The organism is Paracoccus sp. (in: a-proteobacteria), from assembly GCF_035556475.1.
In the GTDB taxonomy this organism is placed as follows: domain Bacteria; phylum Pseudomonadota; class Alphaproteobacteria; order Rhodobacterales; family Rhodobacteraceae; genus Paracoccus.
In genome coordinates this window covers 1-55,120 of sequence record NZ_DATMFA010000092.1, presented here as the reverse complement: position 1 = coordinate 55,120, position 55,120 = coordinate 1, and the positions used below count along the sequence as shown (strand labels likewise).

The following is a 55,120-nucleotide window of genomic DNA, read 5'->3' as shown; positions in this document are numbered from 1 at the left end:
GCCGATAGCCTCGCCGCGAAATTCGGCCCGCGCTTCGCCGCCCCGGCGCTGCTCAAGGACATGGCCGCCAAGGGCAAGAGCTTCTACGCAGGCTCCGGCTCCGCCGCCGCCTGATCCTTCAGGACCGGAAACGCAGGAAGGGCAGAGGCGCGAACCTCTGCCCTTTCACCGTTTTTCAAATACCCACGCTAACCCCTCAACCCTCGGTCAGATCAGCCCTTCCGCGCGGAAGCCTGCCCGCAGATCGCTTTCCGGCCGCGCGCCGACATGGCCGATCACCTCGGCCGCGGCGATGCAGCCCATGCGGCCGGCCACCGCCAGCGGCGCACCGATCGCCAGCCCATAGATCAGCCCGGCCGCGAACTGGTCGCCCGCCCCGGTCGCATCGACCGGCACCACGCGGTTGACCGGCGCGATCACGCGCTCCTCGCCCCGGATCAGGATGGCGTCGTCGCCCGAGCGGGTGCAGATCACCGTCCCGCAATCCGCCGCCGCAAGGCGCAGCGCCTCCTCAAGGTCGGTGACCTGATAGAGCGAGGTCCATTCATGGACATTCCCGATCACATAATCCATCGGCCCCGCGACCAGCCTGCGGAAGCCTTCGCGGTGCCGGTCGACGCAGAACGGATCCGAGAGCGCGATCCCGGCCTGCCCGCCCGCCTTGTGGCAAGCCTCCGCGGCCTTCAGGAAAGCCGCCTTGCCCATATCCTTGTCGAAAAGATAGCCCTCGAGGAACAGCCAGTCTGCCCCGCTGAAGGTGGCGGGGTTCACGTCCTCGGCCCCAAGTTCGGCCGAAATGCCCAGATAGGTATTCATCGACCGCTCGCCATCGGGGGTGACGAAAATGATTGAACGCGAGGTCGGCAGCACCTCGCCCGCGACCGGCGGGTTCACGAAGACCGTCCCCGCCGCCTCGGTCTGCTCGGCATAGGAAAGGCCCAGCGGATCGCCCGCCACGCGGCCGATAAAGGCCGTCCTCAGCCCCAGCATCCCCAGCCCCGCCAGCGTATTCGCGACCGAACCACCCGGAACCAACCGGGCTTTCGCGGCCTCGGCATCCGCCGATTGCGCTGCCATCAGGTATTCCGAGCGCTCGCGGTCGATCAACTGCATGATCCCCTTCTCGATGCCCAACCGGCCAAGGCTCGCATCCGAGGCGGGCGCGATCACATCCATGATCGCATTGCCGATCCCGATCACATAGGGGGTCGTCATTCGGTCTTCTCCTCATAGGGGCAGAGATCTTCGATCGGGCAGATCATGCAGCGCGGCCGCCGCGCCTGGCAGATATAGCGGCCATGCAGGATCAGCCAGTGATGCGCGTTCTGCTGGAACTCGACCGGGACATTGTCCTCGATCGCACGCTCGACCTCATCGACATCGCGGCCCGGCGCGATGCGGATGCGGTTGCCGACGCGGAAGATATGGGTGTCGACGGCTTGCGCGGGGAAATGAAACACGCTGTTCAGGACGACATTGGCGGTCTTGCGCCCGACACCGGGCAGCGTCATCAACGCGGCGCGGGATTGCGGCACCTCGCCGCCATATTCCTCGACCAGCCGGCGCGACAGGGCGATGACATTCTTCGCCTTCTGCCGGAAAAGCCCGATGGTCTTGATTTCCTCGGTCAGGGCTTCCAACCCGAACTCGACCATCTGCTGGGGCGTCGTGACCTTGCGAAACAGGTTTTTCGTGGCCTTGTTCACGCCCACATCGGTCGCCTGCGCCGAAAGCGCCACGGCCACCAGCAGCGTGAAGGCATTCACATATTCAAGCTCGGTCACCGGCGACGGATTGGCCTCGCGCAGGCGCGAGAAGATCTGCACTTGCGCGCCATAGTGCAAGGCCGGAGGGATGCGGGTGGAAACGGATCGGACCATGCAGAGCAGATGCAACGCCGCGCGACCCAGTGCAAGCCGTCAGTATTCCACCCCTCGTTGAGTGACACGAAGGCCTCACTCGAAATCGCCGGTTTGTGACGCCTGAACGCGCTTTTTCCCGGTATTCCAGTGGAGTTGGCCTGGAACCCATGCCATGTTGCCCACGTTTGGGCATCAGCGCCGGCCCGGCACGAAAACCAGCCGGCAGCGTCGTTAAGGACAGGCGACGGCGGATCGCCCCTGAAGAAAGGTATAACGAAAATGAAAACCCGTTTCTCGCTGCTGTTTGTGACGACCGGCGCACTGGCCCTCGCCGCCTGCGCACCGACCGACCAGTACGGAACCACCACCGGCACCGGTAACCTGAGCAAGACCCAGCAGGGCGCGATCGCCGGAGCCGTCGTCGGTGGCCTGATCGGCGCGGGCGAAAGCCGCTCGAACGCCATCAAGGGCGCGGTGATCGGCGCGACCGCCGGCGCGGTCGGTGGCTCGATCCTCGACCAGCAGCAAAGGGCGCTGCAGGATTCGCTGAACAATCCGAACATCCGCGTGGTGAACAACGGCAGCTACCTGACCGTGGTGATGCCGGAATCGACGCTCTTCGCAACGGATTCGGCGGCGGTCGGCGCACAGGGGCAGAACGACCTCTACACCATCGCCCGCAACCTGAACCAATATCCGAACAGCCGGATCCAGGTGATCGGCCATACCGACAGCACCGGCTCGGCCGCCTATAACCAGGATCTTTCCGAACGCCGCGCGCGCTCGGTCTCGGGCATCCTTTCGGCTGGTGGCGTCAACAGCGCGCGCATCGCGACCTCGGGCCGCGGTGCAAGCGCACCGGTCGCCTCGAACGACACTGCCGCTGGCCGCGCGCAAAACCGCCGGGTCGAGATCCTGATCACTCCCACCCGCTGATCGGAAACCACATCACGACACGAGGGCCGGCAATCGCCGGCCCTTTTCGTTTCTCGGGTTCCGAAAAAGAAAAAGCCCCGGATGTTTCCATCCGGGGCAGGAGCACTGTCCAAAGCCGTTGGGCCGGCCTTCGTTCTAAACTTGGTTCAGTTCAGACGCTTGGCGACGTCGTCGATCGCCTTGTCGATGCCTGCGCTGCGCTGAGCCGGGTTCGCCTGCTTGCCAAGGATCTCGGTCGCGGCCGAGATGGCAGTCTGGATCGCACTGTCACGGACGGCACGGACCGCATCGCCCTCGGCGCTGGCGATCTGCTCTTCGGCGGCCTTCAGGCGACGCTCGATCGAGACCTGCAGCGCCTTCTTGGCCTTATCCGCCTCAAGGACCGCCTCGCGCTTGGCGTTGGCGACGATATCGGCAGCCTGGTTTTTCACCTCACGCTGGCGACGCTCGTAGCTCGCATAGATCTCCTGCGCCTCGTCGCGCAAACGGCGCGCTTCGGCCAGATCGTTGCGGATGCCATCGGCCCGCTTGTCCAGCAACCCGCCGATCAGTTGCGGAACCCGGTAATAGATCAGGATCCCGACAAAGACCAGGAAGGCCAGCGTGACGATGAAATCGGTGTTCCGCAGCGAAAAGAACGGACCCGAGGCCGCAAAGGCCGGGCTGGCCAGCAGCGAGAAAAGAAGGCTCAGACGTTTCATTGCAGCGCCCCCTTCAGTCGCTGGTCGACCGCTTCGCTGATCAGGTTCTGATCCGCATTGCCGCCGAAAGTCTCGACCAGGGTACCGGTCACGTCGCGCGCGACGCTGCGGGCATCCTCGACCGCCGAGGCGCGGATCTCGGAGATGCGCTTCTCGGATTCGGCCGTGCGCGCTGCGATCTCCGCATCGGCATGAGCGATCGCGACGTTGAGTTCCTTCTGGATCTCGGCCTTGTTGGTGGCGACAATCTTGTTCGCTTCCGCCCGGGCATCCGCCAGCGCCTTGTCATAGGCCACTTCGGCTTCCCTGGCCTTCCGCTTGAATTCCTCGGCCGCCATCAGATCGCCGGTAATGGCGCCCTGACGGTCGCTGATGACCCCGCCGATGCGCGGCAGCGCCACGCGCGACAGAACCCAGTAGATCACGCCAAGCACGACCAGCAGCCAGAAGATCTGGTTGCCGAAGGTGCTGATATCCAACTGCGGCATTCCGGCGCTGCTTGCGCCATGCGCCACATCGGCAGCGGCATGGGCCACATCAGCACCGTGCGCCGCCGTTTCGGCGGTCTCGGTGTGGACCACCGTTTCTGAGTGTTCGACCACGACGGGCGCGGTCTGTTGCAACAGGCTGAACATTTCCTACCCCATGCCGGTCGTTTCACAATCGGGTGGGCGCGTGACGCCCCCACCCAACCGCAAGGATGGCAAAAGGATCAGACTGCGAACAGAAGCAGCAGCGCGACCAGGAACGAGAAGATGCCCAGGGCTTCGGCGAAGGCCATGCCGATGAACAGCGTGGCAGTTTGCGAAGCAGCGGCCGACGGGTTGCGCAGCGCACCGGCGAGGTAGTTGCCAGCAACGTTGCCCACACCCATGGCAGCACCGGCCATACCGATGCAAGCCAGACCGGCGCCGAGATACTGTCCCAGTTGACCCAGATTTTCCATATTCATGCTCCTTGAGGCTTTGGAAAGGGTTTCGAATTACCTGACCTTGCGGTCCCGGCGCTTAGTGCGACGGGTGCAGGGCGTCTTTCAGATAGACGCAGGTCAGGATGGTGAAGACATAGGCCTGGATGGTGGCGACAAGCACCTCCAGTGCGTAGACGCCAACGATCGCAAGCACCGAGACCGGGGCAAGGGCCGCAACGCCGGCGAATGCGGCGAACACCTTCATGACGGCGTGGCCGGCCATGATGTTGCCTGCAAGTCGGATGGAATGGCTGACGGGACGCACGAAATACGAGATCAGCTCGATGATCGCCAGCACCGGGCGCATCACCGCCGGGGCCGAGTTGACCCAGAAAAGGCCCAGGAAATGCGTACCGTTCTTGACGAAACCAAGCACCGTCACGCCGACAAAGACCATCACGGCCAGAACAGCGGTCACGGCGATCTGCGAGGTCGGCGAGAAGGATTTCGGCAGCAGCGCCAGGGCGTTGGCGAAGAAGATGAACGAGAACAGCGTCATGATGTACGGGAAGTACTTCAGACCTTCCTTGCCGGTGATGTCCTCGACCATCTTGTGGATCATGCCGTACATCAGTTCGGCGATCGACTGCGAGCGGTTCGGGACGATGGCGCGGCCACGGGTGCCGAAGACCAGGAGCGCGATGACGGCAAGCGCCGCAAGCGCCATCCACAGCGTCGCGTTGGTCAGGGTGTACCAATGCACTTCCGAGCCGCCGAACAGCGGCTTGACGATGAACTGGTCCATCGGGTGGAAAACCAGACCTTCACTGTGTTCTTCTGTCGCCATCGTCATTCACCCTCGTCGCCGCCGGGTTTCCCCGGTGCCTTGCCTATCTCATTTGCCGTCCGCATCATCGTCCTGACGCCCGCCGCGAGGCCGAGCAGCACGAAGATGACCATCAGGAACGGCGTCGTGCCGAACAGATAATCCAGCCCAAATCCGATCCCGAACCCGATGCCCAATCCGGCCACAAGTTCGGTCACCATGCGCCAGGCCATGTTGGCCTGACTGAAATGTTCCTCTCCGCGCGAGCCTTCGGCATCGACCGGCTTCTGGCCAAGACGGGCCTCAAGCTGGCGCAACCGCTCCGCGTCACGGGCCCGGGCGGCATCATGGTCCTCGTCTTCGGCCATGGCTCACACCCCCGTTATCGGTTGGCGCGGTGATAGGTGCTGCAGCCGTTCGAGTCAAGCAAGCGGGGTAATATCGTAATTCATTGTTATATATTCATTTATCGCTATCAATTTCTCCGTGCCGGTGCCTCTTGCAGGCATGATGTGCGATGACCCATATTCAACCCAGCAGTTAAGTAAGCGCATATGTCCGACCCGAAGCCCGATCTCGACACGATTTTCGCCGCGCTGTCCGATCCGACACGGCGGTCCATCCTGGGCATGCTGCTCGAGGATGACATGAGCGTTACCGATGTCGCGGCGCCGTTCGAGGTCAGCCTTGCCGCAATCTCGAAGCATCTGGCGGTGCTCGCCGCGGCGGGATTGATCCGGCAGGAGCGTCGGGGACGCATCATCTGGTGCAAGCTCGACCCCGCTGGGCTGCGCAGCGCATCGGTCTGGATGCAGGGCTTCGGCCAGTTCGAGCCGGTCGACCTCGACGATTTCGAACGCTTCCTCCTCGCCGAACTCGAAGGCGCCCCTCCCGCCGGGGAGGGGCAGCCGTAAGCGTCACTTGACGGTGATCCGCCCGTCCAGCACCGGCGCAAAGCCCGCGCCTTGTGCAGCAAGATACTCGGCCAGAACATCCGCAAGGTCCGGCCCGAAGTCATAGGCCTTGGTCCCGTTCGTCGCGAAGACCTTATAGCCATCGCCGCCCCCGCGCATGTAGTTGTTCGAGACGACGCCATATTCGGCGGCAGGATCAATCGGCTTCCAGCCCGCCCCCTCACGCACCTGCACGTCCGAGACCCGCTTGCCCGCCTCGGCCGAGGGATCGACGGTATATTTCAGCCCGGCCACCTGCGCGAAGCGCCCCGCGCCTTCCTCATACTGGCTCGCGCCGTTCTCCAGCGCCGCGACGACATCCTCGCCCTTCAGCCAGAATGTCGACAGCGTGTTCTGGAATGGCAGGACCGAGATCACCTCGCCCATCGTCACCGGCCCGGCATCGATCGAGGCGCGCAGACCACCGCCGTTCTGCACCGCAATGCTGACACCCTGATCCTTGACCCGCGCCAGCATGGCATCCGCCACCACGACGCCCATCTCGCATTCGCGCTGGCGGCAGCTCTCCCGCCCGCCGTCGATCGGGGCCTTGGTCTCGGCGACCAGCTTCGTCTTCAGCTCCTCGATCGGCGCGGCCATTTCCTTGACCCGCGCAGCAATCGCCTCATCGGGCTTCACGGATGCGTCCAGCAGGATCGGCTCTCCCCCGGCCGAAACGAGCTTGCCCTGATCGTCCCAGGTCAGCACCAGATGGCCCAGATACTTGCCATAAGCATAGGCGGTGGTGACCGGAACCTCGGTGCCATCCGCAGCCTTCACCATGGTGGGATAAGGCCCCTCCGCGCCTTCCATATTACCCAAAAGGGTGTGGCTGTGACCTCCGACCACGGCATCCACTCCGGCGATCTCGCCGGCGATCTCCTGATCGCGGTGATAGCCCTCATGCGTCAGCGCGATGATCTTCGAGACGCCGGCATCCGTCAGCTCCTCGACATCGGCGGCGAGGCTCTCCAGATCGTCCTGGAAAATGACCTTGGGTCCGGGCGACGAAGTCTCCGGCGTATCCATCGCCAGCGCCGAGACGATCCCGATCTTTTCGCCGCCGACGTCCAGCGTCACCGTGCCGCCGACCTTGCCTTTCAGCTCGGGCGATTGCGACAGGTCCAGATTGCCCGAGATCACAGGAAACTTCACCCCTTCGGCCAGAAGTTGCAATCCGGCCGGACCATCATCGAACTCATGGTTGCCGACCGCCATGGCATCGAAGCCGATCGCGTTCATGAACTCGACCGTGTCCTTGCCCTTGTAGGTCGTATAGAACAGGCTGCCCTGATACTGGTCGCCCGCGTCCAGAACGACGACGTTCTGCCCATCTGCCTTCAGCTTGTCGCGCAGCTCGTTGATCTTGGTCGCCAGCCGCGCCACGCCGCCGAAGCATTCGCCCTTCGCCTCGGTCTCGGCGTCGCAGGTGGCGTCGGATTTGTTGATCGGCTCGATCCGGCTGTGGAAGTCGTTAACATGCAGGACATGCAGCGTGAAATCCGCATGCGCCGCACCTGCGCCAAGCGCGAGCGTGGCTGCCGTCAGAAAGAACCAGCGTCTCATCTTTTCCCTCGCCACCGTATCTGGACGAGGGACAGCTTCGGGGACGAACCGATATGCGTCAACTGTCGTGAAGGCGCGATTCGCTTCGGGCTTGACGCGTCCCTGACCTCGACGCATGAACCCGCCATGCTTGCCTATAAAATCTTCAGAGCTTCCGAATACGACGCCTTCCGCCGGGACGGCCGCAGCCTTGGCGCGCCCGTCGATCTGGCCGACGGCTTCATCCATCTTTCGACCGCGCAACAAGTGCCCGGCACCCTCGCCAAGCATTTCGCCGGCGAGGACGGGTTGCGGCTGCTGGCCGTGGATACGGAAAAGCTCACCCCGCTGAAATGGGAGGTTTCGCGCGGCGGCGACCTCTTCCCGCATCTCTACCGCGAGTTGCGCGAGGCCGACCTGCTATGGACGCGCGAGATTGTCCTCGGCCCGGACGGGCACCTGACCGGAGAGCTGGAATGAAGCTGATCGAACGACTGGGCCTTGTCGCGCTGCACAGGCTCGACCCCGAACGCGCCCATGACCTCTCGATCACGGCGCTGGAGCGCGGCCTCGTCCCCCTGCCCGGCGCGGCCTTCACGTCCGAACGGCTGGCGTCGGAACTGGCCGGCCTCCGCCTGCCGAACCCGGTCGGCCTCGCGGCGGGATATGACAAGAACGCCCGCGTCGTTCCCGCGCTGATGCGCGCCGGGTTCGGCTTTGTCGAAGTCGGCGCGGCGACGCCTCGCCCGCAACCCGGCAATCCCAAGCCGCGGCTTTTCCGGCTGACCGAAGACCGCGCGATCATCAACCGTTTCGGCTTCAACAATCAGGGCGCCGAGGCCATTGCCGCGCGCCTGTCACGGCGTCCGGCCAATGGCATCCCCGTCGGCCTGAACATCGGCGCGAACAAGGACAGCACGGATAAAAGCGCCGATTTCGCCACCGTGGTCCGCATGGCGGGCGAGACGGCGGACTTCCTGACGGTGAACGTCTCCTCGCCCAATACCGAGAAGCTGCGCGACCTTCAGGGGCCCGAGGCGCTGGCTGCGCTGCTAGATGGCGTCATCACCGCGCGGGATAGCCTGTCCCGGCGCCCCCCGGTCTTCGTGAAGATTGCCCCGGATCTGGACGAGGCCGGCCTCGCCGATATCGCCTCGGTCGTCCTTGCGGGGCGGATCGACGGCATCATCGCCACCAACACCACCCTCTCGCGCGAGGGGATCGCCTCTCCCTTCGCGGACGAGGCAGGCGGCCTTTCCGGCGCGCCGCTCATGCAACGATCCACCCATGTGCTTGCACGACTCAGCGAGTTGACCGAAGGCCGACTACCGATCATCGGCGTCGGCGGCATCGCCTCCTCCGAGGATGCATGGCAAAAACTCCGGGCGGGTGCTTCTGCGGTCCAGATCTATTCGGCACTGATCTATCAGGGCTTCTCGCTGGCCGACCGGATCGCCCGCGAGTTGGACGACCGGCTTCGGCGCGAGAAAATCAGCCTGCCCGAACTGACCGGCAGCGGACTCAAGGACTGGCTCTAGCCTAGAAAAGCCCGTCGTGGCCCAAAAGCTGGTTCATCGTGTTCGAGGGATCGCTGCAACCGGCATCGCCGATGATCCGCGCCGGAACCCCGGCGACGGTCTTGCAGGGGGGAACCTCGCTCAGCACGACCGAGCCCGCGGCGATGCGCGAATGGTGGCCGACCTTGATATTGCCCAGCACCTTCGCGCCGGCGCCGATCATCACGCCATTGCCGATCTTCGGATGGCGGTCGCCGTCTTCCTTGCCGGTGCCGCCCAGCGTGACGGAATGCAGCATCGAGACGTCATTGCCCACCACGGCGGTTTCGCCAATGACGATTGAATGCGCATGGTCGATCATCACCCCGGTTCCGATCCGGGCAGCCGGGTGGATATCGACACCAAACACCTCCGAGCAGCGCATCTGCACGAAATAGGCCATGTCGCGACGGCCCTGCTGCCACAGCCAATGTCCGATCCGATAGGCCTGCAGCGCCTGATAGCCCTTGAAGAACAGGATCGGCTGCATCAGGCGATGCGTCGCCGGGTCGCGATCATAGACCGCCAGCAGATCCGCCTGCCCCGCCAGCGCAAGCTCGGGCGAACGCGCAAAGGCGTCATCCGCGATCTCGCGCAGGATCTGCTCGCTCATCTCGCGCGAGGCGAGCTTCAGCGAGAAGCGATAGGCAAGCGCCGCCTCGAAGGTCGCATGATGCAGCAGGCCCGCATGGATCAGCGCACCCAGCAGCGGCTCGTCCCGCACGGCAATGCGGGCCTCGCGCTGGATCCGCGCCCAGACCGAGACGCGGGTATTGTCGCGCGTCTCGTCGGCTTGCGGTTCGACCATGTCCTTGTGCAGGTTCATATCAAGGCATCCGTCAGCTTGCTTGTTCCAGAGTCTTACCCCAAACCGATGCTGGCCGAAAGACCCGCTCAGTTGGGAAGCCGCAACTCCCACCAATGGACGACCACGCGGACCTTTCCGCCGGCGAATTGCCCCCCCGCCGCGGTCAGCCTCAGGGGCGCGGCCTCCCAATAGGTCATCGGCGCGCCAAGGATACCGCGCGACCACGAGCCGGTCGCCTTGCCCAGCCCCTCGCCAAAGCGGTTGACCGCATCGGCATGGCCCAGCGACCATGAGGTCAGCGAGCCCGAGATCGCGCTCAGCACCCGCGCGGTGACGCCAATCACCATCACGCCCGCCGGAATCGCCATGGTCGAGGTCGCGGCAGTACCGGCGCCGATAGCGATGTCCTCGGTCGCCTGCCCGACCAGCATTCCCGATCCGTGCTGGCCAAGGCTCAGCGCGCCCACGGCCCAGTTCGTGCCGTCGTGAATCGCGACCGTGCCCCGATCGGCGATCAGCGCCCGCTGGCCAAAGCGCGGCTGGACGAAGATCCAGCCGCCATTGGCGCCGATCGCGACCTTGCCGCCCTGACCGGCCCATGCGTTGATGGCAGCCGCCGGCACGGCCCAGCACAGGCCATCGGGGGCCGGGTTCGGCGGCGTTGTCCGGGTGGTGCTTTGCAAAACAAGGTCCACCATCCCGTCAAGCCGCGTCAGCGCGTCATTGACCGTGACATGCTTCTGGGCCTGCGCCGGCATCAGCAGCGGCAGCCCGAGGTTCGAGGTCGCGTTCTCAGACATTGATCACCATCCTTGTATAGGGCCCTGGGCCGAAGATTTCGGACATCTGGGCAATCTCGACCGCAAAATCTCCGCCGGATCGCGCGGCGTTCCATTGCTCGGCGGGTACGGTCCATTGCGGCTCGCCAACCAGCGCCTCGGCCAGGACCGCCCCGTCCCGCGTCAGGCGTGCCGAATACTGCTCGCGTGCTTCGCCCAGCGGCACATCCGGCCCCTCCCAGCCATCGCCCTCGATCCGCGTGCGACGGATCCAGCTGATCCGGCTGCCCGACAAGGACAGATGGCACGGCGACAAGGGCCGCAACCCCGCGCCGCGAAATGCGGCCGAGACTGCGCGGTAACTCGGATCGTCGGGCGCGCGCATGGCCGGGCCGATCCGCCAGTGCCGCATCTGGTTCCTTGCGCCCGGCGGCAGATCGACTTGCTCGCCCGCGCCGTCCAGCAGGACCACCATGCTGCCCGAGGGCCAGACTTCGGGCATGAACGCTTCGGTTCCCGCCTGCCCGCGCAGCCTCGTCGCGATTTCCCAGATGCCGGGCGCGACCAGCCGCGCGTCGCGGAACTGCAAAAGCTCCCACCCCTCTGCCGATCCGTCCCCGATCGCCAGCAGGTTCGCGCCGCTCAACAAGGCAGCCTCGCCGACCGACTGGATCCCGCCGCCCTTGAGACGCAGTCGCAGCGGCGGGCCCAGATCCCACAGCCCCGGCCGCGCCCGGCTCAGCGGCTCCAGCGTCATCCCCATGATCGAGGGGCTGCGAACCGTTATGTTTCGCGCATAGCCTCCGCTCGCTTCCGGCGAAACCCAGACCGCGACACTGCCCGGCCATGGCGTGGCCGAGACCGCCAGATGCGGCGCATGGGGCACTTCGTCCCCGCTGAGCAAGGGCAGGTCCAGAAACACCGGCCAGACCGGAATGGGGGGAACGAAGCGGCGCGGCGTGCTGTCCTCCTCCGGGTCGGGCGCCGGGCGATAAATCCCCGGCTCGATGCGCACCGCCTCGACGTTCAGCGCGCCCGCGCGTTCGACCCGGTCGATCCGCCAGCGCCGCGCCGGACCATCCTGATCGGCCAGTTCCACGACATCCCCCGGTCCGATCCGGCCCAGCGACGGCGGCAGCGCAAAGCGCACGCTCTCGCGTGAGGTGAGTTGCTCGGACAGCCAGCGGTCAACCATCGCGCGCCCCTCTGCCGCCGTCAGCAGCATCGGCAGTTCGGTATCGGTGGCGGTCTGGAACTCGGCCCCTTCGGCAATGGTCTCGGCCGTGCGCGTCGCATAGTCGCCCCCCGCCTCGACATGATTGAGGCGGATCCGCCCGGCCAGTTCCGCCTCGGCTGCGCGGACGACCTCCACCCCCACGACCTCTCCCGAGATCGCCATGTCCTTGTCGCCGAGCCTTGCCCCGACTGCCCCGTCCCGCATGATGAAACGCAGCACCCCGTCACGCTCGACCGCGTCGAAGCCATGCGCCAGCATCAGGGGCTGCAAGGCCGCGCGCGCGCTCTCCGCGCCGCCGACCACATAGCCCCGGACGAGGCCCGAGAGGCCCTCGACATCGACCGCCTCCACACCCGCATCGCGGCAGATCTCGCCCACGACATCCGCCAGGGGTACGGCGGCCGCGCGGCCATTCAGCCAGTGCCCCCGCTCCCATGCCGGTCCGTCAGACCAGAGATCGCGCCGGGCGGGAAAGGCGGGATAGGGCCGGGCATCCCAGCACCAGACATGGGCGCGGTCCATCTCGACCATCCGGCCGGCAGCCATGCGCCCGGAAGCCTTGCGCGCCGGATTGTTGGCATTGTTGCCCCAATATTCCGTCATTGCCCGGACATAGGCCGCCTGCATCACGTCATCGCGCCGCCCCGTCGAATACCAGGGCAGCGCGGCTTCAGAACTGAACGCATCGAGGAACTTGTTCGGCTGGTTCGCCGCCTTGTCCAGCGCGGCGCAACCCATCTCGGTGAACCAGACCGGCTTCGAGCCCGGCACCCAGGCCGTCGCCTCCGCCATCCGCTCGCCGCCGATCCGCTCGTGATGGGCGCTCTGCCACCAGCCGCGAATATCCTTGTAGCGCCAGATCCAATGTTCGTGATGCAGGCCGTCGCGGATCGGACTGCGGCGCTGCGCATCACGATCCTCGTCGCTGGCATAATACCAGTCGTAGCCCTCGCCCCCGGCGACGTTACCGCGCAGATAGGCCGGGTTGTCGATCCGCTTCCAGCCCGCGTCGAGGTGATCGTCCCCCTCCCGCCAATCGGACAGCGGCATGTAATTGTCGATGCCGATGAAGTCGATATTCTCGTCAGCCCAGAGCGGGTCGAGATGGAAATACACATCACCGTTCCCCGGCTGATAGCCGAAATATTCCGACCAGTCGGCGGCATAGCCGATCTTGACCCCTTCCCCCAGAATGGCGCGCACATCCGCCGCCAGCCGCCGCAACTCGCCGACCGCCGGGAATTGTCGCCCAGCACCGCGGATCTGTGTCAGCCCCACCATCTCCGAGCCGATCAGGAAGGAATCGATCCCGCCCGCCGCCGCGCAAAGATGCGCGTAATGCAGGATGAACCGGCGATAGGACCACTCCTCCGGCCCGGAATAGCGGATGACCCCGCCTGATACGGAAAAATCCTCGGCCCGCGCCTTGCCAAAAAAGCGGGCGACCTCGGCCTCGACCTGCGCGGTGCCGACCGGGCTGCCGGTCCGCCCCGCCGCGATGCTGGCGGTGATGCGGCCACGCCAAGGCATGATCGGCTGATCCTTGGCATCACTTCGGGGGTCAGGCTTTCCATTGCCCGCCAACTGCTCCATCAGGATGAAAGGATAGAACACCGCCTTCCGCCCACTCGCGCCGATTTCCCGCAGCGCCTCGATGACGGAACCGTCCGAGGGCGTGCCGCCATAGACCGACCGACCGTCGATGCGCGCAACTTCGGCGGCCTCGTCCCGGCCGATGCCCCCCGCCCGCCAGGGCATTCCCTGCCCATCCCGCGTGACATCCTCGACCTTGGGGGAAATCCGGCACTCGCCCACGCGCAGATCGTCGCCAAACCAGGACACGACCAGCGAGACAGACCCGACGGCGGGCAACTCCCGCCCCAAGATCCGCATGGAGGCCTGAAAATCGCTCGCGGCCATCGGGGTGTTGCGGTTGACGACCTGCGTTTCCCCCAGACCGAAATCATAGCTGACCGGCGTTGTCGCGAGGGAATACTCCCCCGTTCCCGGTATCATCGCCACGGCCTTGACCTGCCGCGACAATCCCCGGCCGCTGCTGGCCCGCCGCGTCACCTCGAAGGTAAGCTGGGGCACCCGGTTTCCCCAGCGATCCAGCGCGAGATTCTCCAGGACGACATAGGCCAAGCCGCGATAGGCCGGGGCATCTTCGCCTTCCTCGGCGACGATTGCGGGATCGGGCAGTTGCTCCTCGCCCCCGGTATAGACGCGCATGTTCAGGTCGTCGGACGAGACTTCCTCGCCATCGGCCCAGACGCGTCCCACGCCAAGGATCGGGCCTTCGCACAGGGCCAGCGCGAAGCTCAGCCGATAGCCGATCTCGGTGACCGAGGGCTGGGCACCCTTGCCGCCGCCCTGTTTCCGTCGCGTCTCGACCAGCGGACCCGCCCAGATGACATGGCCGGGCAGACGCATCTGGCCCCAGAGGCGCGGAATGGCCGTGCCCTCGCCCGCCGTCTGCAGACGCAGGCGATCGACCCGCCCCGTCTCGACCGCCTTCGATCCTGACCCCAGAAGCCGCTGATCCAGCATCCGGCCGACCCCGGCCCCGACGGCGCGGCCAATGACCGCGCCCGACAGGCCAAGGACGGTGCCGCCAAAACCTGCGCCCAGAGATGCACCTGCCGCCGCAAGCAATATCGTCGCCATTCTGACAATCCTCGTTCAGCGCGTTATGGGGAAACGGAAGCGGCCCGCGATCCTCGCCCGCCACGGCAAAGACAGCGGGCTTTCGACCACGCCATGCCGGTCATAGGCATGGATGAAGCTCGCCCCTGCCCCGGTCCGTGCCTGTATGCCCATGTGCTTGGCGATCGCGCCGGGGCGCATCCGAAAAATCAGCACGTCACCCGCCGCCTCAACCTCGGCGGGGTGCAGATGGTGAAACGCCCCACCGATCAGCAACTCCACCGCCCCGGCCTCGCCCCAGTCAGGGGTATAGGCCGGCATCACCACGGGCTCATCGCCGCAGAACTCGCGCCAGAGCCCCCGAACGAGGCCGAGGCAATCCGTCCCAGCCCCCTTCACCGAGGCCTGATGTACATAGGGCGTCCCGATCCAGCCGCGTGCCGCCGCAACGATATGCTCGCTCATCGGCTCACCTGAGGTGCGATCAGCCAGTCCTCCGGCGGCAGATGCGGAAAACCCCTGAAATTCGGGAAGTTCAGGAATTTCAGCCGGCAGGTCTCGGCCCGCTTGTCGCAACCGGCAAGCAGGCGCACCTGGTCGCCCGCCACGGGATGCAGCGCCAGCCCCGACCAGAATTCGATGCGCCGCTGGTTCCCCGGCATGGCAAGATCGGCCTTGATCAGGGACCGCAACCCAGCTGCGGGACCGGACAGCACGACCAACTCGCCCCGCTCGAACCAGCGGTTGTCATGGCCGGCGATTCCGCCCAGTTGCAGGCGCTGGCCCTCGTCATGGGACTGGACCACGCCCTCGGCCCAATAGCCCGCCGCCTCGCGGTCAAAGCGGCATTTCGCGTCGCCCAGTTCGGCCGAGCAGCGGCGATGATAGACCCGCCCCTGCACGCGGTTCAGCGGCTCGGAAAGGCCGCGCAACTCGGCCCGAAAGGCGGCGCCGCGATGGCTGATCTCGCCCAGATGGCCGCGAAAGATCAGCGCCCGGCGGGCCGTATCGGTCCAGTCGACCTCCCACAGCCGCACCTCGGCCGCATCCCAGCGCCCAGCCAGCAGATCGGTTTCGGTGATCGCATCGTCCGACAACGCGCCCGCCACTTCGGAATTGTCCACCGACAGACCCGAGGCCTGAACGATGCTTCCCGCGACAAGGCCGCTCTCGGGCCGAAACGCGATGCCCTCGAACTCCAGAACGGCGTCGTGGTCCGTAAAGCCCAGCACCATCCCGTCGCGCCTGCTCACCGCCCAGGCGCGGGCAATCGTCTCGCCCTTCACAGCCGCACCTCGATCACCGGAACCTGCGGCAGCTCGCCCGCCTGAAAGGACGAGACGGAAACCGCGATCCGGTCGGTATCGAACCTGACCGGCACGTCAAACTCGAACCCCGCCGTCACATCGGCGCCGCCCGGCGGCGGGACCGCAAAGACGATCCGTCCCGCGGCGGTGTCCACGCTGAAATCCTGCTCCTCCCGCAACTCGACCTTGCCGACGGCGACGCAAACGGTTCCGGCGACGGGCTTCAGGATCGGACGCCAATAGCGGGCCGGACCGGATTGATAGGATTTGCGCAACTGAAACTCGGTGCGCTCGCCATCGCCCCGGCCAAGGCTCTGGTCCAGCGCCGCGACCTCGCGGCTCGGGGCCGATGTCTTGTAATCGGCCCAGTCCTTCCACCGGAACCCGTGCAACTGGCCCGCCCGCGCCTCGAAGAACGCGATCAGCCCCGCCACATCGTCCAGCGAGCGCAGGCCCATCCCGGCATCATAATGCCTCCGGGAATGCGCCCAGGGGCTGCTGCGCTCCTCGTGGCCATTGGTCATGGCGACGATTTCGGTCCGCCGCTCGGGTCCGCCGACCGCGCCGAACGAGAGGTTCGCGGGGAACCTCACCTCATGGAATGCCATGGCTCACCTGTTCCTTTCGCCCTGCGCCAGCACGCGCCCCAACTGGGCGGCGATCTGGCTTTGCGAGCGTTGGAAGCCCGCGACATCCGGCGTCGATACGTTGAAGGTCACGTTCACCGCGCGCCCGCCCCCGGCCGCCGCGACACCAAGGCGGCCATCCGCGCCGCGCGTCAGAGGCATGATCGCCTCCGGCCCCGCCTCTCCCATCAGCCCCGTCGCACCGCGCATCGGGAAATAGGTCGGCTGGCTCACGACACCCCCCTTGGCAAAGGGCATCACCCGCCCCTGCGCAAAGGCCCCGCCATCGGCAAAGGGCAGCGCGCCAGAGACGAGGCCGTTCACCCCTTGCGAAATCGCCCCGGACAAAGCCTGCTGCACCGGGCGCATCGCGATCGAAAAGGCGGTATCGACAAGGCCGCGACCCACGACCTTCAGCGCATCGCCAAGCTTCATGCCGTCCAGCGTCAGACCGGCGAATGCCCGGCGCAGCCCGCTGCCGATGCCGCTGTTCAGCGTCCCGACCTCGCGGCTGGTATAGAGCATCGATTCGCGCAGCTTGCTCAGCTCCGCGTCGAGGCTGGCCATGGCCGACCCGGCCCCGCCAGCACCGCTCTCATCCGGCCAGCCAATATCGTCCTCGCGCGCCACTGGCACCTCCTGTGATTTCCGTTCTCAGCCGCCCCCGCGCGGGGCGTCTGGATAGCGCGCGGCAAGTGCCGCAAGGCGGCTGCGGGTCATCCCGCCCGCGCCCGCCTCGATCCCCAGCATCATGGCCAGTTCGGCAGGGGTCAGGGTCCAGAACTGCGCGGGCGTCAGGCCCAGCCCGCCCAGTCGCGGCGGGCCGATCCCGACTTTCAGCAGGCCCGCCCAGTCCAGCCCCGGCCGCGTCATGTCCCCTCGATGCGGAAGGCGCGGGCCAGCAGGCGGGCGGCCAGTTCCGCCGCCTCGGCCGGGCTGGCCTCGATCCCGGCAAGGCATTCCGCGCTTTCGCCCCGCCACCCGCCGCCCCTCAGCCCCGCGACCAGAACCGCGCCGATGTCGCGGGCCGAGAAGCGCCCGCCCTCGAAGCGTTCGACAAGCGCGACCATGCTCTCGGCCCCCAGCTCGCCCTCGAGTTCCGCAAGCGCGGCCAGCGTCAGCCTGGCGGGATAGGCCCTGCCGCCCAGCCGGACCGCCACCTCTCCGGCCCAGGGATTGGCCCCGCGCTCACAGCGCGACGAAGCTGAGCGCACCGGCGCTTGCCAGGGAAATCTCATAGCTTGCCTCGCCATTATAGCTGCCGGAATATTCCAGGCTGGTGATCTGGAACGGACCCTCGACATTGCCGAAATCCGGGATCACCACCTGAAAGCGTGGCACCTCCCCATCGAAAAAGACCTGCCGCGCGCGCTCGTCGCTGGCCCCGTCGCGAAAGACCCCCGAGCCCGAGATCGTGGCCGAGCGCACGCCCGCGCCCCCCAGCAGCTCGCGCCAGCGGCCCTCGCTTTCAAGGCTGGTCACATCCACCGTCTCGGCGTTGAACGCGATCCGCGTCGCCCTCAGGCCGGCGATGGTCTCGAACTGGCCGTCTCCGGTCATGTCCAGCTTGATCAGAAGGTCGCGTCCCATCTGGACCGCCATATCCTAGCTCCTCATCCCAAGGTCGATGCGCGCGCGAAAGGTCAGATCGACCCGCCGCCGCGCGCCATTTTCAATCCGGCGTGCCCGCGAGCGCAGGAACCAGAGACCAACCAGCCCGCCCGGTTCAGGCGCCAGATCGGCCGCCTCCAGCGCCTCGCAGACCGCAGCGGCGGCAGCCTTCACCCCGGCGAATCCGCCATCCCCCGCACCCGAGATGACCGAGACGTCGAGGTCATGGACCGACCCGTCGCCGGTCATGTCGCCGGCATCGCGCACATCCTCCGCACCCAGCGCGACATGGACCCCAGCCGGAGGCGTCACCGGCGCCGCGTCGAAGATCGCATCCCCGACAAGCTGCGCCAGCATGTCGCTCTCCCTCAGCGCCGCATAGACCGCAGCCTGCAGGGCAAGCGCCGCTTTCATACCCATGGTGCCGCCTCCTCGCTTGCGAGGCACAGAAGGTAGCGCCCGGCAGGATCCATCTCGGCCACCGACCGGATCAGGAACCACCGCCCGCCCGCCATGCCCAATCTCTGGCCCGCGCGTGGGCGACGGGGATCGCCGAGGACGGCCGCCCTGACGACGATCCGCCAGGTCACGGTGCTTTGGACAGCCACCCCCGATACCCGCTCGCCGCCCACGCCGGACCGCATCTCGGCCCAGACCCGCCCGACCCGCCGCCAGGACTGCCGGAAACCGCCAGCGCCGTCGGCTTCCGACAGCGGCGCCTCCAGTTCCAGCGGCACGTCCAGCCGTGGCGGCCTCATGCCCGACCGCGACATGCGCCCCGCCCCCCAAGGATGCGGACCGCGCGCCAGCGCTCGATCAGTGCGCTGACGCCAAAGGGGATGGCCGCTTCGGTCCCCTCGAAACTGCGATCCTCGTGATAGCGCGCCGCAAGCAGCATGACCGCCTGCGCCAGATCAGCCGGCAGCGCCGACCAAGCCGGCCCGAACCCGGCCGAGAAGGTGATCACCGCAGCACCCCCCTCGGAGATTCCGGGCAGAAAGCCCGCCCTTCCCCGCAACAGCGGCCGGTGAAGGTCGGAAACCAGCCGCCATGACCTCGCTGCAAGCGCAGTGGCCGTGCCCGAGGCATCCTCGATCTCGACCGCCTCGACCGCGGCGACCGGCGCCAGCGGCAAGGGCTGGGCATCATCCTCGCGCCAGCGATCCAGCCGCAGCCGAAAGCGGCGCGTCAGCAGCACCTTGCCCGTCCGCGCCTCGATCGTCGCGATGGCGGCCCGCAGATAACCGGCGAGGGCCGCCGTCTCCGCCTCGTACTCGGCGATCTCGAAACCCGTCCCCAGCCGCAGATGGGCCCTCAGCCCCGCGACCGGCAGCGCCTCGGACAAAGGCGCCGTCAACTCCACAAGCATCATGCCAGATCCTTTCGTCGGCGCGTCGCCGCAAAACTCGTCGGCGCGTCGCCGCAAATGCTTCAGGTAAACCGGGGCCGCGCGGGCCGCCTTCGCGCGCGCGGACAGTGGCTGCCGGTCGGGCGGAATATGCCGCGCGGCCCCGCTTCGGCCCGGATCAGCCGAAGACCATCACCTTGATCGCGCGCGCATCGGTCACGCCGCCGCCGACGCGCTTGGTGGCATAGAACAGCACATGCGGCTTGGCCGAGAAGGGATCGCGCAGCACCCGCAGGTCGGGGCGCTCGACGATAGTATAGCCCGCCCTGAAATCCCCGAACGCGATCGAGGCCGAGCCATTGGCGATGTCGGGCATGTCCTCGCAGAGCAGCACCGGATAGCCCAGCAGTTGCGGCGGCTGCCCCATCGCCAGCGAATCCGACCACAGGAACCGCCCGTCGGTATCGCGCATCTTGCGCACCGCCGCCGCGGTTTTCGAGTTCATCACGAAGCTCGCATTGGCCCGGAACTGCGCGCTCAGCGCATAGACCAGATCAATCAGCGCATTCGCGGGGTTCGACGCCGCGAAGTCCCCCGTCGCACCCGAGGCGATCGTCCCGATCTGCATATTCGTCGCCGAGGCATTCGCAGCCCGCGCATGGGCAAGGAAGCCCTTCGGCTTGTTGACGCCATCGCCATTGATGAAGGCCGTTGCCTCGGCGCGGGCGAATTTCTCGGCGATGCAGCTCGAAAGCCAGGCCTCGACATCGAAGGCCGCATCGTCCAGCAGGCGTTGGCTGGCCTTCGGCATCGCCGAAAGCTCATGGACCGGGATCACCACCCGCTGCACGGTCGAGGTGCCGGTCTCGGCCTGCAGGCCCGTCTCGGTCGACCAGCCCGAGGCGATATCGCCCATGTCGACCAGCATCTCGAAGGTCGCCGACTCGACGGCCACCACATTCGCCACCCGCCGCAGCGAGGCGGTGACGTTCAGCGCCTCCTGCACCTGCAGCGCGACCGTCGGCGCGGCAAGGAAGCCGCCATCCGAAACGGTGCTCATCGCCTTGCCTTCCAGCGGCAGCCCGCGCAGCGCGTCGTCGTCGCCATGCCGGATATAGGCGTCGAACGCCTTCTGATGCGGCGCCGCGGCGTCGCTCTCGGCCGAAAGCGGCACGCGGCCGCGGATGATGGTCTTGCGGTCCAAGAGGGTCATGCGATCTTCCCGTGTTTCCAGTCGTTTCTGAATATCGGCGCGGAATGCCTTGAGTTCGCTGACGAAACCCAGCATCTCCTGCCTCAGTTCGCCGGGCAATTCCGTCCCGGCCGCGGCCTTCACCTCGGTCATGGCTTTCTCCGTTGTGGTGATCTCATTCGCCCCGCAGGGCCTCCTTGGCGGCCCGGAAGACGGCGGCCAATGCGGCATCCTCCGACTTCCGGCCCAACCGCGCCTCGGAGAGCATGGGGAAAGTGACCAGCGACACTTCCCACAACTCCACCTCGGTCAGCAGCCGCCGCCCCTTGGCGTCCCGCTCCGCCGAGACGGTGCGATAGCCGATCGACAGCCCGTCGATCGCCCCCGCCGCGACCAGCGCCGCCGCCTCGCGCGCAAGGCCCACCTCGGGCAGCAACCGCCCCGAAACCCAGAGGCCCTTCGCATCCTCGCGGATCTCGTCCCAGATCCCGATGGGCCGGGCGGGATCGTGCTGCCACAGCATCCTGACCCGCTCGCCGCGATCGGCCAACCGCTTCAGCCTCGCGGCATAGGCCCCCCGGACGACGACATCGCCGCCCTTGTCAGCCACACCGAACAGGCTCGCATAGCCCTCGATGACGTTGCCATCGGCCACCATCTCCGCGCCTTGCGCGTATTTCACTTCCAGCCCGCAATCGGTTGAACGCATCTCAGCCTCCCTTCGGGGCATATTCGAGGATTGACTGCACGGCCTGGGTCAGGATCACCGCGACGACACCATAGACGGTCATCCAGAGCCGCCGCTCCAGCCCCTCGATCAGAGCCTCGATCCGTTCCAGCCGGCGTTCCACCTGCGCGAATTGCAGCTCCATGATCCGGTCTTGGCTGTCGATGCGCTGATCGCGCCAGTCGAACGGCTCCTTGACGAAACGCGACCCCTCCATCCTCACCCCTCCGCCAAGGGCGGCAGGCCAAGGACGGCCCGCTTCTCGGCCTCGGTCAGGAACAGCGCCTCGCCGACCCGCCGCCATTGCTGGTCGCGCTCATCCGCCAGCGCCGGAACCTGATCGGGATCGGCGCGCAGGTCGATCTCCTCGCCCAGATGCTCCGACAGCCACCAGGCAAGGCCGCTCGCGACCCTCCCGACCAGCGGCAGCACCGTCAGGCGATAGAAGGCCCGGTTCGCCTCGGCGTAATTGGCATAGGTCGCCTCGCCCGGAATGCCGACCAGCATCGGCGGCACGCCAAAGGCCTGCGCGATCTCGCGCGCGGCGGCGCGCTTCGTCTCGTGAAACTCCATGTCGCTCGGGCTGAACCCCATCGGCTTCCAGTCAAGCCCGCCCTCCAGCAGCATCGGCCGCCCGGCATTGCGCGCGCCCTGATGATGGGTCTCCATCTCCATCACCAGCCGGTCATATTGCTCGGCCGACAGCGCGCCCTGCCCATCCGCCCCCTTGTAGATGATCGCGCCCGAAGGCCTGGCGGCATTGTCCAGCAGCGCCTTCGACCAGCTTGAGGCGCTGTTATGGACATCGACCGCCACCGCCGCCGCCTGCATCGGCGAAAGCCCGTAATGGTCATCCAGAGGATGAAAACTGCGGATATGGCAGATCGGATCCGGGCTGCCGCTCATGTCAAAGCGGACGCTCCGCCCGCCCAACCCATAGTCATAGGCGACGGGCCAGCCATCCGGCCCCGGCACCACCGCCATCCGGTCCGAGCGCAGGACATGCAATTCCGCCGGCAGGCCCTTCGCCCCCTCGCCCACCGCCTCGACATAGCCATTCCCGCTCAGCAGGATCTGCCCGATCAGCGCCTCGAACAGCTCCGCCCGGCCCTGCCCGGCATTCGGGCGCCGCAGCAGCTCCAGTACCGGATGCCGCTCATAGCGCCGCTCGCGATCCTGGCAGATCAGCGGCACGGCGGCGGCGGCCTCGGCGATCAGCCGCACGACCCGGAAGCCGACCGGATTGCCGACAAAGCCGGCCCGCGTCAGCGAAACCGTATCGCGCGCCGACCACACCACCCGGCCCGATCCCGCGGCCAGCGCCACCACCTTGCCGGTCGCGCTGGCCTTGACCTCGGCCGCGCCGGTCGCCTCGCCCCGTCCGAACCATCGAAAGCCCATGGGCTCCTCCTGTCATGCCATGAAAAAAGGGCCGCCACCGCGACCCTCCCGCAGCCCCTTCCGCGAGGCTTTCACTGTTTTCGAAATACCCCGGGGTCCGGGGCAGAGCCCCGGCTCAAAGGCCCCTGACCTGCGGCCGCAGGTGATGCTGCGCCGGCTCGACGATCAGCTCATGGATCGCCCAGACCAGCGCATCCAGCCGGTCGGGCGATCCCTTGCCGCGATAGCCGCCGACCGTCATGCGGCACATCTGGTCCTCCAGCGTGCCGAGGCCGCGCAGATGCCGGACGCGGCCCTGCTCGTAAAGCGCCGCGACCGGCTCGGCCCGCAGCCCCTTGCCGCGCCCGGCGCGCAGCGCGCGGAAGGGCACCAGCGGGTCGATCTGGCGGATCACGCTCTCGATCAGATCGCCGCCTTGATTCACCTCGGCGACCATGCGCTCGGCGCCGTGGCGCGCCATGGCCGCGATCGCGGCCCGCGCCCAGTCGGTCGGCCCGCCCCGGATACTCGCATCCTCCAGCACCACCGCCCGCCAGCTTGAGGGCGCGCCCTCGGCCACCACCCCGACGACGACGATCCCGCATTCGTCCGACGCGGCCCCCCCGGTCACCGAGGGATCGACCGAAACCACGATCCGCGTCAGCGCCGGAGCCGTCTCAATACGGCACCCCTCCAGCATCGCGGTGGTCCAGAGCGCGCCTTCCACATCCTCCAGCAGCACCCCCTCCAGTTCCTGCCGACCAAGGCGCGTCCCGCCATAGCGCGCCTCGACCTCGGCGAGGAAACTCTCGGCCAGATAGGCGCGGTTCGCCTCGGTCGGGGCATGAGTGGTCACGGTCGAGGCATTGCCGAGGATGCGCTTCAGCACCGCGACATTCTTAGGCGTCGTCGTGACCATCTGCTGGGGATGCTCGCCCAACCGCAGCGCGAATTGCAGCATGTCCCAGGTCTCCTCGGCCTTCTTCCACTTGGCGAGTTCGTCGACCCAGGCCGCGTCGAATTGCGGGCCGCGCAGCGCCTCCGGCTCATGGGCCGAGCAGACCTGCGCGGTCGCGCCATTCGCCCAGACCAGCCGCCTGCGCCCGGCCTCCCATTGCGGCCGCCGGTCGGGGGGCGAGCAGGCGAGGATGCCCGACTCGCCAAAGACCATGACATCACGCGCCTGATCGAAGGTCTCGCCGACCAGCGCCACCCTCCGCGCGTGGCCCGGCGCGTCGGGCGTCGCGCCCTCCACCTGCGCGCGCACCCATTCAGACCCGGCGCGGGTCTTGCCCGCGCCGCGCCCACCCATGACCACCCATGTCTTCCAGTCGCCCTCGGGTGGCAGCTGATGCGGCAGCGCCCAGAACTCGAACAGCCAGGGCAGGCTCGCCAGCGCATTGTCGCTCAGCCCCCCCAGAAACGCGTCAACCTCCTCCGGCTCGGCGCAGGCAAGCCAGCCGGCGCCCGACCTCATCCCGTGCCGCGACAAGGTCGAGTGCGCCTGCCCCGACCTGTCCGGCAGCATCCTTGCGAAGCTTGTCAACCTTGCTCCTTTCCTCCAGCACCATCTGGGCGGCGGCCCTCAGGTCGCGCACCAGCCTGCCGGATTCCTTCAGTTCCCCAGTCTCGCCGGTGCTGATCTGCTCCCTCAACCGGGTCAGATCAGCCGCATAGGACCGAAACAGCCCGTCCGCGATTTCCAGCACGTCCATGTCGGGCGCCATCCCGGCGCCGGGCACGAAAGGCCCTTCCGGGGCCTCGGGCCCCGGATCGAAACTCTTCGTCATTTGGTATCGCCCTGCCCTCGTGTGACTGTCCGCACGAGCGAGACATGAAAAAAGCGGCCTCGGGTCCATCGACCCGGCCGCTTGCCCATTTCTCCCAGCATGGATAATTTCTACTTCAGGGCGTTCGCTGAGTCAATGATAAACCGCAGGTTGTGTCCACTCGGAATTTTCCCGATGACAATCAACGACTTACCCACGCAACACCATTGCGCACGCTTCCCGCAACAGGGCCGGAATCACCCGGTCCCGTTGTGGGAAAATGCGCGCTCAGTCGCCCTGCACGGGCGAGATCGCCTCGCCGCGTTGCCGCTCGATCTCGCGCCAGCGGCGGACATTCTGGTTATGCTCCTCCAGCGTGCGCGCGAAGGCATGCCCGCCCGTCCCGTCAGCGACGAAAAAGACGAACTCACTGTCCTCGGGATCCATCGCGGCATCAATTGCGGCGCGGCCGGGATTGGCGATCGGCGTCGGCGGCAGGCCGGCGATCTGATAGGTGTTATAGGGCGTCCGGCGCCGCAGCTCGGATCCGCGGATGCCGCGATCCAGCACGCCCTCGCCCTTGGTGATGCCATAGATCACCGTCGGGTCGGTCTCCAGCCGCATCCCCCTGCGCATCCGGTTGACAAAGACGCTGGCCACCACGCGGCGCTCGGCGGCGACGGCGGTTTCCTTCTCGATGATCGAGGCCATGATCAGCGCCTCCTCGGGCGTGTCATAGGGCAGGTCCGCCTCGCGCTTCTCCCAGGCCTGAGCAAGATAGGCCGATTGCCGCGCCGCCATCTGGGCCAGCAGCTCGTCCCGGTCGTCGCCCTGCCGGATCTCGTAGGTGTCCGGCGCAAGGCTGCCCTCGGCCGGAACCTTGGCCACATTGCCGGCCATGAAGGGCACCTGCTTCAGCGCCTCGACGATCTGCCAGCTTGTCACCCCCTCGGCCACGGTGATGCGCAGCCGCGCATCGGCCGAGGTCTGGGCGGCGGCCAATGCCTCGGGCGCAGGCTCGGTCGCGGGATTGTATTTCGCCTGCTCGGCCATCTGCCCGGTCGTGGCGTCGATATCGCGCAGCACGACCGCATTCTCGCGCACGCCGACGCGCAGGATCACCTCGGTCCCGCAGGTCGAGGGGCCGCCCGCGGACAGCAGGTCGACCACCTCTTCCATGGTGGAATGCGGCGGCACCAGCCACGAGCCGAATTTCAGGTCGCGCGCCCGGCCGCGATAATCGGTCCCGGCGCGGAAGATATAGCCGTTCGACACGACGCCCTGCGCGACAAGCTGGTCGCTGACGGCGCCAAGCCCCGCGCCCGGCGCGATGCGCACGCATTGCGCCGAGGCGCTGGGGCCGGGCGCGACATATTGATGCTTGGCCCATGCAATCGCCGCGGCGGCTGCGACCAGAAGAACGATCAGCAGCGTCAGGAAATTCGCCGCGACGTGGCGCCACATCATTCCGTGACCCGTCCCATCACCAGGCTCGCATTGGTCCCGCCAAAGCCGAAGCTGTTCGACAGGACGTAATCCACCTTGCGGCGGACGGCGGCATTGGCGGCCAGATCAATCGGCGTCGCGCGCGCGGGATTGTCGAGGTTGATCGTCGGCGGGCAGATCTGGTCACGGATCGCGAGGATGCAGAAGATCGCCTCGACCGCCCCCGCCGCGCCCAGAAGGTGCCCGATCGAGGATTTGGTCGAGGACATGACCACATTCCCCGCCGCATCGCCCAACATGCGCTCGACCGCGCCCAGTTCGATCACATCGGCCATGGTCGAGGTGCCATGCGCATTGATATAGTCGATATCGGCCGGGCTCAGGTTCGCGCGCCGCAAGGCATTGGTCATGCTGCGGAAACCGCCATCGCCATCCTCGCTGGGCGCGGTGATGTGATAGGCGTCGCCCGACATGCCATAGCCGAGGATCTCGGCATAGATCTTGGCGCCCCGCGCCTTGGCATGTTCGTATTCCTCGAGGATGACGACCCCCGCGCCCTCGCCCATGACGAAGCCGTCGCGGTCCTCGTCCCAGGGGCGGCTCGCGGCCTTCGGGTTGTCCTCGCGCTTCGTGGACAGCGCCTTGCAAGCGTTGAAGCCCGCAACCCCGATCTCGCAGATCGGGCTTTCCGCACCGCCCGCGACCATGACATCGGCGTCCCCCAGCGCGATCAGCCGCGCCGCGTCGCCAATGGCATGCGCCCCGGTCGAGCAGGCGGTGACGACCGCATGGTTCGGCCCCTTGAAGCCGAAGCGGATCGAGACCTGACCCGAGACGAGATTGATCAGCGCGCCGGGGATGAAGAAGGGCGAGACCCGCTTCGGCCCGCGCTCCTTGATCAGCACCGCGGTTTCCGCGATCGAGGCCAGCCCGCCGATGCCCGAACCGATCATCACGCCGGTGCGCTCGAAATCCTCGGTGGTCTGCGGCTCCCAACCGCTGTCCCTGACCGCCTGCGTGGCGGCGGCCATGCCGTAAAGGATGAAGTCATCGATCTTGCGGCGATCCTTCGGCTCCATCCAGTCATCGGGATTGAAGGTGCCGTCCGTGCCATCGCCAAAGGGGATCTCGCAGGCGTATTTCGTCACCACGTCCTTGGTGTCGAAGCGGGTGATCGGCCCCGCCCCGGATTCTCCGGCCAGAAGGCGCTCCCAGGTCTCCTCGACCCCCGAGGCCAGCGGCGTGACCATACCAAGGCCCGTGACGACAACTCTGCGCATAGACGGCTCCTTCACCCTCACTTAATCGGTCAGGTTCTACACGCGGGCCGTCCCTCGCGCAACGCATGGCTGTCGCCGGGCACGGGCGCGGAACCGAACCCGCCACGGTTGAAGTGCAACAGGGTCGCAAAACCCTGCGAGCCTGTTTCGCGCGCCATTGAACAGGCCCCGAATCCGCCTATGCTTCGGCTGGTCCTGCATGGAACAGAAAAGGACGAAACCGGATGACGACCAAGACCAAGGCCAGTGCCGAAGCCGCAATGGACGAAATCAGAAGCGTAACCTCGGTGGTCCTGCCCGATCCCCCCCCAGAGGCGCCCCTGCTCTCACAGGCAGCCGGCCCGATGGCCGAGGAGATCCGCAAGCGCATCGCCGAGATCGACATCAAGGACACGGCCTCGATCGTGCATTTCGGCGCCCGCGCCCAGAACGAATTGCAAGAGATCAGCCAGGCCATGCTGGCCGATGTCAGGAACAAGGATGTGGGCCCCGCGGGCGAATCCCTGCGCAACATCGTGACCACGATCCGCGGCTTTTCGGTCAGCGAGCTTGACGTGCGGCGTGAGCGCAGCTGGTGGGAGCGCCTGACCGGACGCGCCGCGCCCTTCGCCAAATTCGTCGCGAATTACGAAGAAGTGCAGTCCCAGATCGACCGCATCTCCTCGGAACTCGACAGCCACCAGCACCGGCTCTTGAAGGACATCCGCTCGCTCGACCTGCTCTATGACCGGACGCTGGCCTTCTATGACGAGCTTGCGCTTTATATCGCCGCGGGCGACGAAAAGCTGGTCCAGCTCGCGGCCGAAGACATTCCCGCCAAGGAAAAGGCCATCGAGGCCGCGGCCGAGGATGACAAGGTCATGGCCGCGCAGGAATTGCGCGACCTGCGCGCCGCGCGCGACGACCTTGAACGCCGGGTCCATGATCTGAAGCTGACGCGGCAGGTGACGATGCAGTCCCTGCCCTCGATCCGGCTGGTTCAGGAAAACGACAAGTCCCTGATTACCAAGATCAATTCTACCCTCGTCAACACCGTCCCCTTGTGGGAGACGCAGCTTGCCCAGGCCGTGACCATCCAGCGCAGCGCCGAGGCGGCGCGGGCGGTGAAGGAGGCGAACGACCTGACCAACGACCTGCTGACCGCGAACGCCAAGAACCTGCGTCAGGCCAATGCGACCATCCGCAGCCAGGTCGAGCGCGGCGTTTTCGACATCGAGTCGGTGCGCTCCGCCAATGCCGAGCTGATCGCCACGATCGAGGACAGCCTGCGCATCGCCGACGAAGGCAAGGCCCGCCGCGCCGCCGCCGAGGAGGAGCTGACCGCGATGGAAGGCCAGCTTCGCCAGACGCTTGCCTCAGCCAGCGCAACCCAGACCCAGACGACCGCCCCGACAGGAAAATCGTGATCCCAAGCCTCTCCCCCGCCTGCCCGCCGATCGGCGGCGCGGGCCTGTTCGGCGCCAGCCGCCGCCTTGCCGCCATCCTTGCGCTGGCGGCGCTCTCGGCCTGTTCCGAAACCGCGCCCCCGCCCGAGGCGCGCCCCTCGATCGACGCGGCGGCACCCCTGCCGCGCCCCGACCGGGCCGAGGCGACGCAGGCTTCGCTGAGGCGCGAGCGGGCGGAACGCGCGCGCGCCGCCGCCGACGCCGCCGCCGCTGCCGCCGATACCCCGGCCAGCCGCAACATGCGCAACTACCTCGCCGGGATCGAGGAGACGCTGATTTCGCGCGGGCTGCTGCGGACCGATGGCGGCGAGGAAATCCAGCTCACGCCCGAGCGGCTGACCGACGATTTCGTCCAGATCGCGCTCCATGACGAATATGTCAGGAACGGCAACACCCTCATCTCGCGCAGCACGCCCGCGCCGCTGCGCCGCTGGGTCCAGCCGGTGCGGCTCAGGATCGAGTTCGGGGATTCCGTCGCCCCCGCCCAGCGCAGCCGCGACCGGGCCGAGATCGCGGCCTATGCCGCGCGCCTCCAGGACGCCAGCGGCCACCGCATCGGCCTTGGCACGGTCGAGGGGAATTTCACCGTCCTGATCGTCAGCGAGGACGAGCGGCAGAATATCGGCCCCCGCCTCGCCGCGCTGGTTCCCGGCATCCCCGAGGGCGACATCCATGCCCTGCGCGAACTGGCGCCGCAGAATTACTGCACCGTATTCGCCTATTCGCGCGGCAATTCGACCACCTACGATCAGGCCGTGGCGCTGATCAGGACCGAGACGCCGCCGCGCCTGCGCCGGTCCTGCATCCATGAGGAACTCGCCCAAGGGCTGGGCCTTGCCAATGACAGCCGCATCGTCCGCCCCTCGATCTTCAACGATGACGAGGAATTTGCCTATCTCACCCCGCATGACGAATTGCTGCTGAAGATCCTCTACGATTCCCGCCTGCGCCCCGGCATGACCGAGGCCGAGGCGCGGCCCATCGTCCTGCAGATCGCGCGCGAACTGCTGGGCACCGATGTCTGAACCGGCCCGAAGGGCTTGACGCTGGCCCTTCGCGGGGCAGTATCCTTCGATGACGCATCCGCGCGAAGGGAGAAGGTCATGTCTCTGCTGAACATCCTCGGCGGCGAGTTCATCGAGATCATCGAATGGACCGACGACACCCGCGACACCATGGTCTATCGCTTCCCCACCGTGGGCCGCGCGATCAAATACGGCGCCAAGCTGACCGTGCGCGAGGGGCAGGCCGCGGTCTTCATCCATGAGGGCCAGCTTGCCGACGTGTTTGCCCCCGGCCTCTATATGCTGGAAACCAACAACCTGCCGATCCTGACCCGGCTCCAGCATTGGGACCACGGCTTCCGCTCGCCCTTCAAGTCCGAGATTTATTTCGTCAACACCACGCGCTTCAACGACCTGAAATGGGGCACCCGGAACCCGGTCATCGCGCGCGACCCGGAATTCGGCCCGGTCCGCATCCGCGCCTTCGGCACCTACTCCATGCGCGTGACCGATCCCGGCCGCTTCATGACCGAGATCGTCGGCACGGATGGCGAGTTCACCAAGGACGAGATCAGCTTCCAGCTGCGCAATATCATCGTGCAGGAATTTTCGCGCATGATCGCGGCCTCGGGCATTCCGGTCCTCGACATGGCGGCGAACACTGCCGAGTTCGGCAAGATGGTCGCCAAGGCGATCAGCCCCACGGTCGCCGAATATGGCCTGACCATTCCCGAATTCTATGTCGAGAATATCAGCCTGCCCGACGAGGTCGAGAAGATGCTCGACAAGCGCACCTCCATGGGGATCGTGGGCGACCTGAACCGCTTCGGCCAATATGCCGCGTCCGAGGCGATGCTCAACGCCTCGAACCAGCCCGGCGGCATGGGCGCGGGCCTTGGCGCAGGGCTTGGCGCCGGCATGAGCGCGGCCATGGCGGGAATGCAGCGCGGTCCATGGGGCGCCGTGCCCGCCGCCCCTGCCCCGCAGGCCCCGCCCCCGCTCCACCCCGAGACGGTCTGGCACATCGCCGTCAATGGCGAGGCCGACGGGCCATATGGCCGCGCCCATCTTGGCCGCCTCGTGCGCGAGGGGAAATTCAGCCGTGACACGCTGGTCTGGACCCCCGGACAGGAAGGCTGGAAACCCGCCGAGGAGGTGAACGAGCTTGCCCAGCTCTTCACCATCGCGCCGCCTCCGCCGCCGCCCCTTCCCAAGCAGGACGGCTAAGCGCAGGTTCGATGCCGACCCCTCCCTCCGAATACCGCTATCCTTGCGAGAATTGCGGCGCGAGCCTCGAATTCTCGCCCGGACAGCAACGCCTCACCTGTCCCTATTGCGGGCATGAGCAGGAAATCGGCCCCGGCCCCGCCCGCGCGCCCAGCCGTCAGGTTCAGGACGGGCCATGGGGCGATCAGGCCATCCTGCGCGACCCGGCGACCGGGCGCGCGCTGCAATGGGACGCCAGCCACAAGGCGCCGGGCCTGCAGGAACTGCCGCTTGAACAGGGCCTGCGCCGCGATCAGGGCAGCGACCTGACCGAAAGCGTGCGCACGCTCTCCTGCCCGAATTGCGGCGCGAAGATCGAGGTGACGACCGGCAGCCACGCCTCGACCTGCCCTTTCTGCGCAACCGCCGTCGTGACCGATACCGGCACCACGCGGCTCTTGAAGCCGCAGGGCGTCCTGCCCTTCGTCATCACCGAGGATCAGGCCAAGGCCGCGCTGGAAAGCTGGCTCGGCAACCTCTGGTTCGCGCCCTCGGGCCTGACCGCCTATGCCCGCCGCGGCCGCAAGATGAGCGGGATCTACTCGCCCTTCTGGACCTTCGACGCCGCGACCCGCTCGGCCTATTCCGGCGCGCGGGGCGACTGGTATTACGAAACCGTCTGGGTCACGCAGCAGGTGAACGGCCGCAGCCAGCGCGTCGCCCAGCAGGTCCGGCGCACCCGCTGGACCCCGGTTTCAGGACAGGTCGCGCGCGATTTCAACGATGTGCTGGTCCTTGCCGCCAGTTCTCTGCCGCGCCGGATCACCGATGCGCTGACGCCTTGGGATCTCTCGCATCTCGTGCCCTACCAGCCCGGATACCTCGCGGGCTTTCTGGCCGAGGGCTATACGATCCCCCTCGCCGCCGGCCATGACATCGCCCGGCAGGAGATGGCGGGGGTCATCGCCATGGACGTGCGCCGCGCGATCGGCGGCAATGAACAGCAGATCGGCTCGATCCAGACCCGGCATGAGGCCGAGACCTTCAAGCATATCCTGCTGCCGGTCTGGACCGCCGCCTATCGCTATGGCGGCAAAAGCTACCGCTTCGTCGTCAACGGCCAGTCGGGCCGCGTCCAGGGCGAGCGGCCGTGGTCGGTCTGGAAAATCGCATTCGCCGCGATCCTCGCCCTTGCCCTCGCCGCGGCGCTCCTGTGGCTGAACGAGGGCGGAAAGATCCGCCTCGGCTCCCTCAATGCCGTGGAAGCTGTTCACACCACCGATGCAAGGCTCTATCAAGGCCAGAATGGCGATCCACCCGGCGGCCCGGCGGATCCAGCAAAGGGAGAAGTCGCATGATCCTCTGCGCGGGGGAATCCCTCATCGACATGGTGCCCGAGGGCGGGGCCTTCCGCCCCCTCGTGGGCGGCGCGGTCTATAATACCGCGATCGCGCTCGGCCGCCTCGGCGTGCCCTCGGCCTATCTCTGGCCGATCTCGCGCGACCCGTTCGGAGAGATGCTCCTGCGCCCGCTGGCCGAGGCCGGGGTCGATACCGGCCTCTGCCCGCGCTCGGACCGGCCGACCACCCTCGCCTTTGTCACGCTGACCGGGGGCGAGGCGCGCTATTCCTTCTATGACGAGGGCTCGGCCGGCCGGATGCTCGCGCCCGCCGACCTGCCCCGGATCCCCGATACCGTCTCGGCCCTCTTCATCGGCGGCATCAGCCTCGTCCCCGACCCCTGCGGCGCCGCGGTCGAGGCGCTGGTCGACCGGCTGCGGAACCGTGTCCCGGTGATGATCGACCCGAATATCCGCCCCTTCTTCATCGCCGATCCCGAAGCCTATCGCGCCCGGCTCGACCGGCTGATCGGCAAGGCCGACCTCCTGAAGCTCTCGGCCGACGATCTCGAATGGCTGATGCCCGGCAAAACCTTCGCCGAGGCGGCGGCGCATTACCTCTCCCACGGCGTCCGCGCCGTGTTCCAGACCGGCGGGGCCGAGGGCGCGACCGCGCATTGGCGGGACGCCCCGGTCAGCGCCCCGGCGCTCAGGGTCGAGGTTGCGGATACGATCGGCGCGGGCGATACCTTCAACGCCGGCGTCCTTGCCTCGCTCCATCAAAGCGGCGCGCTCAGCCGCGAGGGCCTTGCCCGGCTGACACCGGACCAACTCGCCGCCGCGCTCGCCATGGGAACCCGCACGGCCGCGATCACCGTCTCGCGTCCCGGCGCGAACCCGCCCTGGGCACATGAACTCGCAGCACTCCCCGCCTGACGGCCGGGGCGCTCCCTTTTGATTTTCACCGTTTTTCAAATACCCATCGCGGCGGCGCAAATATCGCGCCCGCCGCCGATAGGTCAGATCGCCTCGAACATGGCCCGCTGGCGCCCGGTCCAGCGCACGGTGATCCGCGCGCCCTGCTCGTCAATCTCCTCGCCCTGAACGATGCCCTGCTGATGCAGCCATGCCCGACGGCGGCCATCCTCCAGCCCAAGCCGAAGCACGGCCTCCTCGCGCGGCTCGTCCAGCGCCTCGGCAAGCCGCGCCTCGACGGCGGCCAGCAGATCGTCCAGCCCCTCGCCCGAAAGCGCGCTGATCGCCTGCACGCCCTCGGTCCGCGCATCGGTGCGGCGCAGCGCGTCGCGGATCTCCGGCGAAAGCGCGTCGATCTTGTTCCAGACCTCGATCAGCGGCACGTCATCCTCGACGCCGAGGCTTTCGAGGATCTCGCCCACATCGCCCGCCTGTTCCTCGGTTTCGGGATGGCTGATGTCGCGGACATGCAGGATCAGGTCGGCGGCCAGCACCTCCTCCAGCGTGGCGCGGAAGGCCGCGACCAGCTCATGGGGCAATTCGCTGATGAACCCCACGGTATCCGACAGGATCACCCGCCGCCCGCCCGGCAGCACCATCTGCCGCATGGTCGGGTCGAGCGTCGCGAAAAGCTGGTCGGCGGCCATGACCTCGGCCCCGGTCAGCTTGTTGAACAATGTGGATTTTCCCGCGTTGGTATAGCCGACCAGCGCGACAATCGGATAGGGCACCTTGGCGCGCGCCTTGCGATGCAGCTCGCGCGTCTTGACCACACGCTCAAGCTGGCGGCGCAGGCGAACCACCTGCTCGTCGATGGCGCGGCGGTCGGCCTCGATCTGGGTCTCGCCCGGACCGCCGACGAATCCCAGCCCGCCCCGCTGGCGCTCGAGGTGGGTCCAGGCCCGCACCAGCCGCGTCCGCTGATAGGCGAGCGCGGCCAGCTCAACCTGCAACACGCCCTCGCGGGTCTGGGCACGGTCGGCGAAAATCTCGAGGATCAGCCCGGTCCGGTCAAGGATCTTGACCCCCCAGTCCTTTTCCAGATTGCGCTGCTGGACCGGCGTGACCGGCCCGTCGATCAGCACCAGCTCCGCCCCCTCGCCCTCGGCGGCGGCCTTCAGGTGCTGGCCGATCTCCTCGCGCTTGCCCTTGGAAAACAGCATGCCCGCATCGGGATTGCGCAGCTTCGCGACCTCGGCGCCCACGACCTCGATCGCGGGCAGCGCATGGGCCAGCGCCACCGCCTCCTCCAGAGCCAGATCAGGGGACCGGCGCGTCCGCGAATTTCCCAGATCCGGGTGGATCACATAGGCGCGCGTGGGACGTTCGCGGGTTTCGGTCGGTTCGGCCAATCAGTCCTCGCCGTCGTAGAGGCTGATCGGCTGCCCCGGCATGATGGTCGAGATCGCGTGCTTATAGACCAGTTGCGACTGGCCGTCGCGGCGCAGCAGCACGCAGAAATTGTCGAACCAGGTGATCACACCCTGCAGTTTGACGCCATTGATAAGGAAGATGGTCACCGGAACCTTGCCCTTGCGGACATGGTTCAGAAAAGCATCCTGGAGATTCTGTTTATCACCGGCCATTGGAGCACCTTGTTCTTATCGCTGGGTTTTAGACTTAGGCGAGGCTTTCGGCGCTTGCAAGCACGCGTTCCGACAACGCGCCAGGGCGTTGCAAGTTCGCAATCCGGCGCTACCTTCGCCAATATTCCGGCGAGAGCAGCGCCAGAAGCGCCAGCGTCTCGATCCGCCCGACGATCATCGCGCCGCCCAACACCGCCTTGGTCAGGCCGGGCAGTCCCGCCCAGCCCTGCCATGGCGCGCCCGCAACCCCGGCCGAACCAAGAAAGGTCGGGTTCAGCGGGATCACCCCGGCCAGCGGTCCGGTATTCGTCAAGGCAGCGATCGACAGGATCGTCGCGCTGTCGAACTCGATCTGCTGGAGCGAGATCAGCATGACGATTGCCGCAAGCGAGGTCGCGAAGAGCATGAAGAAGATGAAGGCCAGATAGGCGCCCTCGCGGCGCAACCTTCGCGCGATCAGCCCGCCACCGCCGACGGATGCGGGGTGGACGATCTTTTCCAGCTCGCGCTCGCTGTGGCGGGCAAGGGCATAGACCCGCAAAAGCTTGACCCCGCCCGCCGTGGTCGCGACCCCGCCGCCCATGATGGCAAGGCCCGCGAGCATCAGGCCCGGCGATGTCAGCCCCGACCAGTTCCGCGCCCCCTGCCAGGCGATCGAATTCCAGCCGGTCGTGGTCAGATAGCTCAGCGCGCTGAAAAGCCCGCCCCAGGCGGCCGAGACGGCGCTGCCGAAATCCTCAAACATCCCGCGCGCGCCCCCGGTCGAAACATCGAGCGCACCGATGAAATGGCGCAGGAACAGCACGACCGCGACGGCCCCGACCACGATCCCGGCAAGGCGCAGTTCCGGGTCGCCCGCCCAGCTCTCCGAGGCCCGCAACTCCGCCCCTCCGGGCCAGAAGCGGCGCGAGAGCGCGGGGATCAGGAACAGGAAGATCACGAACTCGCCGCCCAGGCCACTCGCCTGCGCGGCGGGGCCGTCGACCGGGCTGATGCCGCTGGTCGAAAGCGTGCCCATCGCATGGCAGAGCGCGACCAGCCCCGTCTCGCCAAAGATCATCAGCAAGGCCCACATGGCGAGCGTCAGCCCCAGATAGATCGGAAAGACCTCGCGGAACGAGCGGATGAACCGGCTCGCGGGATCCGCCATCTCGGTGCGAAACACCGGGGCCGAGAGATGCGTCACGACCCGGCGCCCGCCGGCCGAGCGCGGCAGCCGCTCGAAATGCTCGTCCCGGCCATAGGGCGATGCCAGGATCTCGAACCCGCCGACATGCAGCGGGGCCAGCAGCGCTACCGCCGCCACCAGCATGAACAGCCCGCCCATCCAGCCGACCATCGCCCGCCACAGATGCAAAGGCGCGGGCAGCAGGTCTGCGGCATAAAGCGTCGCCCCGGTGGTGGTCAGGCAGGAGATCATCTCCCACCAGGCGTTGAAGAAACCGGTATCGGGCACCGCCAACAGAAAGGGCACCGCCATCATCGCCGGCAGCAGCAGCATCGCCCCCAGCATGGTCAGAAGCACGCGGCGCGCAATCTCCGCCCGCGGCCGGTCCGCGGTCGCGATGCCGACAAGCGCGGTCAGGATCAGGAAGATACCCCCGCAACTCAGGAAGGCCGAGCCGAGGTGATGCTGGTCCAGCACATGCGCATAAAGCCCCGGCACGATCATGGCGAGCGAGACCGCCCCTGCCAGGATCACCATCAACGGCAGCCGCATCAGCACAGACATCGCCGCCGCCTCAGAAGAAGTCGATCGAGACCTGCAACAGGCGCTCGACCTCGGGGACGTCCTTGGCGAGGGCGAAGATCACCACCAGATCGCCCTCCTCGATGCGCAGGTCGCCCGAGGGCTTGACCACCCGATCTCCCTTCATCACCGCGCCCAGCAGCGCCCCTTCGGGAAACCCGACATCGCGCAGGGGCCGCCCGGCAATGGTCGAGGTCGAAAGCACCTGCGCCTCGATCACCTCGGCCTCGGCATCGCCGACGGAATAGATGTCGCGCACCCGCCCGTGCCGGATATGGCGCAGAATGGTCGAGACGGTGCTGGCACGCGGGTTGATGAAGGCGTCGATGTCCAAAGGCTCCATCAGCGACATCAGCGTCGGATCGTTGACGAGCGAGATCGCCAGCTTCGCGCCGGCCTGCTTGGCCCTGACGGCGGCAAGGATATTGGTCTTGTCGTCCTCGGTGACGGCAAGGACGGCACTCGCGCGCGCGACCGCCGCCTCCTCCAGCAACTCGGCCGAGAGGCCGTCGCCATTGAGGACGATGGTGCGGTTGAGCGAATCCGCTGCATCCTCGGCCCGCGCGCGGTCGCGCTCGATCACCTTGACGCGGATGCGCTCGGGCCTGGCCTCCAGCGCCTGCGCCACGGCCAGCCCGACATTGCCCGCGCCGATGATCAGCACGCTGTCCTGCTTGTCGGCCGGCTTGCCAAAGACCTCGAGCGTGCGGGGCACGTCCTCGGCAAGCGTGAAGACATAGATCTGATCGCCCTCGAAAAGCTGGTCCCCCGGCTCGGGCGCGAAAAGCTTGCCCTTGCGCCGGACGCCCGCGACGATGACGCTGAGGCTCGAGAACATCTCGTTCAACTGCCTGAGCGAAGTATTCAGGACCGGGCTGTCCGGCTCGAGCGAGATCCCGAGGAGCTGCAACCGCCCGTTCAGGAAGGTCTCGGCATCGAAGGTCGAAGGCGCCCAGAGCCGCTGCAACGCCGCCTGGGCCACCTCGCGTTCGGGGCTGATCACCACGTCGATCGGCAGGTGGTCGGTGCGGTAGAGATCGGACCAGATCGCATCGAGATAGGCCGAGGAGCGCAGCCGAGCGATCGTGCGCGGCACCTGAAAGACGGAATGCGCGACCTGGCACGTCACCATGTTGACCTCATCCGAATAGGTCGCGGCGATGATCAGGTCGGCATCCCTCGCGCCGGCGCGCTCCAGCACATCGGGATGACTCGCAAAGCCGGTGACGCCCTGCACGTCCAGCGCGTCGGTCGCGCGGCGGATCAGCTCGGCATTGGTGTCGATGATGGTGACGTCGTTGCGCTCTCCGGCCAGATGCCGCGCGACGTGCCAGCCAACCTGCCCTGCCCCGCAAATGATGATCTTCATCTCGGCCCCGGTTCATGCCCTTCGTGAAGCGCGATCCTAACGCGGCGAGCTTGCGACCGATACAGCGAAAACACCGGGGCAAAACCGGCCACCCGCAGCATCGGTGGAACCGCCGCATGAGTATTTGGGGAACGAAGAAGCCGTTAAGCGTCTCTTAGTCTTTCCCGATTAGCCTGCCCGGGCGGTACAGGCTGGAGAGCCGATGACCGCGAACGGAGAAGTCGCCCCGGTCATTTGGCCAAAACCTGTCCTGCCTGAACAGCGGGGGTGGCCGGGGCGCGCAGCTTCGGCTTCTTCGTTCCACAAATACTCAAAAAAGACGCAGCGACCCCCGCGCAGTTATTTCCCGATCAACTCCTCCTCGACCCGCATCCCGCCGACGACGCCCAGGGACTTGAGCTTGCGATGCAGGGCCGAGCGCTCCATGCCGACGAATTGCGCGGTGCGGCTGATATTGCCGCCGAAGCGGTTGATCTGCGCGATCAGGTATTCGCGCTCGAAAAGCTCGCGCGCCTCGCGCAGAGCGAGGCTGGTGATCTGCGGGCCGAGCGCCAGCGCATCGCCCGAGCCGTTGCTCGCCCCCTGACTTTCCAGTTCCGAGGGCAAGATCGGGCCCGCGCCGTCGCCGAGGATCAGCACGCGTTCGATCACGTTGCGGAGCTGGCGGATATTGCCGGGCCAGGACATGGCCTGCAGCGCCGCCAGCGTCTCCTCGGCCAGTTCGCGCTGGGGCAGGCCCTGATGGTTGTGGAACTGCTCGATGAAATGCTCGGCGAGGGTCAGGATGTCGTCGCGCCGCTCGGCCAGCGAGGGAACCGCGACCGGCACCACATTCAGGCGATCGAAGAGTTCCTGGCGGAAGCGGCCGGCGCCGATCTCGACGCCAAGGTCGCGATTGGTCGAGGAGATGACCCGCAGATCGACCCGGACCTTGTCGGTTCCGCCGGCGCGCTGGAACTGCTGTTCGGTCAGCACGCGCAGGATCTTGGTCTGGGTCCCGAGCGGCATGTCCGCGACCTCGTCGAAATAGACCACGCCGCCATGCGCCTGTTCGAGAAGGCCCGGCTCGACCCCGCGCTCGGCGGTTTCGCGGCCGAAAAGCACCTCCTCCATGCGCTCGGGTTCGATCGTGGCGCAGGGCACCGGGATGAAGGGCGCCCGGGCGCGCGGGCTGTGGGCGTGGATATAGCGCGCGGCCATTTCCTTGCCGGCCCCCGGCTCGCCCGAGAGCATGACCCGGCCGTTCGATTTCGACACCTTGTCGAGTTGCTCGCGCAGGCGGCGGAAGGCGGCGGAGTGGCCCAGCATCTCGGTCGCGCGTGCCTCGCCCCGGCGGAGCGTGCTGTTCTCGCGCCTCAGGCGCGCGGTTTCCATCGCGCGGCGGATCACCACCAGAAGCTGGTCGATGTTGAAGGGCTTCTCGATGAAGTCATAGGCGCCCTGCTTGATCGCGGCGACCGCGATCTCGATATTGCCATGCCCCGAGATGATCACCACGGGCACGTCGGGATTGTTGCGCTTGACCTGCTTCAGGATGTCGATCCCGTCCATCTTGCTGTCCTTCAGCCAGATGTCGAGGATCATCAGCGCGGGTTCGGCCAGGTTCAGTTCCGCGACTGCCTGATCCGAATTGGCGGCCAGACGGGTCGCGTAACCCTCGTCCCGCAGAATGTCCGAGATCAGTTCGCGAATGTCCTTTTCGTCGTCAACGATGAGAATGTCAGTCATTTCACGTGGTCCTGCTCTTGTTTCTGGCGCCGCGCCGTGAGGCGCACGGGCTGTCTTTCGCGGGGGAGCCTGATCTCGGCCATCGCGCCTTGATGGCCGGGGGCGTCCGTCAGGCTGAAACGGCCGCCATGCTCCTCCACGATCTTCTTGACGATGGGCAGCCCCAACCCGGTGCCGCCCTTCTTCATGGTCACATAGGGCTCGAAGAGCCGCGAGCGGTCCTCGGGCAGGCCGGGGCCGTTGTCGATGATGCGGATCGTCACCGCGTCGGGCGCGGCATCCATCTCGACATCGACCCTCGGCCGCCAGTCCGCGGGCGGATCGGCGCGCAATTCGTCCAGTGCCTCGCCTGCATTCTTCAAGAGGTTGGTAAAGACCTGCCGCATCATCCCGGCATCCGCATCGACGATCACCGGTTCCTCGGGGATGCGCGAGACGAGCGCGCCCTGCAGGGCGTCGCGCTGCATCAGCTCGCTGTCGCGCAACAGCTTCGCGAGATCGGTTTCCTTGCGGTCCGGCTCGGGCATCCGGGCAAAACGCGAGAATTCGTCGACGATCCGGCGCAGGTCGTTCGTCTGGCGGATGATGACCTCGGTATATTGCTCAAGCACCTCGCGGTCCTCGCCGGCGATCGGGGCGAATTTGCGCTTGAGCCGCTCGGCCGAAAGCTGGATCGGGGTCAGGGGGTTCTTGATCTCATGCGCGACGCGGCGCGCGACATCGCCCCATGCCGCCATGCGCTGCGCCGAGACGAGGTCGGTCACGTCATCAAGCGCCACGACATAGCCTTCCAGCCCGCCGGCCGCGCCGCGGCGGATCGCCATGCGGACCAGCAGGCTCTCGACCCGGCCGTCGCGGTTCAGGCGGATCTCGTCCTGCACGCTTTCATTGACCGATTGAGCGAGCTTTTCGAACAGCGGCGCGAATTCCGGCACCGCCTCGGACAGCAGCCGGTCATGCGCATTCATCGGGTCAAGCCCGAGAAGCCGGCTGGCCGAGCGGTTCAGGAAGTCGATCTCGCCCGCCGCATCAAGCCCGATCACCCCGGCCGTGACCGAGGAGAGGACCGAGTCGAAAAGCCGCCGCTGGTCATCGGCCGCGCGATAGCTCTCGACCAGTTCCTCGCGCTGCGTCTTGAGCTGGCGGGTCATGCGGTTGAAGCTTTGCCCGAGGGTCTGGATCTCGTCCCCGGTATCGGGCTCGGGGATCTGGAGGTCGAGATTGCCCTTGCCGACCTGCTCGGATGCCTCGGCCAGCCGTCCGATCGGGCGCGAAAGCCGGTCGGCGAACCACAGGCCCAGCCACATCGCCCCGGCGATCAGCAGCAGCGCGAAGCCGAGATAGAAGAGCGAGAAGTTCAGCAGCACCCGCCCGCGCTCCTGCTCGAGCAACTGGTATTCGCCGACGCTCTGCCTTGTCTCGTCCAGCAGGCCCAGAAGCTTCCCGTCCACGTCGCGGGTGACATAGAGATAGCGGTCCGCGAGCGGCGTCAGCGGGACGAGGGCGCGAAATTCGTTGTTCTGCCAGTCCTGGATCAGCACGAGGCCCTGCGCCTGCGCCTCGTCGAATTCCTGCGGCGAGGGCTGTTCATACCAGAACTGATAGCTGCGCTCGCCCCGCGCGCGGATGGTGCCGCGGCCGTCGACCACATAGGCCTCGCGCAGGCCGCGCTGGATCAGCGCCTGCCCCTGCCCCAGAAGCAGCCGCAGCTGCCCGTCATCCAGCATCGGGTTCTGACGCGCCGCCTGCGTCAACGCACCGGCCAGCAGCTTCGCGTCATTGGTGAGGTCGCGCCGGTGTTCGTCCTGATAGGCCTCGGCGGCAGAGAGCGAACTGCTGACCACCTGCTGGACCCGGCTGGAGAACCAGCCTTCGAGGCCGATGCTGACGGTCAGGCCCGCAAAGAGCGCGACAAGCACCGTCGGGACCAGCGCCACGGTCGCGAATACGCCGACAAGGCGCATATGCAGACGCGAGCCCGCCGCCGAATTGCGCCGCTCGGCCACGATCCGGGTCATGCGGGCGGCGACAAGGCCGGTCAGCAGGATGACATAGATGAGGTCGGCCAGCAGCACGAGCCGGAGCAGCGTTCCGCCCGGAACGACATGCGCAAACGGCCCCATGACCGCAAAGGTCAGTGCGGCGAGGAGCGGACCGAGAACGGCAAGGCCGAGCGTGGAGACATTCCTGACAAGGCGCTTGCGCCGCAATCTTGCGACGCGTTCCCATGTGCCCCTGGAGAGCGTTCCGGCCACCTGCCAACCTCACGGCTTCGTCGCTGTATCGCGACTGTTCTGTGGCCGCTGCGCGACTCCGGCACGGCCATCTGTGGCCGTTTTACATCAGCTTGCGGCGCCGTGTCACCTCGATATTCAGGTCTGTCAGCTTCTTGCGCAGCGTATTGCGGTTGATTCCCAGTAAATCGGCACATCTGAGCTGATTTCCGCCGGTCGCGTCCAGCGCGATCTCCAGCAGGGGCTTCTCGATCTCGCGCAGGATGCGGTCGTATAGGCCGGGCGGCGGGAGCTGGTCGCCGTGAAGGTCGAAATAGCGTTGCAGGTGCATCTCGACCGATTGGGCAAGGCGGGCATTGCTGGCCTCGGCCACCGGCGCGGCCGGAATGCCCGGCGCGGGGCTGTTTGCCGCAGGGGCCGCAGCGGCCGCCACCGGGCGGGTCATCGGGATCGGCGCCGCGGCGGCCATGCCCGCCCCCGGCGGCATCGGCATCGACTCGGAGAGGGCGGTCCGCGTCTCGGCCTCGGTGATCTCGGCCCCGGCGGCGGTCAAGGCAAGGCGGCGCATCAGGTTCTCAAGCTCGCGCACATTGCCGGGGAAGGCATAGGAGCGCACCAGCGCCGTCGCCCCCTCGGAGAGCGCGCGCTGCGGCAGGCCTTGCGACGCGGCGCGCGCCAGCAGGTGGCGGGCCAGCGGCGGAATGTCATCGACGCGCGAGCGCAGCGGCGGCACGGTGACCGTCACCCCCGCCAGCCGGTAATAAAGGTCGGCGCGCAGCAGGCCAGCGGCCACGTCCGCCTGCGGCTCCGGCCCGGTGGTCGAGACGAGGCGCGGCATCTGGTTGCGGCCGGGACCGGCCTCCCACGCCTCGATCAGCCCGATCAGCCGGGCCTGCGCGGCGGCGCCGAAACTGGCCGGATCCTCGATCAGCAACGTCCCGCCGCTCGCCCTTTCGCTGGCGCGGTGGATCGCCTCCTCGGAGAGATCGGCCGAGGTCAGGACGGCAAGCCCCGCCTCGCGCCGGTCCGAGAGGTCGTGGAAGGACCGCGCCACCACGGTCTTGCCCACCCCCGCCTCGCCCGCGATCATCACCGGCAGGTCGGCATTCAGGACGCGGGCGACCATGCGAAACAGGTTCTGCATCGCGGGCGCGTGGCCGATCAGCGGCAGCGTCGGATCGGCCCCCGTCTCGGGCGAGGGGGTCGCCACCGGCGCCGCATCGGACTTGCGGGCGCGGCGCGACAAAGCCTGACCCGCGCGCAGCATCAGGTCGGGCAGGTCGAAGGGCTTGGGCAGATAGTCGAAGGCCGCGGCTTCGGTCGCGCGGATCGCGGTCACGATGGTATTCTGCGCCGAGATCACGATCACCGGCAGGTCGGGCCGCGCCTTGCGGATCGCCGGGATCATGTCGATGCCGTTGCCATCGGGCATCATCACATCGGTGATGACCAGATCGCCCCGCCCCTCCTCGACCCAGCGTTGAAGCTGCGCGAGCGAGCCGGTGGCATGGACCCGGCAGCCGGCGCGGGTCAGGGCCTGGGTCAAAACGGTGCGGATGGTGCGGTCGTCATCAGCGATCAGAACGGTGCCGTCCATGGGGAACCTCAGGCTTTGGGAAGGGAGATGCGGAAAACGGTGCGACCGGGCCGGGACTCGAGATTGATCCAGGCCCCGTGGTCGGTGATGATCTTCGAGACCAGCGCCAGGCCCAGCCCGGTGCCGTTCTCGCGCCCCGAGACGAAGGGCTCGAACACCTCGTCGGCGATGGCTTCGGGGATGCCGGGGCCGTCATCCTCGATCTCGACCTGAAGGGGCAGGCTGCGGCCCTGCGGCTCGGCCTCGGTTGGCGCAAGGCGCAGGGTGCCGTCATAGAAGCTGCGGATGCGGATGGTCCCGGTCTCGCGCCCGTCGCGGTGGATCGCCTCGGCGGCGTTCTTGACGAGGTTCAGGCAGACCTGCACGAGCTGGTCGTTATCGGCCAGCGCGGTCGGCAGCGAGGGGTCGTAATCGGGCACGATCTTCAGCCCCTTGCCGAAGCCCACCATGGCCGAGCGGCGCACCCGCTCCAGCACGTCATGGATGTTCACTTCGGTCAGCTTGGGGGCCGAGGTGTCGCCGAAACGCTCGACCTGATCCAGCAATTCGACGATGCGGCGCGATTCCACGACGATCAGGTCGGCAAGATCGCGATCCTCGGGCGCAAGGCTCATCCCGATCAGCTGCGCGGCGCCCCGGATGCCGGCCAGTGGATTCTTGATCTCATGCGCCAGCATCTCGGACATGCCGATGGCCGAGCGCGCGGCCGAGCGCACCGCCCGCCCCTGCCCCAGCCGGGTCGAGCCGTCATTGGGCGCGATCAGCATCACGATGCCGCCCTCGGGGCTGGGCACCGGCCCGGCATGGATGGTGGCGACGCGGTCGGCATGGCCGCCCACGCGGTCGCCGATCTCGAAGCGCACGCCCGAGCGGTTCAGCGCCTCATGCCCCTCGCGCACGCGGTCGAGGATCTCGGCCACCGGCGGCACGATCCGAAGGCGCTTTTGCATGTCAGGCCCTTCCAGCGCGACACCCATGGCCGAGCGGCGCGAGACGTTCAGGAAGGCTTCGGCAAGGTCGTTCATGCCGGCGACCCGCCCTTCCCGGTCAAGGATCACCGCCGGCAAGGGCAGCGCGGACCAGTTCGGCCCCACCTCGGCCGGGACGAAGGCCCCCTGTGGCTCGCCATTCCCGGTCGCCGTTCTGCTGCCCGTCGACCCGATGCGGAACCTCATTCACCTTGCTCCGATATCTGCAATGCCGCCGCATCGGTGAAACCGGCGCGGATCGCCGCCAGCGCGGCCTCGGGCGAGGGTGCGCGCAAAAGCTCGGCCCGGTTCGGCGCGCCATTCGCCTCGGCATACCAGCCAAGGTGCTTGCGCGAGACGCGCAGGCCCAGTTCCGTGCCGTAAAGCGACAGGATGTCCTCGTAATGCTCGGCCACCGCATCGGCCAGAGCCGCGCCGCGCGGCACGACCGGCGCGGGCGTCCCCCACAACTCATGCGCGATCAGGGCCAGTTTCCACGGCGCGCCCTGCGCGCCCCTCCCGACCATGACCGCATCGGCGCCTGACTGCGCCAGCGCGAGCCGCGCCGAGGCCGCATCGACCACATCGCCATTCGCGACCAGCGGCGGGCGGCCAGGCAGGTTCGCGACCTTCCTGATGCGGTGCCAATCAGCCTTGCCGGTATAGAACTGCGCGCGCGTCCGGCCATGGACGGTCAGCATCCTGATCCCGGCGGCGGCGGCGCGGGCGGCAAGCTCGGGCGCGTTCAGGCAATCCTCGTCCCAGCCAAGGCGCATCTTCAGCGTCACCGGCAGGTCCGGGACCGCGCCCACCACCGCCTCGACCAGTTCCAGCGCGTGGTCGAGGTCGCGCATCAAGGCCGCGCCCGACAGGCCGCCCGTAACCTTCTTGGCCGGGCAGCCCATGTTGATGTCGATGATCCGCGCGCCCATCCCGGCGACGATGCGCGCGGTCTCGGCCATTGCCGCGGCCTCGCGGCCGGCGATCTGGACGCTGACCGGCAGCACCCCCTCGGTCATCGCTTTGGCGCGGACGGCCATCCGGGTCGAGGGGCGCGGCGTCACCATCTCGGTCGAGGCGACCATCTCGCTGACCATCAGCCCCGCCCCACCGTGGCGCGCAACCGCGCGGCGAAACGGCAGATCGGTGATGCCCGCCATGGGCGCCAGAAAGACGGGCGGGCCAAGCGGCAGATCTCCGAGAAGGATCGGGTCGGGCAGGTTCATGGGCAACTCGTATGACGCGGGACGGATATGCGAAAGAATAGGGCGACTGCCTTTTCGACGGGCTTCCGCGTTCCGCCCGCTTTTGCTTAATTTAACGGCTCAGTGATCAATTATCGCGCAGAAACCGTCCCGTCAAATGTCGCGGCGCTGCCGGGCCGCCGTCGCAGCCATACTGGAAGGAAGCGTCCCGAGGCGCTAACTGAAAGACAGCCAGAGCCGGAAGGGGTCGCGCGATGTTTCTGTCTGTCTTCGACATCTTCAAGATCGGGGTCGGGCCGTCCTCGTCGCATACGATGGGGCCGATGGTGGCGGGCGGACGCTTTCTCGACGCGCTGCGCCGCCAGCCTTTCCGCGCCCACGGCCTTCGGGCCAGCCTGCATGGCAGCCTCGCCTTTACCGGCAAGGGCCATGCGACCGACCGCGCCACCATCCTCGGACTGGCGGGTTTTCTGCCCGAGACGCTGGATGCCGAGCGGGCCGAGGCGACGCTGGCCCTGAACCGCGAGACGCGCCGCCTTGCCCCCGAAGGTCTGGGCGACATGGCCTTCGACCCCGAGCGCGATCTGGTCTTCGACTTCGACCACCCGCTGCCGGGCCATGCCAATGGCATGATCCTGATGGCCACCGATGCCGAGGGCGACGTCATCTTCCGCGAGGTCTATTACTCCATCGGCGGCGGCTTCGTCCTGACCGAGGCCGAGCTTGCCGCGCGTGGCGACGAAAGCCGCAGCGACGACGCGCCGCGCGTCCCCTTTCCCTTCGCGAAAGCGGATGAAATGCTGGAGATGGCCGAAAAATCAGGCAAGAGCATCGCCCGCATGAAGCGCGAGAACGAGCGCGTCCACAGGACCGATGCCGAGATTTCGGCAGGAATCGCCCGGATCTGGCAGGTGATGCGCGACTGCATGGACCGCGGCCTCTCGACCGGCGGCACGCTGCCCGGCGGGCTGTCGATCCGGCGCCGCGCGGCGGGGATCCATGCCGCCCTGCTGGCCGAGCGCGGCATGAACCTGACCGCGCCCCATGTCATCAACGACTGGATGTCGGCCTATGCCATGGCCGTGAACGAGGAAAACGCCGCCGGAGGACAGGTCGTCACCGCGCCGACCAATGGCGCGGCGGGCGTGGTGCCGGCGGTGATCCGCTATTGGCTCGACCATGTTCCCGGCGCGTCCGAGCGCCAGCTTGACGAGTTTCTGCTGACCGCCGCCGCGATCGGCGGGCTGGTCAAGCACAATGCCTCGATCTCGGGGGCGGAATGCGGCTGTCAGGCCGAGGTCGGCTCGGCCAGCGCCATGGCGGCGGCGGGGCTTTGCGCCGTCCTCGGCGGCACGCCCGGTCAGGTCGAGAACGCGGCCGAAATCGCGCTGGAGCACCACCTCGGCATGACCTGCGACCCGGTGCGCGGGCTGGTGCAGGTGCCCTGCATCGAAAGAAACGGGCTTGGCGCGATCAAGGCGGTCTCGGCGGCCAGCCTCGCGCTGCGCGGCGACGGCAAGCATTTCGTTCCCCTCGATGCCGCGATCGAGACCATGCGCCAGACCGGTCAGGACATGAGCGAGAAATACAAGGAAACCTCGCTGGGCGGCCTTGCCGTCAATGTCCCGAACTGCTGAAGTCACATTTCGCGCGAAACTTTGCGCAGGAAGGCACGGCGCGGGCCTTGCCCGGCTCAGGACTCTTGCCGAAATCAGGGGGTTCCTGTAGCCATTGGAATAACAAAACTCCAAGGAACCGGGACAGAGCAGATGAATTTCCGTTCGGCTTTTGCCGTGCTGTCGATGACGGTAGCCGTGACCGCTTGTGGCGAGCTGCCCTTCCAGAAATCAGCGACCGAAGAACCGGCCGGCCATTCCGGCCCTCCCGGCGTCTCGCCGCTTGACCAGCCGATCGAGACCGGGGCCGATGGCGTCGCCGTCGCCACGGGCGAGGCGAGCACGATGAATACCGCGATGTTCCGCGCCTCGGGCGCCGGCTGGACCGTCACCGCCGGGGACAAGCGCGCCGTCCTCGAACGCTCGGGGGCGAAATCGACCGCCGTGACCGTGCGCCGGATGACCTATGCCCGCGGGGTCGAATTCGTCGGCACGATGAACGGCTCGGTCTTTTCGCTGAACGTGCAGGCCGCGGAATGCAAGGCGGGCGACCAGCGCACGCCCTTCACCGCCAAGCTGCGGCTTGGCAGCCAGAACCTGAGCGGCTGCGCGGTGGCGACCGACACCATGCCCAAGGCGCAGGTGACGGCCTCCTCGGCCGCGCCGAAGCCCAAGACGGCGGCGAAGCCCGCAGCACCGGCGGCGAAGCCCGCCGAACCGGCAGCGGCAGCGACGACCCCGGCCGCGGACACCGTGACGACGCCCGCCACGACCCCGGCGACCACGACCCCGGCGGTCACCGAACCGGCCAACCCCGCACCCGCGACGACGGCCCCCGCGCCTGCGACGACCGCGCCCGCAACCCCCGCTCCGACGACCAGCCCGGCCCCGGCCGAGACGCCGGCCGCCCCGGCGGCAAGCGAGCCTGCGGCGACGACCGGCACCCACGCCGTCCCCGCGCCCGAACTTGTTCTGCCGCCGACGCCGCCCGCCCCGAGCGAGTAAGCCATCGCCGGACCGGCGCGCGACGTGCCGGTCCTGACGCCCGCAGGCCAGCGCCGCGGGTAGCCATCTGAGAGGACACGCCGATGCGCGCCCATTCGACTCTAACCCGCCGGTTGCTGGCCTCGACGCTGCCCGCGGCCCTGCTTCTCGGCCTCGGCGCATCCGCTGCCTCAGCCGACCCGCTGATCGGCAACAAGCTGAACGGCCGCGGCCTGCCCGGCGGGATCGACACCCCTTCGGCCGAGATGCTGCCCGACGCGACGCTTGGCGCGACGCTGAGCTATTCCGATCTTGGCCGCCGCAATACGCTGGTCTTCCAGATCCTGCCGCGACTGACCGCCTCGCTGAGCTATGGCCGCTTCGACAGTCTCGAGGAAAGCCGGGGCTATGTCTGGGACCGCAGCTTCGACCTGCGCTATCAGTTCCTGGACGAGGATCCCGACGGCTGGCGCCCGGCCGTGGCCATCGGCCTGCAGGACTTCATGGGCACGGGCTTCTACAGCGCCGAATACATCGTCGCGACCAAGACCATCAACCCGCGCCTGCGGGTCAGCGCCGGTCTTGGCTGGGGACGGCTGGCGCAATCGGGCGGCATCGGCAGCCCCTTCGGCGACCGCCCCGGCCCGGATGAGGAAGAAGGCGGCAAGCCGAATGCCGACCAATGGTTCAAGGGCGAAGTCGCGCCCTTCATCAACGCCACCTGGCAGGCGACCGACAAGCTGGCGCTGACGGCGGAATATTCCGGCGACGATTATGCCTGCGAGACCGGCGACGCCGACAAATGCGAGCGTCGTGTCTGGCTCAGCGACCATGATGAGCTGAAGAACAACATCAACCTCGGCGCCAGCTACAATTTCGGCCAGAACTACCAGGTCTCCGGCTACCTTCTGGGCGGCCAGACGCTGGGCGTGCAGTTCAGCGTGGCCATGGGTCCGAACCAGGCGCCGTTCCCCTCGGGGATCGAGAAGGCGCCGGCGCCGGTCCGGCCGCGCCCCTCGCCCGCCGCCGATCCCGAAGGCTGGTCGGGCGCATGGTCGGCCGATCCGACCGCGCAGCCCGCGATCCAGAAGGCGCTGCAAACGGCGCTGAACAAGGAAGGCCAGACGCTCGAGTCGATGGCGCTCGACGCCAACCGCGCCGAGGTCCGCATCCGCAACCGCCGCTATATGCAACATGCCGAGGCGATTGGCCGCACGGCGCGCCTGATGACGCGGGCGCTGCCGCCCTCGGTCGAAACCATGGTCATCACCTTCTCGGAGGACGGGCTGCCGACCACCTCGGTCACGCTGCGCCGTTCGGATGTCGAGCGGCTCGAGAATACCGAGGCGAGCCAGATCGCCAATGTCGCGGTCCTGAGCGATGCCGTGCCGCGGCCGGGCAACCTGACCTATTCCGAAGGCATGTTCCCGCGCTTCCGCTGGGTGCTGAAGCCTTACGCCTCGACCTCCCTCTTCGACCCGGACGAGCCCTTCCGCTATGAGATCGGCGCCGAGGCGGGGGTGGAATACGAGCCGACCCCCGGCCTCGTCCTTGCCGGCAGCCTGCGCCAGCGCGTCCTCGGCAGCATGGAGCAGGACGGCCCCGGCGGCATGACGCCCGAGGAATACGAGGATCTGGATACCGATTACGATGAGGAGACCGGCGTGCCGCGCGTGCGCTCGGACGGCCGGATGTATTCCGGCAACAAGAGTCCGACCATCCCGCGCCTGACGCTGGCCTGGTATGCCAAGGCGACGCCCACGGTCTATACCCGCATCACCGGCGGCCTGATCGAACGCGCCTTCGGCGGCATCTCGGCAGAGGCGCTGTGGTGGCCCACCAACTCGCCCCTCGCACTCGGGGCCGAGATCAGCCGGGTGAAGAAGCGCGACTTCCGCGACGTCTTCGGCTTCCGCGACTATGAGGTCACGACCGGCTTCGTGTCGGCCTATTACACCTGGGACAACGGCATTCGCGCCCAGCTTGACGTCGGGCAATATCTGGCCGGCGACAAGGGTGCGACGCTCACGCTGGAACGCCAGTTCGCCAATGGCTGGCGCGTCGGCGCCTGGGCCAGCAAGACCGACATCAGCTCGGAGGACTTCGGCGAGGGATCGTTCGACAAGGGCGTGAGCATCTCGATCCCGCTGGCCTGGGGCACGGGCGAGCCCTCGATGCGCCGCGTCGGTGGCGATATCCGCTCGCTCTCGCGCGATGGCGGCAGCAAGCTGCGCGTGCAGGACCGGCTCTATGACAGAATCCGCGACAGCCAGTCCGGGGAAATTTACCAAGGTTGGGGGAAATTCTGGCGATGACCGGGACCAAGATGCGTTTCATGCTGGCCGCCGCGACTCTCGCCATGCTCGGCGCCTGCGGCAATGTGGACAGCGAAGAGGGGTCGATCCCCGGCATGCTGGCCGAAGCCGCGCGACAGACCGTCGGGCAGCGCGACCGCGACGAGGTCACCGAGAAGGTCGATCCGAGCGAGATGGCCGCGACCGCGCTGCGCGTGAACAAGGGTCCGCTGATCCTCGTCGGGCTGGAAAGCAAGAACACCACGCAGGTTCTGGCCCTTGTCGGCCAGAATGCCGGCCAGCGCACCTACATGACCGCGAACGAGCAGGGGCTGATCCTGCGCGACGGAATGCTCGCCGGGACGCGCGGGCTGGGCGATGACCTCTCGGTGGCCGAGATGGCGCAATCCTCGGCGCTGATCCGCTCGGGTCAGGGCGGGCAGGCGCGGCGCGTCATGCGCTACTGGACGGGCGACGGGCTGGAAAGCCCGCTGACCCTCGACTGCACGGTAGGACGCGGCCCGAAGCCCGGCGTGATGATCGAGAGCTGCCGCAAGGGCGCGCTGGAGTTCCAGAACAACTATCTGGTTCAGGGCGGGCGGATCACCGTCTCTCGCCAATGGATCGGCCCGGATCTGGGCTATGTCACCATTCAGGAACTTCGCCCCTAAGATCGCCGGACATGAACGGAAAAGCCCGCCTTCTGGCGGGCTTTTTTCATGGCTCGGAAGGGTCTGCCCGGCCGCCGAGGGCCTGCGCCGGTCGTGTCAGGCATCCGCGGTAAATCGAAGAAGATACCCGTCGGGATCCAGCACAAGAAACTCCCGGCAGATCGACCAGCCGTCGCCGACACGGTAATGCTTCTCCTCCAGCGGCCGATAAAGCGGCCAGCCGGCCTCCGTCAGGCGCTGCACGAGAGGTTCGAGGCGATCCACCTGCATCTGCAGATTGATGCCCCGACCCAAAGGCCGCTCCAATGACGCGGTTTCCCACTCGCCATTCATTCTGCAAAGCATGATCTGTAACGGGCCACGTTGCAGATAGGCAAAGCCCGCCGCTTCGCGCCGGTAGGCGATCTCGAACCTGAGGACGTCGCACCAGAACGCGAGGCTCTGATCCAGATCGGTAACGCTGAGTTCGGGCACCATCGCCGCGAAGCCCGCGGACGGAGCCTCCCCGCGGGACTCCGTGCTGTTTCTGGCAATCTGATCCATGCGTTCTCTGGATACCTTAAAGGTATTTCCAGGGCAGATCCCGCTGACCGAGCCTGGGACAGGGACGCCCCCTCACACCACTACCCCCAAATGGAAATGGGCTGACCCTTAGGCCAGCCCATTAAGCAACCTTCCCTGAGGAAGATCAGTTGGTGTCGTCGTCGTCGTCGTCGTCATCCGAAGCGACAGCGGCGATAACGCCGAGCAGCAGCAGAGCCGGGACAACGAGGCCAGCGTTGGTCGACGCGGGCTTCTCGTCAACGACGACCGGCTCGACATCGACGACGGGGGCGACATAGCCGCCGGCAAGGGCCGACGATGCCGTCAGGCCAAGGGCCAAGGCAAAGGTAGCAACTTTGGTCATGATCATGCTCCGTTCAGTACTTTGAAGGCTGCCGTTTCCAGCAACATCGTTGCGACAGTCGCATATTGCCAATAGCTTGGAAAGCGGTCTTGAAGGACGTGGTTTCCATGGCAGATTCGACTGTTGCATATTAGCCAACACCTGTAGGTCTAGGCGGCAAGCTGCATGGCGGCTGGCCGGTTCCCGCCAATTCGGGAACCAGCACATGACAACATTATTTCCGATAAAAGACTAGAGACAAAGCATAAAACAGGGCTGAAATCGCAACTATCGACGGCCCTGCGGGGGTATCGAGCGCAAGACTGCTCCAAAGTCCGCCGAGAACCGCCAGAACTCCGATCAAAGTGGCGGAACCGGCCATCGTTTCGGGCGTTCTGGAGAGTCCACGGGCTGCCGCAGCCGGAATGATCAGCATGGCCGAGATCAGCAGCGCGCCCACGATCCGAATCGCGATCGCCACGACAATGGCCAGCGCAAGCGACAGGATCAGCCGCTCATGCGCGGGGTTGATGCCCGAGGCCATGGCCAGTTCCTCGTTGACCGAGGCCGTCACCAGCCGCTGCCAGCGCCAGACCAGCACCCCCAGCACGATTGCCGCCCCGCCCCAGATCCAGACCAGATCGGCGCGCGTCACCGCGAGGATATCGCCGAACAGGAAGGATTCGAGGTTCACCCGCAGTGAGGGCACGAAGCTTGCCGCCAGAAGCCCCAGCGCCAGCCCGGAATGGGCGATCACGCCAAGGACCGTATCCATCCCCTGCCCGCGCGCCGTCAGCCATGCGACCAGCAGCGCCATCGCCACCGCGACCGCGAGCGTGCCGACATAAAAGGGCAAGGCCAGCGCGAAGCTGAGCGCCACGCCAAGGATCGCGGCATGCGAGGTCGAGTCGCCGAAATAGGCCATCCGCCGCCAGACCACGAAACAGCCCAGCGTGCCGGTCGCCAGCACCAGACCCAGCCCCGCCAGCAGGGCCCGCACCAGAAAATCGTCAAGCATGGTCTATCCCCGCAGATGGTCGTGGCCATGGCCGCAATCCGGGCCGTGGACATGGGCATGGGAGTGACCATCCTGCGCGACCTGATCGTGGTCGTGGTCGTGATGGTGGCGGTAAAGCGCCAGCGTGCCCTGCGCCTCGGCCCCAAAGAGCGCCCGATAGGCCGGGGCGGCGCTGACCGCCTGCGGCGTCCCCTCGCAGCAGACATGGCCGTTGAGGCAGACCACCCGGTCCGAGGCGCGCATGACCACCAGAAGGTCGTGGCTGACCATCAGGATCGCGGCCCCGGTCTCGGCCCGGACCTCCTCGATCAGCTTGTAGAAGGCGACGATGCCGGGCTGGTCCAACCCCTGCGTCGGCTCGTCCAGCACCAGAAGCTGCGGGTGGTTCAGCAGCGCGCGAGCCAGCAGGACGCGCTGGAACTGCCCGCCGGACAGCGCCGCGATCTGGCGCCCCTCAAGCCCCGGCACGCCGGTCCGCTCCAAAACGCGCGCGGCCTCGGCATCGCTCACGCGGATCGGCAGCGACAGGAAGCGGCGGACGGTCATCGGCATCGCCCGCTCGATATGGACGCGCTGCGGCACATAGCCGATCCGCAACCCACCCAGCCGCTCGACCCGCCCCGAATCGAGAGCAATCTGGCCGAGAAGCGCGCGCACCAGCGTCGATTTGCCCGAACCGTTCGGGCCGACCACGGTGACGATCTCGGCCGGATCAATGTGCATGTCGACATGGGAAAGGACGGGCCGGTCGCTACCCGGATGGCCGACCGTCAGATCCCGCGCCGTGATCAGGGCCGCCCCGCTCATGCCACGCCTTCCCGCGCGCAGCGCCCGCAAAGGCCCAGAAGCTCGACCGTGCCGCGCTCGACCGTGAAGTCATGCGCGGCGCCAAGGCCGAGGATCGCTGCGTGCAATTCGGGGCTTTCGGCCTCGGCCACCTGCTCGCAGCCGCGGCAGATCAGGAAGGCCGGCGCATGGTCGCGCTTGTCCGAAAGGCAGGCGGCATAGGCGTTGAGGCGCCGCACGCGATGGGCAAAGCCCTGTTCGACCAGAAAATCCAGCGCGCGATAGGCGACCGGGGGCTGCTTGCCGAATCCCTCGGCCGCGAGGCGGTCCAGCACCTCATAGGCGCCCATGGCCTTGTGCGATTCCAGCAGGATCTCCAGCACGCGGCGGCGCACCGGGGTCAGGCGGACGCCGGCCTCCTGCGCCTGTTCCTCGGCGCGGCGCAGGACGGTCTCGGCGCAATGGGAGTGGTCATGGGTGTCGAAAGGATCGGCGGGACCGGGGGAATGCTTCGCCATGTTACATTATCACAATTCTACTTGACGCGTTACGGTATAACATAAATAAAAGTCACGTTTCCGCAAGAGAGCCCGCCATGACCCATCCCCTTCGCCCCACCCTCCTCGCCTCTGCCGCCGTGCTGGGGCTTGCCCTGCCTGTCCGCGCTGAAGTCCCGACCGTCGTTGCCGACATCCCGATCATCGGCGCGATGGTCGATCAGGTGATGGGCGATCTGGGCGCATCGGTCGTGCTGATGGATCAGGGCGGCGACCCGCACAGCTATCAGATGCGGCCGAGCCAGGCCCGCGCGCTGAACGGCGCGGGCCTGTTGATCTGGGTCGGACCGGAGCTTTCGCCTTGGCTTGCCCGCCCGGCGGCGGCATTGCCCCCCGAGGACAGCCTGCCCCTGCTGGCACAGCCCGAAACGCATCTGCGCGCCTATGCCGAGGCGGGAGGAGCGCATGACCACGACCACGAGCATGACCACGAGCACGACCACGAGCATGGCGAGGA

General features: G+C 67.2%; 58 protein-coding genes (1 of these 58 cut by a window edge). 15 read left to right on the top strand and 43 right to left on the bottom strand.

All coding sequences use genetic code 11. From position 1 onward, the window contains the following. On the top strand, positions 1-114 hold part of the coding region annotated (locus VNQ78_RS12270; RefSeq protein WP_325690089.1) for a 3-hydroxyacyl-CoA dehydrogenase (this coding region is incomplete at its 5' end). Its footprint begins 838 nt before the window's first position; 114 of 952 annotated nt are visible. Between the two features lie 93 nt (positions 115-207). Here VNQ78_RS12270 and VNQ78_RS12265 read toward each other — a convergent pair. Next, entirely contained in the window at positions 208-1,215 is a 1,008-nt protein-coding gene (locus tag VNQ78_RS12265) for an adenosine kinase (protein ID WP_325690087.1), read from the bottom strand. Continuing rightward, entirely contained in the window at positions 1,212-1,880 is a 669-nt protein-coding gene (nth, locus tag VNQ78_RS12260; protein WP_325690086.1) for an endonuclease III, read from the bottom strand. Before nth ends, VNQ78_RS12265 begins: the two co-directional genes overlap by 4 nt. A gap of 261 nt (positions 1,881-2,141) precedes the next feature. On the opposite strand from nth, the gene VNQ78_RS12255 reads away from it, so the two are divergent. After that, the gene (locus VNQ78_RS12255; protein WP_325690084.1) at positions 2,142-2,798 is read left to right on the top strand and encodes an OmpA family protein; all 657 of its coding nucleotides are present in this window, start codon (positions 2,142-2,144) and stop codon (positions 2,796-2,798) included. A gap of 146 nt (positions 2,799-2,944) precedes the next feature. On the opposite strand, the gene VNQ78_RS12250 is transcribed toward VNQ78_RS12255, so the two are convergent. The 5 genes from VNQ78_RS12250 to VNQ78_RS12230 form a co-directional block, all read right to left on the bottom strand. After that, positions 2,945-3,499, bottom strand: coding sequence for a F0F1 ATP synthase subunit B (locus VNQ78_RS12250; RefSeq protein ID WP_325690082.1), 555 nt, complete (start codon positions 3,497-3,499; stop codon positions 2,945-2,947). After that, on the bottom strand, positions 3,496-4,134 hold the full coding sequence (locus tag VNQ78_RS12245; RefSeq protein ID WP_325690080.1) for a F0F1 ATP synthase subunit B': 639 nt from the start codon (positions 4,132-4,134) through the stop codon (positions 3,496-3,498). The genes VNQ78_RS12250 and VNQ78_RS12245 overlap by 4 nt, the downstream gene beginning before the upstream one ends. Before the next feature lie 77 nt (positions 4,135-4,211). Further along, entirely contained in the window at positions 4,212-4,445 is a 234-nt protein-coding gene (locus tag VNQ78_RS12240) for a F0F1 ATP synthase subunit C (RefSeq protein ID WP_114348568.1), read from the bottom strand. 61 nt (positions 4,446-4,506) lie between these two features. Next, positions 4,507-5,256, bottom strand: a complete 750-nt coding sequence (locus tag VNQ78_RS12235; protein ID WP_325690097.1) for a F0F1 ATP synthase subunit A — start codon at positions 5,254-5,256, stop codon at positions 4,507-4,509. A 2-nt stretch (positions 5,257-5,258) separates the two neighbouring features. After that, on the bottom strand, positions 5,259-5,603 hold the full coding sequence (locus tag VNQ78_RS12230) for an AtpZ/AtpI family protein (protein WP_325690076.1): 345 nt from the start codon (positions 5,601-5,603) through the stop codon (positions 5,259-5,261). Between the two features lie 186 nt (positions 5,604-5,789). Between VNQ78_RS12230 and VNQ78_RS12225 the strand changes: the two genes are divergently transcribed. Further along, a complete protein-coding gene (locus VNQ78_RS12225) occupies positions 5,790-6,149 on the top strand; it encodes a metalloregulator ArsR/SmtB family transcription factor (protein WP_325690074.1) in 360 nt (119 codons plus the stop codon). 3 nt (positions 6,150-6,152) lie between these two features. Here VNQ78_RS12225 and VNQ78_RS12220 read toward each other — a convergent pair whose 3' ends face one another. Then, on the bottom strand, positions 6,153-7,754 hold the full coding sequence (locus tag VNQ78_RS12220) for a bifunctional metallophosphatase/5'-nucleotidase (RefSeq protein WP_325690072.1): 1,602 nt from the start codon (positions 7,752-7,754) through the stop codon (positions 6,153-6,155). Between the two features lie 126 nt (positions 7,755-7,880). Between VNQ78_RS12220 and VNQ78_RS12215 the strand changes: the two genes are divergently transcribed. After that, on the top strand, positions 7,881-8,213 hold the full coding sequence (locus VNQ78_RS12215) for a DUF952 domain-containing protein (RefSeq protein ID WP_325690070.1): 333 nt from the start codon (positions 7,881-7,883) through the stop codon (positions 8,211-8,213). After that, complete coding sequence (locus tag VNQ78_RS12210) at positions 8,210-9,271, top strand: quinone-dependent dihydroorotate dehydrogenase (protein ID WP_325690068.1); 1,062 nt, start codon at positions 8,210-8,212, stop codon at positions 9,269-9,271. Before VNQ78_RS12215 ends, VNQ78_RS12210 begins: the two co-directional genes overlap by 4 nt. Before the next feature lies 1 nt (position 9,272). Here VNQ78_RS12210 and cysE read toward each other — a convergent pair whose 3' ends face one another. The 21 genes from cysE to fabF form a co-directional block, all read right to left on the bottom strand. Beyond that, positions 9,273-10,115, bottom strand: a complete 843-nt coding sequence (gene cysE, locus VNQ78_RS12205; protein ID WP_325690066.1) for a serine O-acetyltransferase — start codon at positions 10,113-10,115, stop codon at positions 9,273-9,275. A gap of 68 nt (positions 10,116-10,183) precedes the next feature. After that, complete coding sequence (locus VNQ78_RS12200; protein ID WP_325690064.1) at positions 10,184-10,897, bottom strand: DUF2793 domain-containing protein; 714 nt, start codon at positions 10,895-10,897, stop codon at positions 10,184-10,186. Next, positions 10,890-14,780 (bottom strand): baseplate multidomain protein megatron, encoded by a 3,891-nt coding sequence (locus VNQ78_RS12195; RefSeq protein ID WP_325690062.1) that lies wholly within the window; start codon positions 14,778-14,780, stop codon positions 10,890-10,892. Before VNQ78_RS12195 ends, VNQ78_RS12200 begins: the two co-directional genes overlap by 8 nt. Before the next feature lie 15 nt (positions 14,781-14,795). After that, entirely contained in the window at positions 14,796-15,224 is a 429-nt protein-coding gene (locus tag VNQ78_RS12190) for a peptidase (RefSeq protein WP_325690060.1), read from the bottom strand. Further along, positions 15,221-16,045 carry a DUF2163 domain-containing protein gene (locus tag VNQ78_RS12185; protein ID WP_325690058.1) on the bottom strand — a complete coding sequence of 275 codons (825 nt, stop codon included), beginning with the start codon at positions 16,043-16,045 and terminating at the stop codon, positions 15,221-15,223. Before VNQ78_RS12185 ends, VNQ78_RS12190 begins: the two co-directional genes overlap by 4 nt. After that, a complete protein-coding gene (locus VNQ78_RS12180) occupies positions 16,042-16,674 on the bottom strand; it encodes a DUF2460 domain-containing protein (protein WP_325690056.1) in 633 nt (210 codons plus the stop codon). The genes VNQ78_RS12185 and VNQ78_RS12180 overlap by 4 nt, the downstream gene beginning before the upstream one ends. Before the next feature lie 3 nt (positions 16,675-16,677). Beyond that, entirely contained in the window at positions 16,678-17,259 is a 582-nt protein-coding gene (locus VNQ78_RS12175) for a phage tail tape measure protein (RefSeq protein WP_325690095.1), read from the bottom strand. Positions 17,260-17,346: 87 nt separating this feature from the next. Next, positions 17,347-17,565, bottom strand: a complete 219-nt coding sequence (locus VNQ78_RS12170; RefSeq protein WP_325690054.1) for a phage tail assembly chaperone — start codon at positions 17,563-17,565, stop codon at positions 17,347-17,349. Further along, the gene (locus VNQ78_RS12165; protein ID WP_325690052.1) at positions 17,562-17,906 is read right to left on the bottom strand and encodes a gene transfer agent family protein; all 345 of its coding nucleotides are present in this window, start codon (positions 17,904-17,906) and stop codon (positions 17,562-17,564) included. The genes VNQ78_RS12170 and VNQ78_RS12165 overlap by 4 nt, the downstream gene beginning before the upstream one ends. Then, entirely contained in the window at positions 17,881-18,294 is a 414-nt protein-coding gene (locus tag VNQ78_RS12160) for a phage major tail protein, TP901-1 family (protein ID WP_325690051.1), read from the bottom strand. The genes VNQ78_RS12165 and VNQ78_RS12160 overlap by 26 nt, the downstream gene beginning before the upstream one ends. A 3-nt stretch (positions 18,295-18,297) precedes the next feature. Next, positions 18,298-18,723 (bottom strand): DUF3168 domain-containing protein, encoded by a 426-nt coding sequence (locus VNQ78_RS12155; protein WP_325690049.1) that lies wholly within the window; start codon positions 18,721-18,723, stop codon positions 18,298-18,300. Further along, positions 18,714-19,076, bottom strand: a complete 363-nt coding sequence (locus VNQ78_RS12150; RefSeq protein WP_325690047.1) for a head-tail adaptor protein — start codon at positions 19,074-19,076, stop codon at positions 18,714-18,716. The genes VNQ78_RS12155 and VNQ78_RS12150 overlap by 10 nt, the downstream gene beginning before the upstream one ends. Continuing rightward, complete coding sequence (locus VNQ78_RS12145) at positions 19,058-19,675, bottom strand: head-tail connector protein (RefSeq protein ID WP_325690045.1); 618 nt, start codon at positions 19,673-19,675, stop codon at positions 19,058-19,060. Before VNQ78_RS12145 ends, VNQ78_RS12150 begins: the two co-directional genes overlap by 19 nt. A gap of 154 nt (positions 19,676-19,829) precedes the next feature. Further along, complete coding sequence (locus VNQ78_RS12140; protein ID WP_325690093.1) at positions 19,830-21,017, bottom strand: phage major capsid protein; 1,188 nt, start codon at positions 21,015-21,017, stop codon at positions 19,830-19,832. A gap of 1 nt (position 21,018) precedes the next feature. After that, entirely contained in the window at positions 21,019-21,552 is a 534-nt protein-coding gene (locus VNQ78_RS12135) for an HK97 family phage prohead protease (protein ID WP_325690043.1), read from the bottom strand. A 1-nt stretch (position 21,553) separates the two neighbouring features. Next, positions 21,554-21,787, bottom strand: a complete 234-nt coding sequence (locus VNQ78_RS12130) for a GTA head formation protein, RCAP_rcc01685 family (RefSeq protein WP_325690041.1) — start codon at positions 21,785-21,787, stop codon at positions 21,554-21,556. 2 nt (positions 21,788-21,789) lie between these two features. Continuing rightward, complete coding sequence (locus tag VNQ78_RS12125; protein WP_325690039.1) at positions 21,790-22,971, bottom strand: phage portal protein; 1,182 nt, start codon at positions 22,969-22,971, stop codon at positions 21,790-21,792. Between the two features lie 115 nt (positions 22,972-23,086). After that, on the bottom strand, positions 23,087-24,427 hold the full coding sequence (locus VNQ78_RS12120) for a DNA-packaging protein (RefSeq protein ID WP_325690037.1): 1,341 nt from the start codon (positions 24,425-24,427) through the stop codon (positions 23,087-23,089). Then, the gene (locus tag VNQ78_RS12115; protein WP_325690035.1) at positions 24,378-24,740 is read right to left on the bottom strand and encodes a permease; all 363 of its coding nucleotides are present in this window, start codon (positions 24,738-24,740) and stop codon (positions 24,378-24,380) included. The genes VNQ78_RS12120 and VNQ78_RS12115 overlap by 50 nt, the downstream gene beginning before the upstream one ends. A 267-nt stretch (positions 24,741-25,007) precedes the next feature. After that, positions 25,008-26,183: an endolytic transglycosylase MltG gene (gene mltG / locus VNQ78_RS12110; RefSeq protein WP_325690091.1), complete on the bottom strand. Its 1,176-nt coding sequence runs from the start codon at positions 26,181-26,183 to the stop codon at positions 25,008-25,010. Beyond that, the gene (gene fabF / locus VNQ78_RS12105; protein WP_325690033.1) at positions 26,183-27,445 is read right to left on the bottom strand and encodes a beta-ketoacyl-ACP synthase II; all 1,263 of its coding nucleotides are present in this window, start codon (positions 27,443-27,445) and stop codon (positions 26,183-26,185) included. The genes mltG and fabF overlap by 1 nt, the downstream gene beginning before the upstream one ends. A 224-nt stretch (positions 27,446-27,669) precedes the next feature. Between fabF and VNQ78_RS12100 the strand changes: the two genes are divergently transcribed. The 5 genes from VNQ78_RS12100 (at position 27,670) to VNQ78_RS12080 (ending at position 33,375) form a co-directional block, all read left to right on the top strand. Next, positions 27,670-28,851: a toxic anion resistance protein gene (locus tag VNQ78_RS12100; RefSeq protein WP_325690031.1), complete on the top strand. Its 1,182-nt coding sequence runs from the start codon at positions 27,670-27,672 to the stop codon at positions 28,849-28,851. Next, positions 28,848-29,915, top strand: a complete 1,068-nt coding sequence (locus tag VNQ78_RS12095; protein ID WP_325690029.1) for a DUF2927 domain-containing protein — start codon at positions 28,848-28,850, stop codon at positions 29,913-29,915. The genes VNQ78_RS12100 and VNQ78_RS12095 overlap by 4 nt, the downstream gene beginning before the upstream one ends. Positions 29,916-29,993: 78 nt before the next feature. Further along, the gene (locus VNQ78_RS12090) at positions 29,994-31,121 is read left to right on the top strand and encodes an SPFH domain-containing protein (RefSeq protein ID WP_325690027.1); all 1,128 of its coding nucleotides are present in this window, start codon (positions 29,994-29,996) and stop codon (positions 31,119-31,121) included. A gap of 11 nt (positions 31,122-31,132) precedes the next feature. Further along, positions 31,133-32,458: a zinc ribbon domain-containing protein gene (locus tag VNQ78_RS12085; protein ID WP_325690025.1), complete on the top strand. Its 1,326-nt coding sequence runs from the start codon at positions 31,133-31,135 to the stop codon at positions 32,456-32,458. After that, positions 32,455-33,375, top strand: a complete 921-nt coding sequence (locus VNQ78_RS12080) for a carbohydrate kinase (RefSeq protein WP_325690023.1) — start codon at positions 32,455-32,457, stop codon at positions 33,373-33,375. The genes VNQ78_RS12085 and VNQ78_RS12080 overlap by 4 nt, the downstream gene beginning before the upstream one ends. 83 nt (positions 33,376-33,458) lie before the next feature. Here VNQ78_RS12080 and hflX read toward each other — a convergent pair whose 3' ends face one another. The 9 genes from hflX to dusB form a co-directional block, all read right to left on the bottom strand. Beyond that, the gene (hflX, locus tag VNQ78_RS12075) at positions 33,459-34,766 is read right to left on the bottom strand and encodes a GTPase HflX (RefSeq protein ID WP_325690021.1); all 1,308 of its coding nucleotides are present in this window, start codon (positions 34,764-34,766) and stop codon (positions 33,459-33,461) included. Next, on the bottom strand, positions 34,767-35,000 hold the full coding sequence (gene hfq / locus VNQ78_RS12070; protein ID WP_017999735.1) for an RNA chaperone Hfq: 234 nt from the start codon (positions 34,998-35,000) through the stop codon (positions 34,767-34,769). It abuts the gene before it with no gap. 109 nt (positions 35,001-35,109) lie between these two features. Continuing rightward, positions 35,110-36,732: a potassium transporter TrkG gene (locus tag VNQ78_RS12065; protein ID WP_325690016.1), complete on the bottom strand. Its 1,623-nt coding sequence runs from the start codon at positions 36,730-36,732 to the stop codon at positions 35,110-35,112. A gap of 10 nt (positions 36,733-36,742) precedes the next feature. Continuing rightward, positions 36,743-38,119 (bottom strand): Trk system potassium transporter TrkA, encoded by a 1,377-nt coding sequence (gene trkA, locus VNQ78_RS12060; protein ID WP_325690014.1) that lies wholly within the window; start codon positions 38,117-38,119, stop codon positions 36,743-36,745. A 339-nt stretch (positions 38,120-38,458) separates the two neighbouring features. After that, positions 38,459-39,847 (bottom strand): sigma-54 dependent transcriptional regulator, encoded by a 1,389-nt coding sequence (locus tag VNQ78_RS12055; protein ID WP_325690012.1) that lies wholly within the window; start codon positions 39,845-39,847, stop codon positions 38,459-38,461. Next, positions 39,844-42,102 (bottom strand): PAS domain-containing sensor histidine kinase, encoded by a 2,259-nt coding sequence (locus VNQ78_RS12050; RefSeq protein ID WP_325690010.1) that lies wholly within the window; start codon positions 42,100-42,102, stop codon positions 39,844-39,846. Before VNQ78_RS12050 ends, VNQ78_RS12055 begins: the two co-directional genes overlap by 4 nt. Positions 42,103-42,184: 82 nt before the next feature. Continuing rightward, entirely contained in the window at positions 42,185-43,678 is a 1,494-nt protein-coding gene (locus tag VNQ78_RS12045) for a response regulator (protein WP_325690008.1), read from the bottom strand. A gap of 8 nt (positions 43,679-43,686) precedes the next feature. Beyond that, positions 43,687-44,853: a two-component system sensor histidine kinase NtrB gene (locus VNQ78_RS12040; protein ID WP_325690006.1), complete on the bottom strand. Its 1,167-nt coding sequence runs from the start codon at positions 44,851-44,853 to the stop codon at positions 43,687-43,689. Next, positions 44,850-45,872: a tRNA dihydrouridine synthase DusB gene (dusB, locus tag VNQ78_RS12035; protein WP_325690004.1), complete on the bottom strand. Its 1,023-nt coding sequence runs from the start codon at positions 45,870-45,872 to the stop codon at positions 44,850-44,852. The genes VNQ78_RS12040 and dusB overlap by 4 nt, the downstream gene beginning before the upstream one ends. A 233-nt stretch (positions 45,873-46,105) precedes the next feature. Between dusB and VNQ78_RS12030 the strand changes: the two genes are divergently transcribed. From VNQ78_RS12030 to VNQ78_RS12015, 4 genes are all read left to right on the top strand, one after another. Beyond that, on the top strand, positions 46,106-47,488 hold the full coding sequence (locus VNQ78_RS12030) for an L-serine ammonia-lyase (RefSeq protein WP_325690001.1): 1,383 nt from the start codon (positions 46,106-46,108) through the stop codon (positions 47,486-47,488). A gap of 132 nt (positions 47,489-47,620) precedes the next feature. Continuing rightward, positions 47,621-48,472, top strand: coding sequence for a hypothetical protein (locus tag VNQ78_RS12025; RefSeq protein WP_325689999.1), 852 nt, complete (start codon positions 47,621-47,623; stop codon positions 48,470-48,472). 83 nt (positions 48,473-48,555) lie between these two features. After that, positions 48,556-50,766 carry a YjbH domain-containing protein gene (locus VNQ78_RS12020; RefSeq protein ID WP_325689997.1) on the top strand — a complete coding sequence of 737 codons (2,211 nt, stop codon included), beginning with the start codon at positions 48,556-48,558 and terminating at the stop codon, positions 50,764-50,766. Then, the gene (locus VNQ78_RS12015; protein ID WP_325689995.1) at positions 50,763-51,416 is read left to right on the top strand and encodes a YjbF family lipoprotein; all 654 of its coding nucleotides are present in this window, start codon (positions 50,763-50,765) and stop codon (positions 51,414-51,416) included. Before VNQ78_RS12020 ends, VNQ78_RS12015 begins: the two co-directional genes overlap by 4 nt. 96 nt (positions 51,417-51,512) lie before the next feature. On the opposite strand, the gene VNQ78_RS12010 is transcribed toward VNQ78_RS12015, so the two are convergent. From VNQ78_RS12010 to VNQ78_RS11990, 5 genes are all read right to left on the bottom strand, one after another. Further along, entirely contained in the window at positions 51,513-51,959 is a 447-nt protein-coding gene (locus VNQ78_RS12010; protein WP_325689993.1) for a VOC family protein, read from the bottom strand. 145 nt (positions 51,960-52,104) lie between these two features. Next, positions 52,105-52,323 (bottom strand): hypothetical protein, encoded by a 219-nt coding sequence (locus tag VNQ78_RS12005; protein WP_414694062.1) that lies wholly within the window; start codon positions 52,321-52,323, stop codon positions 52,105-52,107. 214 nt (positions 52,324-52,537) lie between these two features. Next, on the bottom strand, positions 52,538-53,320 hold the full coding sequence (locus VNQ78_RS12000; protein ID WP_325689989.1) for a metal ABC transporter permease: 783 nt from the start codon (positions 53,318-53,320) through the stop codon (positions 52,538-52,540). 3 nt (positions 53,321-53,323) lie between these two features. After that, a complete protein-coding gene (locus VNQ78_RS11995; RefSeq protein WP_325689988.1) occupies positions 53,324-54,127 on the bottom strand; it encodes a metal ABC transporter ATP-binding protein in 804 nt (267 codons plus the stop codon). After that, positions 54,124-54,624: a Fur family transcriptional regulator gene (locus tag VNQ78_RS11990; protein ID WP_325689986.1), complete on the bottom strand. Its 501-nt coding sequence runs from the start codon at positions 54,622-54,624 to the stop codon at positions 54,124-54,126. Before VNQ78_RS11990 ends, VNQ78_RS11995 begins: the two co-directional genes overlap by 4 nt. A 77-nt stretch (positions 54,625-54,701) precedes the next feature. Here VNQ78_RS11990 and VNQ78_RS11985 point away from each other — a divergent pair. Then, positions 54,702-55,120 (top strand): metal ABC transporter substrate-binding protein (locus tag VNQ78_RS11985; protein WP_325689984.1); only part of this gene is annotated, 419 nt, incomplete at its 3' end.

Excerpts from the sequence above, each read along its gene's own strand:
- VNQ78_RS12195 (WP_325690062.1), bottom strand. The coding sequence starts at position 14,780 with ATGGCGACGATATTGCTTGCGGCGGCAGGTGCATCTCTGGGCGCAGGT.
- VNQ78_RS12085 (WP_325690025.1), top strand. The coding sequence starts at position 31,133 with ATGCCGACCCCTCCCTCCGAATACCGCTATCCTTGCGAGAATTGCGGC.
- VNQ78_RS12130 (WP_325690041.1), bottom strand. The coding sequence starts at position 21,787 with ATGGAGGGGTCGCGTTTCGTCAAGGAGCCGTTCGACTGGCGCGATCAG.
- VNQ78_RS12000 (WP_325689989.1), bottom strand. The coding sequence starts at position 53,320 with ATGCTTGACGATTTTCTGGTGCGGGCCCTGCTGGCGGGGCTGGGTCTG.
- VNQ78_RS12250 (WP_325690082.1), bottom strand. The coding sequence starts at position 3,499 with ATGAAACGTCTGAGCCTTCTTTTCTCGCTGCTGGCCAGCCCGGCCTTT.
- VNQ78_RS12100 (WP_325690031.1), top strand. The coding sequence starts at position 27,670 with ATGACGACCAAGACCAAGGCCAGTGCCGAAGCCGCAATGGACGAAATC.
- VNQ78_RS12245 (WP_325690080.1), bottom strand. The coding sequence starts at position 4,134 with ATGTTCAGCCTGTTGCAACAGACCGCGCCCGTCGTGGTCGAACACTCA.
- VNQ78_RS12010 (WP_325689993.1), bottom strand. The coding sequence starts at position 51,959 with ATGGATCAGATTGCCAGAAACAGCACGGAGTCCCGCGGGGAGGCTCCG.
- VNQ78_RS12220 (WP_325690072.1), bottom strand. The coding sequence starts at position 7,754 with ATGAGACGCTGGTTCTTTCTGACGGCAGCCACGCTCGCGCTTGGCGCA.
- VNQ78_RS12225 (WP_325690074.1), top strand. The coding sequence starts at position 5,790 with ATGTCCGACCCGAAGCCCGATCTCGACACGATTTTCGCCGCGCTGTCC.
- cysE (WP_325690066.1), bottom strand. The coding sequence starts at position 10,115 with ATGAACCTGCACAAGGACATGGTCGAACCGCAAGCCGACGAGACGCGC.
- VNQ78_RS12160 (WP_325690051.1), bottom strand. The coding sequence starts at position 18,294 with ATGGCGGTCCAGATGGGACGCGACCTTCTGATCAAGCTGGACATGACC.
- VNQ78_RS12215 (WP_325690070.1), top strand. The coding sequence starts at position 7,881 with ATGCTTGCCTATAAAATCTTCAGAGCTTCCGAATACGACGCCTTCCGC.
- VNQ78_RS12040 (WP_325690006.1), bottom strand. The coding sequence starts at position 44,853 with ATGAGGTTCCGCATCGGGTCGACGGGCAGCAGAACGGCGACCGGGAAT.
- hfq (WP_017999735.1), bottom strand. The coding sequence starts at position 35,000 with ATGGCCGGTGATAAACAGAATCTCCAGGATGCTTTTCTGAACCATGTC.
- VNQ78_RS12175 (WP_325690095.1), bottom strand. The coding sequence starts at position 17,259 with ATGGCCAGCCTCGACGCGGAGCTGAGCAAGCTGCGCGAATCGATGCTC.
- VNQ78_RS12090 (WP_325690027.1), top strand. The coding sequence starts at position 29,994 with ATGTCTCTGCTGAACATCCTCGGCGGCGAGTTCATCGAGATCATCGAA.
- VNQ78_RS12200 (WP_325690064.1), bottom strand. The coding sequence starts at position 10,897 with ATGTCTGAGAACGCGACCTCGAACCTCGGGCTGCCGCTGCTGATGCCG.
- trkA (WP_325690014.1), bottom strand. The coding sequence starts at position 38,119 with ATGAAGATCATCATTTGCGGGGCAGGGCAGGTTGGCTGGCACGTCGCG.
- VNQ78_RS12005 (WP_414694062.1), bottom strand. The coding sequence starts at position 52,323 with ATGACCAAAGTTGCTACCTTTGCCTTGGCCCTTGGCCTGACGGCATCG.
- VNQ78_RS12265 (WP_325690087.1), bottom strand. The coding sequence starts at position 1,215 with ATGACGACCCCCTATGTGATCGGGATCGGCAATGCGATCATGGATGTG.
- dusB (WP_325690004.1), bottom strand. The coding sequence starts at position 45,872 with ATGAACCTGCCCGACCCGATCCTTCTCGGAGATCTGCCGCTTGGCCCG.
- VNQ78_RS12190 (WP_325690060.1), bottom strand. The coding sequence starts at position 15,224 with ATGAGCGAGCATATCGTTGCGGCGGCACGCGGCTGGATCGGGACGCCC.
- VNQ78_RS12170 (WP_325690054.1), bottom strand. The coding sequence starts at position 17,565 with ATGACGCGGCCGGGGCTGGACTGGGCGGGCCTGCTGAAAGTCGGGATC.
- VNQ78_RS12045 (WP_325690008.1), bottom strand. The coding sequence starts at position 43,678 with ATGGACGGCACCGTTCTGATCGCTGATGACGACCGCACCATCCGCACC.
- VNQ78_RS12145 (WP_325690045.1), bottom strand. The coding sequence starts at position 19,675 with ATGATGCTTGTGGAGTTGACGGCGCCTTTGTCCGAGGCGCTGCCGGTC.
- VNQ78_RS12120 (WP_325690037.1), bottom strand. The coding sequence starts at position 24,427 with ATGAGGTCGGGCGCCGGCTGGCTTGCCTGCGCCGAGCCGGAGGAGGTT.
- VNQ78_RS12240 (WP_114348568.1), bottom strand. The coding sequence starts at position 4,445 with ATGGAAAATCTGGGTCAACTGGGACAGTATCTCGGCGCCGGTCTGGCT.
- VNQ78_RS12015 (WP_325689995.1), top strand. The coding sequence starts at position 50,763 with ATGACCGGGACCAAGATGCGTTTCATGCTGGCCGCCGCGACTCTCGCC.
- mltG (WP_325690091.1), bottom strand. The coding sequence starts at position 26,183 with ATGTGGCGCCACGTCGCGGCGAATTTCCTGACGCTGCTGATCGTTCTT.
- VNQ78_RS12125 (WP_325690039.1), bottom strand. The coding sequence starts at position 22,971 with ATGGGCTTTCGATGGTTCGGACGGGGCGAGGCGACCGGCGCGGCCGAG.
- VNQ78_RS12155 (WP_325690049.1), bottom strand. The coding sequence starts at position 18,723 with ATGGGTATGAAAGCGGCGCTTGCCCTGCAGGCTGCGGTCTATGCGGCG.
- VNQ78_RS11995 (WP_325689988.1), bottom strand. The coding sequence starts at position 54,127 with ATGAGCGGGGCGGCCCTGATCACGGCGCGGGATCTGACGGTCGGCCAT.
- nth (WP_325690086.1), bottom strand. The coding sequence starts at position 1,880 with ATGGTCCGATCCGTTTCCACCCGCATCCCTCCGGCCTTGCACTATGGC.
- VNQ78_RS11990 (WP_325689986.1), bottom strand. The coding sequence starts at position 54,624 with ATGGCGAAGCATTCCCCCGGTCCCGCCGATCCTTTCGACACCCATGAC.
- fabF (WP_325690033.1), bottom strand. The coding sequence starts at position 27,445 with ATGCGCAGAGTTGTCGTCACGGGCCTTGGTATGGTCACGCCGCTGGCC.
- VNQ78_RS12025 (WP_325689999.1), top strand. The coding sequence starts at position 47,621 with ATGAATTTCCGTTCGGCTTTTGCCGTGCTGTCGATGACGGTAGCCGTG.
- VNQ78_RS12030 (WP_325690001.1), top strand. The coding sequence starts at position 46,106 with ATGTTTCTGTCTGTCTTCGACATCTTCAAGATCGGGGTCGGGCCGTCC.
- VNQ78_RS12230 (WP_325690076.1), bottom strand. The coding sequence starts at position 5,603 with ATGGCCGAAGACGAGGACCATGATGCCGCCCGGGCCCGTGACGCGGAG.
- VNQ78_RS12020 (WP_325689997.1), top strand. The coding sequence starts at position 48,556 with ATGCGCGCCCATTCGACTCTAACCCGCCGGTTGCTGGCCTCGACGCTG.
- VNQ78_RS12235 (WP_325690097.1), bottom strand. The coding sequence starts at position 5,256 with ATGGCGACAGAAGAACACAGTGAAGGTCTGGTTTTCCACCCGATGGAC.
- VNQ78_RS12210 (WP_325690068.1), top strand. The coding sequence starts at position 8,210 with ATGAAGCTGATCGAACGACTGGGCCTTGTCGCGCTGCACAGGCTCGAC.
- VNQ78_RS12055 (WP_325690012.1), bottom strand. The coding sequence starts at position 39,847 with ATGACTGACATTCTCATCGTTGACGACGAAAAGGACATTCGCGAACTG.
- VNQ78_RS12150 (WP_325690047.1), bottom strand. The coding sequence starts at position 19,076 with ATGTCGCGGTCGGGCATGAGGCCGCCACGGCTGGACGTGCCGCTGGAA.
- VNQ78_RS12180 (WP_325690056.1), bottom strand. The coding sequence starts at position 16,674 with ATGGCATTCCATGAGGTGAGGTTCCCCGCGAACCTCTCGTTCGGCGCG.
- VNQ78_RS12115 (WP_325690035.1), bottom strand. The coding sequence starts at position 24,740 with ATGACGAAGAGTTTCGATCCGGGGCCCGAGGCCCCGGAAGGGCCTTTC.
- VNQ78_RS12255 (WP_325690084.1), top strand. The coding sequence starts at position 2,142 with ATGAAAACCCGTTTCTCGCTGCTGTTTGTGACGACCGGCGCACTGGCC.
- VNQ78_RS12065 (WP_325690016.1), bottom strand. The coding sequence starts at position 36,732 with ATGTCTGTGCTGATGCGGCTGCCGTTGATGGTGATCCTGGCAGGGGCG.
- VNQ78_RS12135 (WP_325690043.1), bottom strand. The coding sequence starts at position 21,552 with ATGCGTTCAACCGATTGCGGGCTGGAAGTGAAATACGCGCAAGGCGCG.
- VNQ78_RS12080 (WP_325690023.1), top strand. The coding sequence starts at position 32,455 with ATGATCCTCTGCGCGGGGGAATCCCTCATCGACATGGTGCCCGAGGGC.